Source organism: Pseudomonas sp. GM79 (assembly GCF_000282495.1).
Classification (GTDB): domain Bacteria; phylum Pseudomonadota; class Gammaproteobacteria; order Pseudomonadales; family Pseudomonadaceae; genus Aquipseudomonas.
The window spans coordinates 115,344-173,014 of the sequence record NZ_AKJE01000028.1 but is presented as its reverse complement, the minus strand read 5'-3'; the positions used below and the strand labels follow the sequence as shown (position 1 = coordinate 173,014).

Genomic DNA, 57,671 nt, shown 5'->3' with positions numbered 1-57,671 from the left:
CAAGCAAGACATTTTTTTTGACCAAAAATGAAACCGGTTTCAGAGGTGAATAACAATGAACAAACCACCCGTTTCCATCAGCCTGTCCAGCTACGGCGCCGACCTCGTCCGCCAATGTGGCCAAGGCAGTTTTGTCGAGGTTCTGTCCGCTGCCGGCGCCACGCACATTGAATGGCGCGAAGAGCTGCTGACACTCGAAGACCCCACGCAATTGGCCAGCGCCACGCAATCCTGGGGTCTGGAAAGTGTGTATTCCTCACCGATGGAATTGTGGTTGGCCGGGCAGTCGGCCCCCAATCCTGAACTGCTCCCGACCCTGAAGCGTGCCAAGGCATTCGGCGCCCAATGGCTGAAAGTCTCCCTGGGCTATTTCACCGACAATAATGATCTGCAAACACTCGCGCTGCAGTTGCATCAGAGCCCGGTGCAGCTGCTGGTGGAAAACGACCAGACCTTGCACGGCGGCCGAATCGAACCCTTCCAGCGATTCTTCGCCAACGTCGAGCAGCACAACCTGCCGATCAAAATGACCTTCGATATCGGCAACTGGCAATGGCAGGACCAGTCCGCCGCCAGTGCCGCGCGGTTGCTCGGCCGACACGTCGGCTATGTGCATTGCAAAGCCGTGGCGCGCCGGGCCGACGGCAAGTTGGTGGCGGTGCCACCGGCCGCCAGCGACCTGCATCTGTGGGGGCAACTGCTGCGGCACATGCCCCAGGGCGTGATGCGCGCGGCGGAGTATCCACTGCAAGGCGATGACCTGGTGCAGTTGACCTCCGAGCATGTCGCCGTCCTCGCCCGCCTCGGTCAACCCCGCCAGGAGCCTGCTCATGTCTGAGATCGATATTCTGTCGTTCGGCGAAACCATGGCGATGTTCGTCGCCGAGCAGAACGGTGAACTGGCTGACGTCGACCACTTCCACAAGCGCATTGCCGGGGCCGACAGTAATGTCGCCATTGGCTTGTCGCGGTTGGGGTTTAACGTCGCCTGGCTGAGCCGGGTGGGTGCTGACTCTTTGGGTCGGTTCGTGATCGATACGCTGGAAAAACAAGGCCTGGATTGCAGCCATGTCAACATCGACCCGGCGCACCCCACCGGGTTTCAACTCAAGTCCCGCACTGACGATGGCAGCGATCCGGCGGTCGAGTACTTCCGCCGTGGCTCGGCCGCCAGTCATTTGTCGGTGCAATCCATTGCCCCGCAACTGCTCGAGGCTCGGCACTTGCACGCCACGGGCATTCCCCCGGCGCTGTCGGCGGCGGCCCGGGAAATGTCTTTCGAGCTGATGACCCGCATGCGTAATGCCGGGCGCAGCGTGTCGTTTGACCCCAACCTGCGCCCGAGCCTGTGGTCCAGCGAGCAACAGATGATCCGCGAGATCAACCGTCTGGCCGCCCTCGCCCATTGGGTGCTGCCGGGTTTGAGCGAAGGGCGTTTGCTGACCGGTTTCGAAGACCCCGCCGACATCGCGGCGTTTTATCTCGACCAGGGCGCTGAAGCCGTAGCGATCAAGCTCGGGCCGGCCGGTGCGTATTACCGAACCCATCTGGATGAAGGTTTCGTTGCAGGCGTGCCGGTGGAAACGGTGGTCGATACGGTCGGTGCCGGTGACGGGTTTGCCGTCGGCCTGATCAGCGCCCTGCTGGAAAACCACAGCGTTGCCCAAGCGGTGCAGCGTGCCAACTGGATTGGTAGCCGCGCGGTGCAGAGCCGTGGGGATATGGAGGGGTTGCCCGACCGGGCCGAGATGTATGCCGAGTTTGAGTCCGCCATTCGCGAGCAAGCCCGCTCCCACATTCAATCGGATTCGTCCCCACATTCTGTGTCCGACACAGATTCCAGTGTGGGAGCGGGCTTGCTCGCGAAGAGGCCCGCACCGTCACTCAAGATCTGAACCAAAACCGTTACCTGCTGCGACAAAAACAACAAGCTCAGGAGCATCACTATGAAAACCGCAACACTGGCCACCCGCCGCTGGTGGTACATCATGCCGATCGTGTTCATCACCTACAGCCTGGCGTATCTGGACCGCGCCAACTATGGGTTCGCCGCCGCCTCCGGGATGGCTGCAGACCTTATGATTACCCCCGGGCTGTCGTCCCTGCTCGGCGCGCTGTTCTTCCTTGGTTATTTCTTCTTCCAGATTCCGGGCGCGATCTACGCCCAGAAGCACAGCGTCAAGAAGCTGATTTTCGTCAGCCTGATCCTCTGGGGTGGCCTGGCGACCTTGACCGGGATCGTCTCCAACGCCTACTGGCTGATCGTGATTCGCTTCATGCTCGGGGTGGTCGAAGCCGCGGTGATGCCGGCGATGCTGGTGTACCTGTGCCACTGGTTCACCCGTGCCGAACGTTCGCGCGCCAACACTTTCCTGATCCTCGGCAACCCAGTGACCATGCTCTGGATGTCGGTGGTGTCGGGCTACCTGATCGAGCATTTCAGCTGGCGCTGGATGTTCATTATCGAAGGCTTGCCGGCGGTGCTGTGGGCGTTTATCTGGTGGCGGCTGGCCGATGATCGTCCGGCTCAGGCCAAGTGGCTGAGCGACCAGGAAAAGCAGGATCTGGAAAGCGCCCTGGCCGCCGAACAGGTCGGCATCAAAGCGGTGAAAAACTACGCCGAAGCCTTCCGCTCGCCAAAAGTGATCATCCTCGCCTTGCAGTTTTTCTGCTGGAGCATCGGCGTCTACGGTTTCGTGCTGTGGCTGCCGTCGATCCTCAAGGCTGGGGCGAAAATGGACATGATCGAAGCCGGTTGGCTGTCGGCGTTGCCCTACCTGGCCGCAGTGATCGCCATGCTGCTGGTGTCCTGGGGCTCGGACAAACTGCAAAAACGCAAACGCTTCGTGTGGCCACCGCTGTTGATCGCCTCGATCGCGTTCTATGGCTCGTACGCCTTGGGCGCTGAACATTTCTGGTGGTCCTACACGCTGCTGGTGATTGCCGGCGCCTGCATGTACGCCCCGTACGGGCCGTTTTTCGCCATCGTCCCGGAGATTCTTCCGGCCAACGTTGCAGGCGGGGCCATGGCATTGATCAACAGCATGGGCGCGCTCGGCTCGTTTGGCGGCTCTTATCTGGTCGGTTATCTGAACAGCTCCACCGGATCGCCCGGTGCCTCTTATCTGCTGATGAGCGGCGCGTTGCTGCTGTCGGTGGTGCTGACGATTTTCCTCAAGCCCGGCGCCAGTGACCGGATCGCTGTGCCCCGGCCGATGGCGGCTCATTCTTGATTTGAGATAGAGATGACAACGATGAAAAAGCAGGTTGTGCTGTACAAGAAACTCTCGCCGTTGCTGATGGCTCGCTTGCATGAGCAGACCGAAGTGACGCTGATCGACAGCCTCGACGCCGAGGGGCTGGCAAAGCTGCGCCAGGCCTTGCCCCGCGCCCAAGGTTTGCTTGGCGCCAGTCTGAAACTGGACGCCGGGTTACTGGATCTGGCGCCAAACCTGCAAGCCATTGCCAGCGTGTCCGTCGGCGTCGACAACTACGACATCGATTACCTGACCGAGCGCCGGATCCTGCTCAGCAATACCCCCGACGTGTTGACCGAAACTACTGCCGACACCGGTTTCGCGCTGATCCTGGCCACCGCCCGACGCGTGGTGGAACTGGCCACTATGGTTCGCGCCGGCCAGTGGAACCGCAACATCGGCCCGGCGCATTTCGGCAGCGATGTACACGGCAAGACGCTGGGCATTATTGGCATGGGGCGGATCGGTGAGGCGCTGGCGCAACGTGGGCATTTCGGTTTTGGCATGCCGGTTGTGTATCACAGCCATTCGCCGAAACCGGCGGTGGAGCAGCGATTCAATGCGCAATACCGCAGCTTGAGCGATCTGCTGCAGCAGGCCGATTTCGTGTGCCTGACGTTGCCGCTGACCGCTGCAACCGAAGGGTTGATCGGTGCTGAACAGTTCGCCCTGATGCGCCCCGAAACAATCTTCATCAACATTTCCCGGGGCAAGGTGGTGGATGAGCCGGCGCTGATCGAGGCGTTGCGGCAGAAGCGGATTCGCGCGGCAGGGCTGGATGTGTTTGAGCGTGAGCCGCTGGGCAATGACTCGCCGTTATTGCAGTTGAACAACGTGGTGGCGACGCCGCACATCGGGTCGGCGACGCATGAGACCCGGGAGGCGATGGCCCGTTGTGCAGTGGATAATCTGTTGGCGGCTTTGGCTGGGGAGCGGCCGGCTAATCTGGTGAATGCCGGGGCGTGGGGCGGTCAGGAAGAGCCGAAGCCCGTTCTCACGACAGGCGGCATACAACCCGGTTAACCATCGCTTAACCCCATGGTCCAAAACTTTACTGGACCGCACGCCCTCAGCTCCTCTGACGCCCAGTGCGGCAGGTTCGACGTTCTTCAGTCGAACTGATTTCCCCTCTGCACTGGAGATTCACCATGAACACGCGAACACTACTGATAACCACCGCCCTCGCCTGCACCGCGTTCGCCGGGCTTGCTCAAGCCAACGAGACGTCGTCCTCCCAGGCCGTGCCTTATCACTACGGCATGCAACTACGGGTGGCCAAGGTCATTTCCTTGACTGAACCGCAAACGCAGGGGTGCAAAGTGGTGACGGCCAACATGAAGTACATCGACACATCGGGTAAGCCTGCGCAGATTACGTACCAAAAACTGTCTGAGGCGTGTAGCTATCAGAACTGACAGTAGGCCTGTGAGGGTTCTGGCGCTAAGCTCTGGCGCTTCCCTCACTGCCGCAGGATTCGCCATGCAGTTCTCGTTTCGCACGCTGTCGACGTTCACCGCCGCACTTTGTTTTCTGCTGGCGCTGGTCTGGGGTTTGATGCCGCAAGGGTTGCTGGCGATCTGGAGTATCGAGTACTCGTCCGCGGCGGGCTTTATCGCCAGGCGCAGTGCAGTGCTGTTCGGCGCATTGGGGGTGATGTTTTATCTGGTGCGGCAGGCCCCGCCCTCGGCAGCGCGAAGCGCGATGTGCAGCGGTTTTATGGTGGGGTGTTTCGGTTTGGCGGCACTGGGCTTCGGCGAATGGCTCAATGGACATGCCGGGCCGGGCATTTTGCTGGCGATCCTGGTGGAATTGGCGCTGGGTCTGGGGTTTATCCAGACCCGGCGCGTGTCGGCCAAAATGGGTGAAGCGGCCGGTTAATGGAGTTTTGACTTCGCGATGAACAGTTGACCATGCGTGTTGTGCGCCAGGCCGGTGCGCAACTCGGCTATCAGGTCGTTGATTTCCCTGCATCCATTGAGACGCTGGGCGTCTATGCCAGTGACGATCAGGTCGAGCTGGTCAGTCTCGACGTCCGAATACACCTTGACGGTCATCGACAGGTCCGGCGACAGCGTGCATTGGCAGCGTTTCGGGAGAAAACTGCTCTCAATGATATTGCGTAGTTCCAAGGCAGAAAGAAACATGGCCACCCTCTCGTTATGGTGAGATTGCCAATCGAAAATCAATGTCGGTCGGAGCTCAAATCGCCCGTTCTTTTTCTTCCGTACGGGCTTCATTGTTCCAACGTCCGACCGTTTTCTTGTTTTAGCACTGACTGGGTAGGAATCACGGTCAGCTCAAGACAGCTACAGCATAAAACATGCCCGAGATTTCGCTCTGCGCCTCGTCGGCAAATCAAGAGTTTGGGAGAAATGGCAACACATCTCGTCATGCAAAATGCAAGAAAGGTCTGTTTCAAGACCTGCATTTTGCAAACGCCCCGATGGCGGGTTTGCATTGGCTGAGGACGGCAGTGAGAATGCGGCCCATCCATTCAGTATCCGCTGACCCCACACACACGCAAGGAGGCATCATGGGTGCTTTGCCGCTAAACACGACCGTCGGGCTGATAGTTGCCGTTCTGTCGTCCGTAGCCCACGCCGCAACCCTCGAAGACGTCGCGCCGTATCCCAAGCCTGAGAGCGGCTTTACCCGCCAGGTCATTCACCTCGCCCCGCAACAACAGGAAGACGGTTATCAGGTCGAAATTCTTGCCGGCAAGATCCTGACCGTGGACTGCAACCGTCAGCGCCTGGGCGGCATGCTTGAAGAAAAGAACCTTGAGGGCTGGGGTTACCCGTTTTACCGGCTGGAGAAAGTCACCGGCCCGATGAGCACGCTAATGGCCTGCCCGGATGGCAAGCGCAAAAAGGACTTCGTACCGGTGGTCGGTGACGGTTTCAGGCTGCGTTACAACAGCAAGCTGCCAATCGTGCTCTACGTGCCCAAGGATGTCGAAGTGCGCTACCGGATCTGGTCGGCGTCGAGTCATGTCGAGAAAGCCGTTCAGGAATAATCGGACCAGCCCTCACGCCAACACGCCGCTCAACGCGGCGCGCTCGGCCACATGCCGCAAACTGTCGAAATTGATGTTCGCTCCGGAATCGATGGCCACCAGGGTTTGCCCTCGCGCGCCGGTTCGTGCCACGTACTGCTTGATCCCGGCCACGGCCAGGGCGCCGGAAGGTTCGGTGATCGAGCGGGTATCGTCGTAGATGTTCTTGATCGCGGCGCAGAGTTCGTCGTTGCTGACGGTCAGTACCTCATCGACGCAAAACCGGCAGATCTCGAAACCATGGGCGCCGATCTGAGCGACGGCCACGCCATCGGCGAAGGTGCCGACGGTTGGCAGCACGACCCGTTCGCCGGCCCGCAATGCGGCCTGCAAGCAAGCGGAATGTTCCGACTCGACGCCGATGATGCGGATTTCAGGGCGCAGGTATTTGACGTACGCGGCGATGCCGGCGATCAAGCCACCGCCGCCCACCGGAACGAAGATCGCGTCCAGCGGCCCCTGGTGCTGGCGCAGGATTTCCATGGCGACGGTGCCCTGCCCCGCGATCACGTCCGGGTCGTCGAAGGGCGAGACAAAGGTGCGACCGGTTTGCTGCGCCAGGCTCAGCGCGTATTCCAGGGCAAACGGAAAACTCTCGCCGTGCAGCAGCGCTTCGGCGCCTCGATTACGAACCCCAAGCACCTTCAATTCCGGCGTCGTGCAGGGCATGACGATGGTTGCGCCGATCCCCAGCTCGCGAGCCGCCAACGCGACGCCTTGGGCATGATTGCCCGCCGAGGCTGTGATCACGCCACGAGCCTTCTGTTCATCGCTCAGGTTAACCAGTTTGTTGTAGGCGCCACGGATCTTGAAGGAAAAGGTCGGTTGCAAGTCTTCGCGCTTGAGCAGGATCTGATTGCCCAACGCCTCGGACAAGGCCGGCGCCGCTTGCAACGGCGTGCGCACGGCAAGTTCGTAAACCGGCGCGGCGAGGATCTTTTTCACGTAGTGCTCAAGCAAGCGCTGCTGGGCGGGGGTACTGTTCATGGTCGTCTCCTTGGTATCCGGGTTTACGCGGTCGGCGTAGGAGCTGCATGCGCCCGGTAAGCTCAAAACCCAAGAGACAGAAAGTAAAAACCCGCCTCTAGGGCGGGTTGGGTGCTGCAGTCGTGAGCTAGCCCGCCAAATAAGGAATGGCGGTAATAATGCTTGGCTGGCAGCGCAATACGGTGGAAGTCATGGCTGGAAATTAGCCGGAGGCTGATGGCAAGTCAATGGCCAATTTTCGAAGGCCGCTGTAGGCTGGCGATTCTGCTCATTGTCCCAAGGAAGGAAACCATGAAGTCTGTCGCCCTGCCCCTCATTGCCTTGATCGCCTTCGCCGGCTACACCGTTTCGGTGATGCTGCAGGCGGAACAGTCGTTGCTCGACTTCGGCATCAGTCTGATGTCGCGGCCCGATACCGCGCAAGTGGTGATCGATTTATACCTGTTGGCGACGCTTGCCGGTATCTGGATGTACAAGGATGCGCGCCAGCGGGGGCAGTCGGGTTGTCGGTGGCTCCCTATCTGGTGGTGACGGCGATTTTTGTATCGGTCGGGCCGTTGTTGTACCTGGTGGTGCGGGGGCTTCAGGAGCGGAAAAACTCTGGCGAGGCAGCGCAAGAGGCCTGATCCAGGCGTTGTTGTGCAGTTGAGATCGCCTTCGCGAGCAAGCCCGCTCCCACATTTAATCTCTGGTGTTCACAAATGATGTGTTCACGGAAGATCTAATGTGGGAGCGGGCTTGCTCGCGAAGGCGATCTGACAGCCGCCGAAGTCACTTCGCCAGGCGCTTGAGGCCAATCACCATCCCCCCCGCCCCCAACATCATCGCCGTCAGAAACAACGGATAGGAAATCCACCACGGCGTGCCAGTGGTCATCATGCTGAACTCGGACATGCCGCCAATGCTCGCAATCAGGTTCAACGGCAGAAACACCACGTTGATCAACGTCAGTTTGCGCAGCAGGTTGTTCATGCTGTTGTTCATCAGATTGCCCCGGGCGTCGATCAACCCGGAGAACACGGTGGAGTAGATCTCCGCCTGCTTGTAGCACTGGTTGTTCTCGATAATCAGATCGTCGATCAAACCAATGGCTTCAGGGCTGAAGTGTTCCTTCGCCGCATGATTACGCAGCCGGGTCAGGACCGCGCCGTTGCTGTGAATGGCGTTGATGTAATAGATAAGGCTTTCGCTGAGATTGAACATCTGGACCAGATGCTGGTTTTGCATCGAGGCATTGAATTTTTGCTGCAGCTCCCGGGCAACCATCTTGATCACCTTGAGGTGCCCTAGATAGTGGTGAATGTTGTTGAACAACAGGTCGAGCAACACATCCAGTGGTGTCTTCAGTGACTGCCGCGTGCCGAGGCCGCTGAGCGGAGAGTCGTCGGTGGCGATCACCAGCAGACGCCCCGGGGAAAACAGTAAGCCGCAGGATGACACTTCGAAGGCCAGGCTGCCGCCGCCGGAGTAGTTTTCCGGGCGTTTCCAGATCAGGAACAGGTTGTCGGGGTGGAACTCGATGCGCGACACCTCGTCGGGGTCCAGGGCCGAGGCCAGAGCGTGTTCATCGAGCTTGAAATGGCTGTGCAACAGATCCCGCTCGGCCGCATCGGGGTTACTGAACAGCATCACGTCGGCGTCCAGCCGTTCGACCGCGTGCAGGGCGCCGTGGCTCAGTTCAAAGCTCTTGATCATCGGCCGCTCACCAAGCCTGACCGCGGCGCTTGAGCTCCAGCCGACGGACAAACTCTTCCAGCACCAAGGAATACAAATCGTCCTGCAAGTAGGCGTCTTCGATGCCTGCGTCCATGTTCGGGTTGTCGTTGACCTCGATCACCACCACTTTGTCGCCGGACTGTTTGAGGTCGACGCCGTAGAGGCCATCGCCGATGAGATTCGCGGTTTTCACCGCCAGTTCAACCACCGCTCGCGGCGCTTCGTGAACCGCCAGGGTGCGGCATTCGCCGTTGATGTCCTGGCCTTTGGCTTTGTGGTTGTAGATCTGCCAATGGCCCTTGGACATGAAGTACTGGCAGGCAAAGATCGGCTTGCGGTTGAGCACGCCAATGCGCCAGTCGTATTCGGTGTAGAAAAATTCCTGGGCCAGCAGCAACACCGAGTGTTCGAACAGTTCGGCGGTGGCTTCAAGCAAGGCTTGCTGGCTTTCGACCTTGATGACGCCCTTTGAGAAACAACCGTCGGGTATCTTCAATACCAGTGGAAATCCCAGACGCTCGCCTACCCGCTCGAAATCTTCCGGTCGTTCCTTGTAGAGGATTTCAGTGGCGGGCATGCCCAGCTGATGGCTCTTGAGCAAATCAGTCAGGTAAACCTTGTTGGTGCAGCGCAGGATCGACGCCGGGTCATCCATCACCACCAAACCTTCGCTCTCGGCTTTTTTGGCGAAGCGGTAGGTGTGGTTGTCAACGCTCGTTGTCTCGCGGATCAGGAGCCCGTCGTATTCGGCGATTCGGGCGTAGTCCTTGCGTTCAATCAGCTCGACGTCGATGCCTAGCGTCTTGCCAACCCTGACGAAGTTGTCCAAAGCCTTGGGATTGGAGGGCGGCAATGCTTCGTGCGGATCGTGCAGAATGGCCAGGTCATAACGGGCCAATCGCCTGGAGCGCGGCATGCGCCAGATCTTGCGACTGAAACTGTCGAGCGCATTAGCGAATTGATCTTCCTGATCTTCACGCAACTTATGCAAGGCGCCAGACTTTACACCTTCGATGTGCCAACCGTTAGTTCGACGAAACTCAACTAGCAATATCGGACATGAAAAAACCTCGAACAACTGTCGAGCCAGATCCTGTAATGGCTCGATAGCGGTTTTGCCGAAATACAGTGTCAGGGTAAATCCTTCGGTATCGCTGTAAAGATGATTGCTGAGGGCCTTTTCCAGGGTTTTATCCAGATCATCCAGGGCCAGCCCATACAGGGATTTTCGGGTCAATTCACTGATGGTCCGCACCGACGGTATAACCTTGTGCCCCCGTGCTTCGGCCAGCAGCGAGCAGTAATAGCCGTGCCCGAGGTACTTGTAGTTGCGGCACAGATTGATCACCTGAACCCGCTTGCCCTGCTCGTTATCGCGGGTCTGTTCGAGGTATTCCTGAGCAGTGACGATGTCTTCACTGGGGAAATAGGAGGCCCAGTCTTCCTTGCGTTCGACGATGATCATCAGCTGGCTGGAAGTTCTGATCGAGCCATTTAAATAGTTTGTAGAGGTTATTGCTGTTGGTAACGTTTGCTCAGATACTTCGCGCCAATGACCTTGTACCGCTGACATAGTGATTGATCCATTTGAAGAACAAGACCTTTCCTATTAAGCACGAACTTTTTTTAAAGTCCCGTTTCGTTACGCAACTTTTACGGCGGTTATATGAATCCTGTTTTTCGCTTGGCGGTAGTTGAAGATATACCGTCACTGCTGGCACTCGAACAGCAATGTTTCACCACGGACCGGCTCAACAGTCGCAGTTTTCAATGGATGATTACTCGGGCTCACGGGCAACTGCTGGTGGCCCAACGAGGCGAGCAATTGGTGGGCTATGCGGTGGTGCTGTTTCACCGGGGCACTTCATTGGCGCGCCTGTACTCGATTGCGATAGCCCTTGATGCTCGCGGCAGTGGACTGGGCAAGCAATTGCTCGAACGTGTCGAGGCCTGCGCCATTGAGCATGACTGCGCCTACCTGCGGCTGGAAGTGCGCATCGACAATCCAACGGCGATTGCTCTGTATGAGCGTAACGGCTACCGGCGTTTTGCGCTGATTCACGACTATTACCAGGACCATGCCGACGCGCTGCGCCTGGAAAAACGTATCCTCCAGCACCGCGATTCACGCAACATCAAGGTGCCTTACTACCCGCAGACCACCGAGTTCACCTGTGGTCCGGCCTGCCTGCTGATGGCCATGGGCGCGCTGCAAGACGATCGAACGCTGGAGCGCGGCGAAGAACTGCAAATCTGGCGCGAGGCGACCACGGTGTTCATGACGTCTGGCCACGGTGGCTGCAGCCCTCAAGGTCTGGCGCTGGCAGCGTGGCGGCGTGGCTTTCGGGTGCAGCTACAACTGAGCATGGCCGGGCCGCTGTTTCTTGACGGCGTGCGCGATGCGCATAAAAAAGACGTAATGCGCCTGGTACACGAGGCGTTCACGGCGCAGTTGCAAGCCACCGACGTGGAACGAATGATCGGCGGACCACTGGATCTGCCACGGTTACTGCACGATGGCGGACAGCCGCTGGTATTGATCAGCAGCTATCGCCTGACCCGTTCCAAAGCACCACACTGGGTGATCGTCACCGATTGCGACGAAGAGTTCGTCTACCTGCACGATCCGGACGTGGATCACAGCCAGCATCGTCAGCCGATGGACTGCCAGCACTTGCCGGTCAGCCATGGGGAATTCGACAAGATGTGCAGTTTCGGACGAGGCAAGCTGCGGGCTGCGGTGATTCTCTACCGGCGTGAGTAAACCTGTGGCGAGGGAGCTTGCTCCCGTTCGAGTGCGAAGCAGTCGATTGCATGGGGGCGCTTCGCACCCCGGCGGGAGCAAGCTCCCTCGCCACAGGACTTGTGCGCTACTTCAGGCCAAGCTTGTACAGCCCCCCGTCATCTTCATCGGTCAGCAAATACAGATAACCATCCGGCCCCTGCCGTACATCACGAATCCGTTTGTTGAGCTCACCCAACAACCGCTCTTCGTGAACAACCTTGTCGCCTTCGAACTGCAGGCGAATCAGCTCCTGACTCACCAGCGCTCCGATAAACACGTTGTGCTGCCAGGCCTTGAAGCGATCGCCGTCATAGAAGGCCATGCCGCTGAGGCCAGGGGATTTTTCCCAGACATGGTGCGGGCCCACGGTACCTTCGGCGGTTTCGCCCGTGGCTTCCGGGATCGGCAGGCCGATATAGTTGATGCCGTGGGTTGCCATCGGCCAGCCATAATTTTTGCCACGCTCGATGATGTTGATCTCGTCGCCGCCCCGTGGGCCGTGCTCGTTTTCCCAGAGCGTGCCGCTCCAGGGATTGAGTGCCGCGCCTTGCGGGTTGCGTTGGCCGTAAGACCAGATTTCCGGGCGAACGCCTTTTTGCCCGACAAAGGGATTGTCTTCCGGCACCTTGCCATCCGGATAGAGCCGCACGATCTTGCCTTGCAGCTTGTCGAGATCTTGCGCCGTGGGCCGGTCGTTATTCTCGCCCAAGGTGATGAACAGATAACCGTCACGGTCGAATACCAGTCGTGAGCCGAAATGATTGCCGACCGAGAGCTTGGGTTCCTGACGGAAAATCACCCTGAAATCCTTGATCGCCGTCAGGTCTTCCGACAACCGTCCGCGACCGACCGCCGTGCCGGCCTTGCCGCCCTCACCGCCCCCTTCGGCGTAAGACAGATAGACCATGCGGTCTTGCTTGAAATCGGGCGACAACACCACATCGAGCAATCCGCCCTGCCCCTTGGCCCAGACCTGAGGCACACCATTGAGCGGACCCGAGAGTTTGCCGTCGGCACTGACCAGCCGCAGATTGCCGGGCCGTTCGGTCACCAGCATCCCTTGGCGGTCAGGCAGAAACGCCAGTGACCAAGGGTGGTCCAGGCCTTTAACGATCGGCGTGAGCTCAAGGGTGCCCTGCTCGCTTTTAAAATCCTGTGTTGGCGCTGCAAAGGCGGGCGCCGTGACGGTTAATAACGCGCTGGCACAGAAAGTGGCCAAGAGGGTTTTACGCAACATGCACGATTCCTTTTGTCGTCAATAGTGCTGGCAAGACTTCTGTCTCGCCGTTCAACGGTAGTTGCGGTCCGAGCCCCGGGGAGGTGGATTGGGAATGAATTTCGGTTGGCTGGCGGGAGCCTGCCGATCTTGCGGATAGCGATTGCCGATACCGCCGTTATCGAGCGTTGGCGGTCGTGGCACAGGCACCGTGTTTGGCCCGCGGATTACCGGGATACTGGGTTGCGTACCTTGCATGCTGTTGGGATTGGCCCGGCGAATAGGGCTGTTGTAGGGGTTGTTGTTGCTTCCCGGCAGGTTCTGCGCCAGCAGCAAGGGCGAAGACGACGATGCGGCGTCTGCCAGCGCCAAAGGGCTTAGCACGCCACTCAATGCCAGCGCGATGACGCCGAGCACACATCGATTCATGGGGGACCTCTCTAATGAGCGTGCCATGTTTCATGGATGAATAGAGCCACGCTACGCCCAGGGTTCGGATTTGTTAACTAAAACCTCCCCCACAACATGTAACACGAGTTAACCGCACCGCCGATCCGCCCGCTGGACCGGGCCGCCGCCGACTGAAACTTTTGCCCTTGGCCACAGGTCACCAGTACATCAACGACGAGGTCACGACGATGGCACGGGCAATCTGGAAAGGCGCAATCAGTTTCGGTCTGGTGCACATCCCCGTGGCGCTGGTTTCGGCGACGTCTTCGCACGGGATCGATTTCAACTGGCTCGACAGCCGCAGCATGGACCCGGTCGGCTACAAGCGCATCAACAAGGCCACCGGCAAGGAAGTCACCCAAGAGCACATCGTCAAAGGGATCGAGTACGAAAAAGGACGTTACGTGGTGCTCAGTGAAGAGGAGATTCGCTCGGCTCATCCACTGTCGACCCAAACCATCGACATTTTTGCCTTTGTCGGCAGCGAGCAGATCCCCCTGCAGAACATCGACACGCCCTACTACCTGGCGCCGGACAAACGCGGCGGCAAGGTCTATGCGCTGTTGCGCGAAACCCTCAGCAAAACCGACAAGGTCGCCCTGGCCCGCGTGGTGTTGCACTCGCGCCAGCACCTGGCGGCCCTCATGCCGCTGGAGTCAGCCATGGTGCTGGTGATGCTGCGCTGGCCCGCCGAAGTGCGCAGCCTGGATCAACTGGAACTGGGCAGTGAAGTGACCAAGCCGGATCTGGCCAAAGGTGAGTTGGAGATGGCCAAACGGCTGGTGGAAGACATGAGTGCCGACTGGACGCCCGAAGAGTACCGCGACAGTTTCGAAGACAAGATCATGGCGCTGGTCGAGAAGAAGGCGAATGAAGGCAAGATCGAAGATGTCGAAACCGTGACGGGTGAAGAGGTGCGTAAAACCGCCGATGTTATCGATCTGACCGAACTGCTCAAACGCAGTCTTGGTGGCAAGGGCAGCGGTAAAGCGGCTACCAAAGCCAAATCTACTGCGCAGAAAAAACCCACGAAACGGTCGAGCGGCTGACCCTTGTTGGCACCCATGAGTTATGGGGTGCAAATACTGGCCTCTTCGCGAGCAAGCCCGCTCCCACATTGGATCTGTGTCGTTCACAGGACAAATGTGGGAGCGGGCTTGCTCGCGAAGGCGTCATACGCCTCAATACCAAACTCAGATCAAAACAAAAATCGCCAGCAACCCAGCAAAAACCGCCCATTTCTCCAGGTAGTAGCGAGTGCGGTTACGCTTCTTGAGCGCTTTGCCGCGCAGGCGAATCTTGTAGATTTTGGCAAACAAACGGTTGATAGCACCGGTCTTGTCACCCGCATCGTTCGGCGCGCCCGCCGCTGCCATCACCGTATGGCTGAACCAACGGTTGAACGCCGCCGCCCAGCGATACTTCATCGGCCGCTCGATGTCACAGAACAGAATGATGCGGTTCTGCGCAGTGGTGTTTTCGGCGTAATGAATGAAAGTCTCATCGAACATCACGGCCTCGCCATCGCGCCAATGGTAGTTCTCACCATCGACGTTGATATAGCAACCGGCATCGTTCGGCGTTTCCAGCCCCAAGTGATAACGGTAAGAACCGGCATACGGATCGCGGTGACGGACCAGTTTCGAACCCGGCGGCAGTTCGGCGAACATCGCGGCCTTGATCGAGCCGATGCTTTGCACCAGTTCAGTCGTACGCGGGCAGAGCTTTGCGGCGGACGGGTGACTGTCGCCGTACCATTTGAGGTAGAAACGCTTCCAGCCACTTTTAAAAAACGAGTTGAAACCCACGTCGTCGTACTGATTGGAACGTTTGATCTCCCCGGCCTTGAGCAAATTCTGGCCTTCCGCGCGAATCTCTTCCCAATGAGCCTGCAAAGGGCTCAAGTCGGGAAAGTCTGCCGGATTGAGATAAGGCTTGTTCGGCGTTTTGGAGAACAGATAAAGGAAGCAATTGATCGGCGCCAGAAACGTCGAGTGGTCGCTTAACTGACGGCCTAATTTGTGGCGCACCTTTCCGCGCAAGTGAACATACGCGACGGAGATGACATAAATAGCGGCAATGATAAGTTTCACGAAAATCGTCACACGTCAGAAGTGAACAAACTGCGTCCCGATGGCGCGTTCTTGAGCCATGCCGATGGACGGCATGAGGTCGAAAGATGGCATTTTAGCCATACCTTGTAACTAATAGTTAACCTTCAACTGTGAAAATGTGTCCACTTAGTAGCGCGGCTCGGCCGGTAATGCGAACCGCTCTCCCGATAGTAGCCCCATGCCATACCACCATCCGTCGAATATGTAAACACGACACTCAATACGCGGCCCCGTCTGGCTTAGGCTTTGCACAGGTCGGACCTAGCAGCCCCAGAGCGACATAATTCTGACGCGGCGGCATTTAAATTAACGCTTAGGACTCCAGCGATACGCTTGGTCAGTCACCGGGAGATGTAACGTGTCAACTCTCAATGAAATCGCAGCGAACCACGCGAGAATGGCTAAGGCAAAAGAAGAAGAGTCGACCGGGCTGAGTGAGCGGCACCTTCAAATAGTGGGAAGTTTCGAAATCCCGTCTATCGATGAACAACAACACATTCCACTGCACCTCATTACTGGAGGGCAGGATAACCATCTCGGACAAGCCGCTGGGTATTTGCTCTGAGTCTCGACCTGGCCAGTCGCCGGCTTGTCGCACGCTGTTCAACGTGCGGCAATGCCAGGCTTTCAACCACTGCCAGCGAGTTGTTTACAGTGGGCAGACAGCGACAACTTTATAATCACTGCCTGAAGAGGTGATCTGCACGGTCCAGCCTTGCGCAAAAACCATGTCGTGATGCTCGACGATGGCACTGATGACGGGGCAAAGCTTGCTGGCTTCTTCTGGAGAGCTGTCTACCGAGATGTTGACCGAACGATCCTCGCTTGAGAACTCGGAGGCCTGAGTCAAGGCGTCGTTGCTATCCAGCATTTTGCAGAGCAATGAGGCGTTCTCAACGGACTCGTCTGTAGTACCGGAGTAAGCATATTGAGCCGTTACAATCGTCAATAGAAAAAACAAACCTGTTGCATATTTGTATCTCACTTCCATGTTTCCTTGGGTTGGGGTGAAGGAATACTAATCCATTAGCCGGTCAATAGTTTTGACGGCAGCCCTCTTCCCTCCAGCAACGCCCGCAGCACTGATACCGTCATTAAACCACTAAGCCTGTCGCTGAGCTGCAAACAGTCATTGGCACCACTGCGACTCACAGGGGATTGCGTCGTTGTCGCCGTCCATTTTCATTCCTGGGCAATTTTGCAGAAAGTTTTTGGCCTCTGCGCACGAGGTCATCTGTGAACAATATTTGCGCCCATCACATTTGAATGGCGCTGAAACAGGCTTCGGCGCAGTCACGACTGTAGCGATTTCTTTGGGATTCGATAGTTGAGCCGTAGCCCAGGACTGTAGTTCAGGGGAAAACTTCCAAGCCAACAGACCCACAACAAGCATCACCAAAATCAGTTTCATTTTGATCCCACCCATGATGAGAGACCATTTGCGTTCTCACGTTGCCTGCTTTCCAGCGTAACGGCGGGCGAGGAGCGCGTCTTGGGCGAGAACCAGGAAGAGTATCTGCAAGACGAAGCGCCAGCGCGCCCGGAAACCCGAGCCCTGACGAAGAAGAATAGACCCCTCCCCACTTTCTGCTGTCACGCGTGGTATGGAGAGACGAATCTGAAGAGGTGCCCACCCTGACCAAGTGCTGGCCATTCAGCAATCCATCTGAAACACACGAGGCCGGGCAAGCGGTGCTGACTTTACCCAGAGCCACGCCAAGTGTCCCGAACACAACGCTGAACAAAAATAACATCGAGGTAGCTCTACGCTCCCCTGCCTATCCAGGATGAACGACCTCCCAGCCAGCCCCCGGTTCTGCACAAACCGGGGCCGGACCTTGAAGAAGCGTGCGACACGTTATCGCCCACCGTACAACTGCCGTCACACTTATGCGACAATATGCACAATGTCTGGCATGAATCCCGCCTTTTTTGCCCAACAGCTTGGACACAACGTCCAGATGCTGCTCTCGACTTATGCGCGCTGGTTGAACTCTAGCGGTGACTGGGAAGAGATGGAGAGAATCTCCAGAATGTCCCAGGAATGGCCCAAGCGCCAAATGCGCAGCTCGCAACCCATTGATAGGTAAAGTAATTGATCTCCACAGCTAACATCACGATGCAGTTCGGCGCCAAGCCGCTATTCGAAAACGTTTCGGTCAAATTCGGCGCCGGTAACCGCTACGGCCTGATCGGCGCCAACGGTTGCGGCAAGTCGACCTTCATGAAAATCCTCGGTGGCGACCTCGAGCCATCCGGCGGCCAGGTCATGCTCGAGCCGAACGTGCGTCTGGGTAAATTGCGCCAGGACCAGTTCGCCTACGAAGAATTTACCGTGATCGACACCGTGATCATGGGTCACGAAGAGCTGTGGAAGGTCAAGGCCGAGCGCGACCGCATCTACTCGCTGCCGGAAATGACCGAAGAAGACGGCATGGCCGTGGCCGAGCTGGAAACCGAATTCGCCGAAATGGACGGCTACACCGCCGAATCCCGCGCCGGTGAATTGCTGTTGGGTCTGGGTATCGGCATCGAGCAGCATTTTGGCCCGATGAGCGAAGTGTCCCCGGGCTGGAAACTGCGCGTGTTGCTGGCGCAGGCACTGTTCTCCGATCCTGAAGTGCTGTTGCTCGACGAACCGACCAACCACCTGGACATCAACACTATCCGCTGGCTGGAAAACATTCTGACCCAGCGCTCCAGCCTGATGATCATCATCTCCCACGACCGTCACTTCCTGAACAGCGTGTGCACCCACATGGCTGACCTGGACTACGGCGAGCTGCGTCTGTTCCCGGGCAACTACGACGAGTACATGACCGTGGCGACCCAGTCCCGCGAGCAATTGCTGTCGGACAACGCCAAGAAGAAGGCGCAGATTTCCGAGCTGCAATCGTTCGTCAGCCGCTTCTCGGCCAACGCCTCGAAAGCCAAGCAAGCGACCTCCCGCGCCAAGGCGATCGACAAGATCCAACTGGCCGAGGTCAAGCCTTCGAGCCGTGTGAGCCCGTTCATCCGTTTCGAACAAACCAAGAAGCTGCACCGTCAGGCGGTCATCGTCGAGCGCATGGCCAAAGGCTTCGACGGCAAGACACTGTTCAAGGACTTCAGCTTCCAGGTTGAAGCCGGCGAGCGCGTGGCGATCATCGGCCCGAACGGTATCGGTAAAACCACCCTGCTGCGCACCCTGGTCAACGAACTGACCCCGGATGCCGGTACAGTGAAGTGGACCGACGCCGCTGAACTGGGCTACTACGCCCAGGACCACGCACACGACTTCGAAGACGACTGCAACCTGTTCGACTGGATGGGCCAGTGGACCCAGGGCGGCGAACAACTGGTTCGCGGCACCCTCGGCCGGATGCTGTTCTCCAACGATGAAATCCTCAAGTCGGTCAAGGTCATCTCCGGTGGTGAGCAAGGTCGCATGCTGTTCGGCAAGCTGATCCTGCAAAAGCCGAACGTGCTGGTGATGGACGAGCCGACCAACCACTTGGACATGGAATCCATCGAGGCGCTGAACCTGGCGCTGGAGAACTACCCGGGCACGCTGATCTTCGTCAGCCACGACCGTGAGTTCGTATCGTCCCTGGCCACTCGCATCATCGAATTGAGCGCCGATGGCGTGATCGACTTCAGCGGCACCTATGACGACTACCTGCGGAGTCAGGGTGTTTTGATGTAAGACGGCTGCAAGCTTCAATTGAAAAGCCCTGTCCTGGTGACGGGGCTTTTTGCATTTTCATGGCCAGAATGATGGTGGTGCTGAAACCTTCGCGAGCAAGCCCGCTCCCACAGTGGATCGACTGCGTACAGAAGATTGATGACCACTGGAGATCCACTGTGGGAGCGGGCTTGCTCGCGAAGAGGCCCTCAGGAACACACAAAGCTGAAGCCCAGTCATATTCTGCAACCCACATCGTTAGCCTGCTTCCTTTTATTCCCCACCCACGCCATGATGCAGTTCTCCTACCGCCGCCCGCGAAAGAGCTCCCATGTCTGTGCAGCAACTGCCCCCGCAAAGCTCCATGGCGATCACCCTGCAGATCGTCTCCATCGTTTTCTATACCTTTATTGCCTTCCTCTGCATCGGCCTGCCGATTGCGGTGTTGCCGGGGTATGTCCATGAACAGTTGGGGTTCAGCGCCATCGTGGCGGGGCTGACCATTGGTTCTCAGTACCTGGCCACCCTGCTCAGCCGGCCCATGGCCGGGCGTCTGTCGGACAGCATCGGCACCAAGCGGGCGATTGTTTACGGCTTGTCGGGGATTGCGTTGAGCGGCGTGCTGACACTGCTATCGACCCTACTGCAGGGTTTGCCGTTGTTGAGCCTGATCATCCTGATCGCTGGCCGCTTGTTGCTGGGGATCGCTCAAGGGTTGATCGGGGTCGGCACGATCAGTTGGTGCATGGGTCAGGTCGGTGCCGAGCACACGGCGCGTTCGATTTCGTGGAACGGGATCGCCTCGTACGGCGCCATCGCCATCGGGGCGCCACTGGGGGTCGTGATGGTCGCTGAACTGGGGTTCGCCAGCCTCGGGATCGCGCTGTCGTTACTGGCCCTGCTGGCGTTGCTGTTGATCCGCAACAAACCTTCGGTGCCGGTGATTCGCGGCGAGCGCCTGCCGTTCTGGGCGGTGTTCGGGCGAATTGCCCCCTTCGGCGCGAGTCTGAGCCTGGCGTCCATAGGTTACGGCACGCTCACTACCTTTATTACCCTGTATTACGTCAGCCTTGGCTGGACCGGCGCGGCTTATTGCCTGACGGTATTCGGGGTTTGTTTCATTCTGGCGCGGTTGTTGTTCATCTCCAGCATCAGCCGTTTCGGCGGCTTCACCTCCGCCATCGCCTGCATGACCATTGAAACCGTGGGGCTGGTCTTGCTGTGGCTGGCGCCCTCGACGGGTTATGCCTTGATCGGCGCTGGGCTGACCGGGTTCGGTCTGTCGCTGGTGTATCCGGCGCTGGGGGTGGAAGCGATCAAGCAAGTGCCCAATTCCAGTCGTGGAGCGGGTTTGAGTGCCTATGCGGTGTTTTTCGATCTGGCGCTGGCGATTGCCGGACCGCTGATGGGCGCGGTGGCGTTGAACCTGGGGTATTCGTGGATTTTCTTTAGTGCGGCGATGTTGTCGGTGACCGGACTCGGTTTGACCTTATTACTGAAACACCGCGCAATGACCTAAGCCTGCCGTAAATCCCCTGTGGGAGCGGGCTTGCTCGCGAATGCGATGTGTCAGCCGACATTAATGTTGCTGACACACCGCATTCGCGAGCAAGCCCGCTCCCACAATGGTTTTTGGTTGTCAGGACAATTGCATTACCGATCTTACTGATCCGCGGTCTGCATCCCGGCGCGGGTAGGTTTGCCCAGGGCATGGGCGAAGAACCGTCCGGCTTCGGAAATCATGTTGCGGTGAATGTCCTTGCGGTCGACGCCGTCGGCATCGGTACACAGCGCCGGCATGGCGGCGATCTGTTCTTCGTCGCACGGCGCCAGGAACACGAAGTGCCCTGCCCCGGCCAGCAATTTGAAGTCCGGTGCGGTTGGCAGTTTGCGCGCAAGCGCTGCGGCGTTTTTGTCGAACGCCACCAATTTGTCGCCATCACCGCTGTACAGCAGTACCGGCACATGCACGTCGGCCAAGGTATGGCGGCCGAACTTCAGGCTCAGCGGTGCCATCAGTAACAAGGCATGCACGCGCGGGTCCGCCACTGGCTGCAAATCATCGCGGTCGACGATCAGTTCGCCTTGCGTATTGCAGGCATCGTGATCGTCCGGGCGCTCCTGGCAATAACGGCGCAGACGATCCAGATCCGGCGTGGCACCAGACAGAATCAGCGCAGTCTCACCGCCCGCCGAATAGCCAATCACCCCGACCTGCTCGGCATTGACGAAAGGCGCGAGCATCCGGTCGCCCAAGGTCGCGGTAATGGCTTCGGAAATCTGGATCGGTCGACCATAAAGGTTGCTCAAGGTGCCGAGGCGGCTGTGGTCTTTGGAGTTGTCGCCGGGATGGATCACCGCCACCACCACAAAGCCCTTGCGCGCCAATGAGGTGGCGAGGTCGTGCAGGGCCAGCGGGGTTCCGGTGTTGCCGTGGGACAGCATCAGCATCGGGAAACGTCCGATGGCGACTTTGGTGTCTTCACCGGCTTCGACCGTGTAGCCCTCGAGCGTACTGGAATGTTCCCGTTCACTGGACGGGTAAAAGGCAATGGCGCGCATCGGCTGCAAGTCCAGCGGATCGAGGAACGTCATTTCATGGAAGCCGACGCTCCAGTGAGGGTGCGGCGCAGGCGCGGCGTGCACTGAATTCAGGCTGCCGAGCAGGCAAATCAGTAGCGTTGCACAAAGACGCGCCATGGGATGCCCCACCTTGTTACCTGACCGCAGACGTTAAGCCTCGGTTGCATAACCTGGGCCAGAAACTGATCACCGCCAGAAACAAAAAACTCCGTACCTGGCCATCACGATGACCAGAATACAGAGTTTCAGGGGTACTGCCCGAGCTGTTTACGACTTTACGCAAGCCTTACGCAGCGGCGAACAGTTGCTCGCTGATGTGCGCCTGAGCGTCGCTCATGGCTTTGGTGCGCACTTCATCACCGTAGGCCAGGCCATGGGCGCGGACGAACTCGATGTCGGTGATACCGAGGAAGCCGAACAGCACTTTCAGATAATCTTCGTGCGCAACACCGGTCGCCTGACCGGCATGCAGACCACCGGAAGTGGAAACGATCACGACTTTCTTGCCGCCGCACAGGCCTTCAGGGCCGGCTTCAGTGTAGCGGAAAGTCTGACCGGCCACGGCGATGCGGTCGATCCAGGCCTTGAGTTGGGTCGGGATGGTGAAGTTGTACATCGGCGCGGCAATCACGACGGCATCGGCAGCGATGAATTCGGCCAGGGCCTGCGCGCTCAGATCGGCTTCATGCTGTTGCGCGGCATTACGCAGCTCTGCGGCAGTGCCGGCGGCAACCAGGGTGGCGGCGGAGAAATGGCTGATGGCATCGGCGGCCAGGTCGCGGTAAGTCACCACAACGCCAGGCTCGGCAGCTTGCCAGGTTTTGACGACTTCGCCGCTCAACTGACGGGAAGCCGAGTTGTCACCCAGAATGCTCGAATCGATATGCAGTAATTTCATGTGGGATCTCCAAGGTGAGGATCGCCACCGGGCGATCTGATGGAGACAATCCTACCGACGAAAGCAATGGCTGATTAGTCGGTAACAATGCGATAGTTCGTCCCACTGATAGAACAGTCGAGTATTAAATCGATGCAAGACCTCAACGTTTTCCTAGAATGACCAGTTGATACCTCCCTTCACCTCAATCCTCCCCCCTTCACCACATCTGCTTGATACTAATAAATCAATAACCATGCTTTGCCATAGGGAGTGATCTAGCTGCATTCTCAAGGGATAAAGAAGCTGCTGAGGTGATCCAGGACCGACCTGTCTTCTGCCGATCCATGCTGGGGAAATCGAACCGCCACCTCCGTCCCGCAAGATCTGAACCGCGCCGGTTGGCTGGACCAGGCAGCCCATCGATCACGACCAGCTGAAGCTGCGCTCGGGCACTTCTTTGGAAGGCCTCTGAGAAGGCATGCAAGACGCGCTGCTCAAAAACTGTTACGTCGCACCACCGACAGGTCCTAAGCCCCCCATCCTTATCTGCTGAAGCGGCTCCCTGCGATACGGGTTACAACAGCCACATCGATTACACCTAGCGGAGCCGCGCTCAGAACATAGGTCATCAATCGGCTCGAATGCTTGCAAGTTCGAACGACCAAGCCTCTTTCAACCCTGCGTAATACTCTTGTTCGCTAATGAGTTTCTGATCAAGCTCAGCCTCCAAAAGTGCAATCTGATCCAACAAAAATTTCTTCGACCTGGCCTGCATCACATTTTTTATTGCAGGTTCTAAATTTGTTATGATTTTATAGGCATCCTTGATATACGTTTCTAGCGAGCCAATCAGTTTATGACCACTCCATTCTTGCAGCTTCTGGCGGATGGCTTCCGATCCTGCGAGAGCTTTTCGAAGATCGTCACTATTCTGAAGATCATGCTCGTAAATCAGACGCGCCAGCATTTCAGTGATGAATCTGTGTCTAAATAAGTGAGGATGGGCCGGAGCTTTGAAACCAGCTGCTTTTCGCAAGTCATAAATTTCATTGGTTATCGTGTTAACACTTATCTGCTTTCCAGTGTTACTTGCTACAAAGAGGTAGCCATGATCAGCCACATCACCTATGTATTTATGAACAATCACTCGTCGGTGAACTTTAATGTGATTGACCCACGATGAGATTACAGCCAGAGGGACTGGCACAAACCGGAATGTGATATCCTGATTTTTCACCGTTATCAATCTAACCAAGGGCTGGACATCCTTTGTATTATAAGCCCGGATAATGTCATCCACTCTAATATGCGCTGCCTCATCTCGGCGCGCCCCCGTATACTCTAAAACAGACAATAAAATTTGAGTCCTGCTTTTAAGAAACGGTGTTTTACTTAACGTAGCTTGCTGTAGTGCTTTTATTTCAGGATCATAAATTGGGAACCGCTTATTTTTTGCACTTGGAAGTGGAAAAACGGAGTGATACCAAACTATACCTGCGGCCTTACCTTTTAGTTTTGCTCGCAGCTTTTTATCGATTTTCACTCCATTTACAGCTCCGGTTTTAGATACGAACATCGGATAACCAAAAAAACTACTTGTAAAATGCATGAAGTCCAGGCAGCGAGAACCGATTTGTCTTATTCTGGAGTTCGATCGCAACTGCCGTCCTTTGGCGTCTTTCGGGACACTTAATCCATCTATAAATAGCTTGAAATAGGAGTCGGTCATATCTAAAACATTTATGCCGTTACGCCACAGAAACCTAATGAACTCGCTTATTTGAAATGCGTACTGTCTCGCAGATCCTCCTCTCTGCCTCAGTGATAGTTTTTTATTTGACAGCAGGTCAACGAAATAAGCATTTGCTTCAAAACAAAGGCGCCCATTTGGCCATAGAAAAAATGGTAACCCCCCAGCGGTTTTAAAATTGATACTATCATCGAAAGCAACAACCCATGGGATCCGAGCATCAGAAGAAAGTGGCTCATGCAGTTGAGACTCGTTCATTTAGCGTTCCTTCCAATCGACAGGAGTTTTGTATCGACGACGGCTATTTCTTTTCTAAAATATGCTGCTCTATCGGGCAAGTCGCTTAATGCCAGCTTTTGACTGAGCGCCCTCAACTCACTACAAATCGAAACTAAAACAATAATTTCTGCGTGCCGATAACTTAAAGACTTTTCGAGTTTTTTATTCGAGGCGTTCAAATTCCGTCTCGAACCATTTTTTCTGCGCACCTCTTTATTTGCTGCTTCGAGTAACTGGTAAGCCTCATGCCGTAGGTTGTTTAGACCCTTAAATCCTTCGATCACTGTCGTAGAGGCGAGTGTTTTAAAGGTGTTAACTGAACACCCCAGCAAGCTAAATTCTTCGCTTGCAAATTCAGCCATGCTGCTTTGAGTGACAAGAGCGTTGAATATATCCTGTCTGTCGATATATTTTTCAGGGCTCGCTATTACGTCATATAGCAACGATCGAAGATTCACAATTGAATCCCGCAGTGAAATACACACGGTCATAGGAACTCCAATTTCAACACCAAGCGGAAGCCCAATCGATTGCTCTCCTCATCAGCGTCATAGGAAAGGAACTCGGGTTCAAGCTTTAACTTATGTGATGTCACTAGAGCTGTTATCTCATCATGAATTCGCCGTTTTTCACCAACGGTAGTGATTGGAACGTTCGTGGTAACCAATCCGTTATCTAGCAGGTATCCATATTCCTCTACCATGCTATTTTCACTCATTGCGATTACATCCGCACAGCCGAATTTCTGCGACAAATAGCTCTTAACTATTTCAATATTTACCAGATCATCTTTACCGCTGATTATCGAATCAACAATTTTATCCACCTTAACGGTTCGGAGTACTTCTCCACTGAGACACTCTGTGACATATCGATATAGATGCCTCACATCAGCATGCCCGAGAAAGTACCTAAGAATCTCCAATCCATCGAAGCCGGCACTCCAAAAAAAAGCCATCGCTAAGAACCTTCTTAGCTGATGCTGGCGGATATAAAAGCGGTGCTCTATACCATCCTCCAATTTAATTATCGCAGATTCTGAATAATCGCAAGCGACATCCAGATAATGGTTGTACTCTTTCACAGTAAATTTATAGGTTTCGAGTGATCGCCTTGCAATCGAGAAAAACAGTGGACCGCCAGGTTTCAGCAATTTTAACTCAACAAATATATCGTTAAATTCTTGCAACTTCCAAATCGCTTTAGCGATCAGACTAGTGATTGGAATTGATAATATTTGACGATCTTCGGCGTGACCTGTTTTACCTCCAGGAAAACGAAGGCTATACAACGTGAGCGCATTCTCTTCTAACCGAGGATTAGTATTCGGAAGCAGGCAGTGCCCAGACTTAAGCTTTTTAACCTCGTCCTGCCTGCGCGCGGTCAATCCGCCAATTAAAACAAGCATCAATCCATACACCGTTTCATAGGCTTCGTAGAGCCCTTCGAACCCTCTTAATTTCTCGTAATAAAAATCGCTTTCGCGGCCTACGAGTTTCCCATAGGAGATGCTCCAGCACTTAACACCCAACAATGACAACTCCGGCGTGACTAAATTAGTGAAAACATTATTATACTGCGCAAGACGTCTTTTGTTTGATTTACTGCGCGTGTAAATTTCACTACACATTTTAGTCATTGCATCGAATACCAAGTCGACCCTTTCAAACAAAGCTTCCGCTGCTACACGAATTACTTTAAATGGAACTTCCGCAGGTAATGAAAGAAATCTGCCATCAGCCCCAGTGTCGCTGTCCTCAATGAGATTTGCCACTTCCAAACTGGTGATTATGTGAACATCAAATCCAACCTTGTAGTAGAAATGATCAACAGCAGCTAGCTTTCTAACGGCTCCTAAATGTCGAACGGTCCTGTCGAATAAATCATTACCGCCATCCCATCCATCAACTGGAACACGAGGGTACTCATGCCGGTTCAAATGCCCAGATTGTAACTCTGGTGGCATCGCCGCTGCTATGTGACAACCATGTAGAGTGTTGCAATACTCTTCAGCAATGAATGCTTTCGTATTAAAGGTCCAACTACCGTTTCGTTTGTAGTAATCCCCACGCAAAAAAATGACTGCCTTAGCTCGGCATAGCTGCTCATCTGTCAGACTGAGCACACGGTCTGTGTCGTCAGGAATTTCAGTAGTCCATGGTTTGTCGGCCATAGCTAACGCTATCTGCTCATCGCTGAACTGCTTGGTTTTGTTTATCAGCCATTGTGAGACGCGGGAATTGAAATTGTACAGGGATTCAGACATAGGTGATGCAACATGATTCACAAAATAATTTTTGAAATCATTTGAGGAAAGCGAACTCAATCCAGAGTGGCCGATATTGAATTTTTCGCCATTAATGAGAATCCAATCAATAAAGTTCAGAGCAAATGTGATGACCCGTATCGAATGGTAGCTTCCGAATGTTTGACCACCATTAAATCGCGGATGAATTTGAACACAAATCAAATACTTCATAAGTACAAGCAGGGTAGAGTTTTTGGTATCGGTCAACATGGATCCATCATGGATCATAATGCGAAAGTCGATCGTTTTAAACTTCAAAGATGAACCTTCTCCAAATTTGCAGCTCCATACATCAGTAAAGAAATTAGTACCATCAACTAGCCATTGAGGATTTGTTATATCTGCTTCGCCTATCAGATCGACCTTTATCACTTCACGGAGGTATTTCCGCCTCGCTAAATAGGGTAGCGTTTTAGAGTATTCAAGTGCGCTCGCCAACTCCTGCCTTGACAGGTGGGGCACTATTTTCGCAATATCGGCCATCGCAATTCTCTAGATTAAAAATAGCATCGTAAACAAGTCTTATCTCTACGAAGCACTACCTGAATTACAACATCTGATGACGCTTTTTAGCTTGTTAGCTAGTGCTGGAGAATATTTTGCTCCTGAGAACATCTCAACGGCTTCCTGCGATGAACAGAGAACTTTCCCATCCATATGCAAGTTAGTTGATAATTCTAAGAATCGAGCAGTCTGGTACCACGAATCGATCTCGTTGACATGTCTTATACCGACCAGCCTATCGTCATCGATCATTTTTTTCATTGTAACCAGTAATGTACATAATGCTGGCGATATCGGGACTACGGCCTGATTGAACTGTTTTATCACTTCATCTTTCGGCGCACCATACCGCCCTAAAAACAAATGCTCAGGAAGCGCCTTAAGTTTATGTAACTTAAGAAACTGATCAAGATCATCAAAAGTTCTGAAATCAACAGAATCAAACAGATAGGGACTATCTTTCATTATCTCGTAAGTAAGAGCATTTAGAAATATGCGTATCCATCGGTTCATAAAAAAAGCTTTTAGTTGAGGTGGTAAATATCTACCTAACAAATCATCGATTACCGCCGTATGTCCAAGTGCGTCAGCCATTGCCTGACAACTTCCTGTGTTGAAATAGACCTTCAGTGCTGCACTTGCGCGAATGCATCGAAGAGAAATATTCTGGTAAACGCCATCGGGATTTTGGACATCGGCGTCGCCGAGGCGGTCTTTTAAAATTGCTTGCAGGATAGAAGTCGAGTACAGATTAGTATTGATATATTGGATCGACTTAATGCGCTGTGGCGTTGAGTATCCCTTACCTGGGCTCAGCAGTAGGAACCGCCAATTATCGTCACCGATGGATTTCAGGTGCTCCCGCTGCTGAGCAGTAAGCATCATTATCTCTCTAAACAAAGTTTTTGCTTTAGGGGTTAGTTTGATTGGCTGCTGTGCATGTTCATGCCCACGACGTGATTTTTCGCTGACGGCAAATGAACCATCGGGTCGCAAGCCGTATTCATGAGTATATTTATCTACAACTTCAAACTTTACAAGCCAACTTGGTGTAATCGCCGGCAGCTCTACCACCAACAGATACAGGTGCGCTTGCAAACTGGAGTTTGTTATTAGCCCCAGTCTTTCAGAAATATTAGCTGGATCTCCATAAAGCTTCCCCCGCTCTTTTTCAGATACTACGGAGTAATTATATTTCTCCCAAGTGGCACATTGATTTTCCAGTTTTTTCTTTTCGTCCTTTGACATTCCTTCATCAGAAACTTTACCCAATCTTGCAAGGCCGGTCCGAGTATAGTGCTGATCCAGGATAATTTTCCTTGTTGTCTCACATGCGCTAACTACGACATCGAGATCGTCGACAATTTTGTTGAAAATGATATCAGCCGCCTCGTCAGTTGTGACATGCAGCGGAATATTTGTTAAAGTTGAAATGTATCTCTTGCTAACTTCGCTGTTGTTGCGACTGTGACCAGTTGCTCGCTTGTAAGTCGTCTTATATATCGCATATAGAGGCTCGCCAATTAATTTGTATTCCACTAAAAAATCAACAATGATAACGACAAGCCCCCTCCATTCATCGCAAAACAATGAAATCTCCCCATCAACGGCCAATCTATCTAAATAAAGATAATTAAACAGATATCCAAAGTAAACGTTGATTTCTGTTGGATCAAATAGCAGAGAATAAGCATCTCGATTTGGAAAATCAGCGCATATGTAGCCCATAAGTTTTTTTATGTCGCCGATCTTAGTTCTAGCAGTTGCTGTGGGATAGCGTTTTGCATAATGCTTAAGGGCAATATGGAATTTGTTCGCTACAGCCTCTCCGTAAGCATTGTAAACGTCGATTAAATAAGCGAAGTGAATTCGTCCATCACCTGCCCTAACATACCAACCGCTGTAAAACCTTATCATCTTCTTGCTTTTATCCAGAGCATTGTAAATAGATTTGCAACTTCCCTTATACTCTTCCGACTTGTTTTTAAAAATTTCGAAATATTGAAACCCAAAATCTGGCATCATATGGCAGATCGCCCTATGATAACGATAAACACTCTCTGCGTTTGCTTCGACTTCTATTAGTAGGAATCCTCTGAAGGCTAGTAGGATTTGATCTGTGAAACCTACACCGACAACCGCATTTATGATGTTTAAGAAAGCATCAAAAAGCCTGAGTGCAACTTCATAGGTCGAACGATTAGCTTGGGATTTACTAGAAACCACCCTCTCATAGTCGGCTTGAGAAATTACGGATAGCGCGTAGAACCGAATGTACCGAGGGTTGATCATTTTATTGCGCTCATCGAAGGGATCGAACCAAGTGCACAAGTGGCCGCCGCCCCTGTTAGGCAGCCGCATACTTCCTGGACTAGCGTCAACTTCACAATGTGCTTTCCACTTGTGTTTGATGTATCTAATAAATAGGCAAAACAACACGGATACGCAACTTAAAATTTTGATGCATATTTAATTAGTTATTATCCGCAGGGGCTTTTTATATAATATTCACAAAAAATCAAATCATTGTATTTATTGAATTTTCTCCATAGGGTTACAAATCATTCTGCAACACCCAGCTTTTTTATATAACCATTTTTAGTGAAATCAATTTCGAACAGTTCTAGTCTGAATCGATTTCAGCGGAGTGATGATGACCGCGCAGGCGAGACCTGCACGGTCTCAAAAGTGCATATTCGAGGCAATAGGTGCCCTACGTAACGAATCGTTGATAGGGGGTATGCTTGTTCTTTGTTTTTTAGCATGACTAGGCGGGCTTATCGTTCCTCCAACCCTTTAATATCTGACCACTACAGAGAATGGCGAGCTTCGAAAAGCGGGCTGAGAGTCGCCCAAGGTATGTACATAAACACCGAACCTGGCCTCTCCCAAATTCCGAGACTGGCAGGCCGCCGTGGGGGGTAAAGCGTCAATCAAGGGTCAACATTCGTGAGCTAGGCTGTTTGGCAATAAACCTTGTCCGCCACCACCTATAAGCGCTCATGTATGGAAGACACCCCGAATATTCCAGAAGTAATTGATGATTCATCCGTGGATACCGTTACCCGGGAGTCCCTCTACGAGCAGGCTTGGTCGACCCCTATGACCAAGATCGCCGAGAGGTATGGTGTTTCTTCAAGCTACCTCGCCCGCGTCTATACCAATCTAAATATTCCCCGCCCTGCTGTCGGCTACTGGGCGCAGGTAGCCGTTGGAAAGCGTAAAGCTAATCCGCCTCTTCCGGAGGTCCAGCCAGGTGCTCTCATTGCCTGGAGTAGGAACGGCGCGCCTGAACAGATCTCACGGTCACTTCCAAAGGCTCCTTCCGAAAACCCCGACAAATCGTCCACGCGCGTTGCGGTGCTTCCCCGGAGACATCCATTACTGGTGGGTATCGAAGAGCACTTCAAGAAAGCCCACATAACCGATGAAGGCTATCTCCGCCCCTCCAAGCGGTCTATGGCAGATCTGATAGTCAGTAGCTCCGGCATAAGCCATGCGGTTGAATTTGCGAACCAGTTGTACTTGGCTCTCATGGGAAAGGGCTTCGCGGTTGCGCTTTCCGATCCAGCCACGCATGTGGGGCGCGCTTCCGTTGATCATCGAGAGCAAGAGTCTAAGAGGTACGTGCACCCTGCCCTATGGCGACCCCAGCGGCCTACGGTGGTTTATATAGGGACCGTTGTCTTTGGCCTGTCCATCTATGAGATTAGCGAATACGTACACGTTAAGCGGCCGGACAAGAAATACGTCCGGGTGACGGAACTGCCGGTGACTAAACGACGGTCCGATTACCGAGATGGCTGGATGGCGAGTGCCGATATGCCTACGGGCAGACTCTGCTTGCAGGTCTATTCGCCATACTACGGCGTGGACTGGATTCAACGCTGGACTGAGACCAAGCCTGGTGACTTGGCCAGCAAAATTCCAAGCCTTGTGAAGTCACTCAAAGCCGAGGCTCCGATTCTCGCCGGCAAGGTTGAGATCGAACGAGTGCGGAGCGAACAGGAACGACATCTGCATGAATTACAGATGGAAGAATGGAGACGTAAGGAAGCCGAGAAGCGTCGGCTGAAGGCGATTCAGGACAGCCGAGATCAACTTGAAACTGTGATTCAGACCTGGGCGAAGGTAAACAGTATTCAGGCTTTCTTTGAAGACATTGCGCAAAGCGCGCAGCGCCTCGAATCAGAAGAACGGCAAGCTGTGCTGTATCGCTTGGCTAAAGCGATGGAGCTGATTGGCGACTTGGATGCGATCAAGCACTTTAAAGCTTGGAATCCTCCGGAAACTTAAGCCGGACCGAGCTTTTCACACGCGCCTCTTGGCTAATCGGCGTAGACGAAATCCCAATCCGAAAGGCGAAGTCTTGCGGTCTATAATCACTCCATAATCGCCTATAAAGCTTATTCGGACAGTTGTGCATCGGATGACTGTGACCAGTCCTTCCATCGTAGCCGTCCGGCCAAAACACCTTAGCAAATGAAGCAGGCCATGCACCTCGCGGTATGATGACTCCTCACGAAATTCTGCTGCGGAGTTATTGATGAACCTGAGCGTTTTGTATGCGTTGGCCGCTGCCGCGTTATTTGGTGCCAGCACGCCGCTTGCCAAGTTGCTTGGTCTCAACATTCCCCCCTGTATTACTCGCAGGCCTCCTTTACTTGGGCAGCGGTCTGGGTCTGATAGTTGTTCGTTTTGTGCGTGACCATGGCTGGAAACCGGCCGGCCTTGCATCATCTGAATGGCCTTGGCTTCTCGGCGCAATCGCATTCGGGGGTGTCCTTGGGCCGATCGCGCTTATGTTTGGATTAACCAGGACGTCCGGTGCAACAGCTTCTCTGATGCTCAACTTGGAAGCAGTGCTCACCGCTTTATTGGCTTGGGTCGTGTTTAAGGAGAATGCTGATCGGCGCATTGTGGTCGGAATGGTGGCCATCATTGCAGGTGGTGCGGTGTTGGCATGGCCTCAGGAAACCACTCAAGCTCATGATTGGCTGGGGCCCATAGCGGTCTCGCTGGCCTGTTTGTGCTGGGCTATCGATAACAACCTGACGCGGAAGGTGTCGGCGTCAGACGCTCTTTTTGTGGCTGGCTTCAAAGGTTTGGTTTCAGGGCTGGTCAACTGTTCGTTAGCGCTTCTACTGGGAGCTAGGATTCCCGATTTGGCGGTGCTTGGCCCGACACTAGTTCTTGGTTTCCTCGGCTATGGCGTTAGCTTGGTGCTCTTTGTCCTTGCCCTAAGAGGCCTTGGATCCGCGCGCACAGGGGCATATTTTTCCACTGCACCATTCCTGGGTGCGGCCATAGCAATTTTGATTCTGGGGGAGCCCGTGTCGCTCTCGTTCTGGGCGGCAGCTATGTTGATGGGGATAGGGGTTTGGCTTCACCTTACCGAAACGCACGCGCATGAGCATCGGCATGTGCCGATGACGCATGGGCATCGTCACACTCACGATGAGCATCATCAGCATGAACATTCGTTTGACTGGAGTGGGACCGGAGCCCACAGCCATGTTCATGAGCATGTGCAGATCCAACATAGCCATCCACACTTTCCGGATATCCATCACAGGCACACCCATTGAATCAGTGGAGTAAGCATGCTGTGATCACCCGCGAGCCTTGAGCGAAGTGGCATCTGGCAGAATGAAAGTCTCGCTCTGCGCATCCTATCTCGCCGTTATGGCGCGCTACTGAAGTTTAGAATGCATTGGCAGCTGTCGGACGGGGCCGACATGACAAGGTGAGACCGTTTATTTGCGTTATGGATTCCAGTGACCGGGGGAAGGTCACGCAACTCACATCATGCATCATGGTAATGGATAGTTTAGGCGGCTGCTGGCCAGAAGCGGTCAGCGGAGCCCCCCAAAACTATTGATTTCGCCGCAGTGCTCCAATCAGACGTGTCAGCAGTTGAACGCTTCCGACTCTTCATGGACGACTTCGAAGCCATCTTGCGGGATGTATTTCAGAAAGGCGCGAAGATCAATTTGAGAGCCAGTATCCCCTCTTGAGTCAAAAAATCCACGATTCGCAAACCGCCTGTACAGCAGATTCTGTCCGGTCTTTGCCAAGTAGGAATCCAGCTCCAATTTGCGTATAAACAACGCATTGTTGCGGTAGGATCCTGATGAGAACGCAATGAGTGCACCTGTTTCATCCTGCCATCCGCGCTGCTGATCCCAGATAAGACCTAGTGCCCTAACAAGATCTTGGCACGGCACATCTAGGCTGGATTGATCAGTCTCGGATGTGAACTCATATCCCCATTCGCTTCCCCTACTAAGCGTTACTGTGGTGCGCGCTAGCCCTTCAGAATGAGTGTTGGTGGTGCCTTCCTCTACCAACTGATCAAAAGCAGCGCCGTCCGGGTATTCCCCTATAAAGCTTCGATAACAGCTTGCCCGATCGGAAAATGCACGGTCGAGTCGCTCGTAGGGTCTTTCTCCAAAAACGTTTTCAGTGGCAAGCACCGACGTGTAAAAAACATCAAAACCAAAATGAGGAGTTATCCATGCATCTTCCTCATCCGATCTATCGTTTGCGCTTGCGCTGCGCTCTAGAGCAATCCACGTTACGCCATTCGCATCATTGCAAGATAAGCTCGCCTCGTGCGTTGCGAAGTCATCAGTCGTCACCCATTTCTTGGTGTCATCTTCTCGGGAAGGAAACTCGTACTCACGTCGGCGCAAAATGCCGTCTGGATAGGTCCCTTCGGTAATCACATCTCTCATGTCAGTTAAATCGCGTTTACGTACTTCAACTGACCAGTAATGTTCAGGTCCGGGCACAGTGTCTTGATACGACTCACACGGTGGAACGTGATCTGAAAGGACTCCGAGCAACCTATGGAGTGAGATCCAGTAGTATTTTTTTCCGAGTCGTTCAGCATAGGCTGCGCGCGCACGACCGGAACCGAATTCGCTGTTCAGGGCTCGATCATAATTTAGTGCCCCGTCCATGTAGCCCGGGAATCCGAGCCGCAGGGTCTCGGTGATGATCCAGCAAGCGATGTTTTCCTTCGTTACCGAAGCGGCCTTGAGATCGAACCCTGAGACCTTGCCCTCAACCTGATACCGCCAAAAATCAGGTCCGATGTTTGAGCCCCACAGCTTCATATCTGAAGGAAGGTGCTCCAGCTCAAGAAGTGGGTTGGCATCCTCCAGCGTTGGCCACGTCTCGATGGCTGGGCTTTTACTTGGAAAGCGCCGCAGTCTCTCTTTTAATGGCTCGTCGATATTGTGATTTTTGAGTAACACGGCGAGCATCCGAATTGAATCTCGAATGATCACGTTAGTCCGATCATATCCATGCGACGCCAGTAATCTGAGAGCAGGAATGAAGGCGGCACGCTGCTCACGTGCAATCAAGCATGCGCTGTATATTGCTTCAGTCACGCTTTCAAGAATGTAATCATCGTCACAAGCCAAGAAATTTCTGGCTAAATCGGTCGCGAGTGCAACATCCGCTACTATCAGGCGCACCAAGCCTTTCGTTGCACGATCACGGACTCGGCGGTCCGCGCAAGACGTCAGCCAGCCCAAAACGATAGTAGCTAACCGTCTGCTTTCTGACGGCCATCGCATGATGTCAGCGGCCAGAGCGGCATTCAGCAAGGACCTCACCGCTCCATTGTTGTCGTAAGACTTGAATGCTGAACGCGATAAGTAAACGTCCCTGTCCACCAGGGGTTTGCGAAGCAGGAAGTTGTCCAGCCATTGTTCTGCGTTGAGGTTGTGATTGGGCACCAGGCAGACCTTTATGAAGACCTCATACAAATCCTCCCAAAGCCCAGGCACCTTAAAAGCTGCGAAGATTTCATCTTCAAGGCTGTTATTTTCAAAGCTTTTGCGGGAGCGCCATGCCAATCCATTTACGAACAAACGGTTGGCGAGTTCCCGTTCCAAACCGATATCAGGGTTTACGATTTCAATTCCCGTTTTTTCGGGAAGCATCGCGGCGAGAACTTCCAGCAGACCTTTATCCTCTGGCGGCAATGAAACCACCTTGGCGCCTAGCTTTTTTACATCGAGCTTGCCAGAGTCATCCATGCAGCCATCGATCAACGCGGTCGTACGAAGGACATCGCCGTATCGCTCATACCCAAGCCTTACAGTCCACGTGTCGCCTGGACCTTCAGTGAGGATAACCAGGCCTTCGCGCTGAAGCTCACGAATGAAGACTTCGGGTGTGAGTTCTGGCCCAACCACGTCGCGAAGGCCGGCAGCGCAAGAATCCCAAAGCCTATCGATCGGTGATGCACTCGTGAGCCTTTGCGCCAGACTGAGCATGGACTGACGGACCAAATTTTTCGGACTGGCAAAACCTAAGCGTTCTTTCACTGCGGTGTTGCTGTGTTTGAGGTGCCGCTCAAGCAAAGCGGAAAAGCCCGGCAAAGACACGTCGAGGGTTGTACTGCCCTCTTCCTTCAAGGTTTTGCAAGCCAGGTGAAGGAACAACGGGTTGCTCAACTCCTCCGAAAAAAGAGGTGTGATTTCTGAGTCCAGTCCATAGAAAGCGGCGAAAGCTTGAAGTGCCTCCACGCCCTGCCCGCTAAATCCTTTGTGCTCAAATGCATAGCCTGGAAACCTGGCATCAGTGACCAGATCTCGATAGGTATCACGTGCAGATACGCAAATTTTCACCCCGGCGTAGGGCTTACACTGCTGAATGAGTTCGGGGAGCTTGGCCTTCCACCGGGCATCCGCCCTACTTTCGTTAAGCGCATCAATGAAGATTACGAAAGGCAATCCAGAGTGCTCGGCGGATGCGCTCAGACACTGGAACAGCGCGTCACGCCCAATCTGACCACCGAAGCCAAGCTTGCTTCGGATAACTTCCCACGGTTCGCCACCGCCGAAATCATCTCCAAATACTACGAGAGACATTCCGCCTTCGGCGAACCGCCGGTACGCAGCGCTCACTATCGCATGAGTTTTTCCGACACCCGCTGGGCCAACGAGCAGCAGCGAGTTGCCTCCGGCAACATTCATTTTGGGAGAGGTCAGGACTTCGTTGATAGATTCGGTTAGCCGGAACAGCTCTCTTGCCGAGTCCATGGACCCAGCAGGAAACGCACACATGTACTCTGCATTGAATTGCCGAAAGCTAGGGGTATCTTGGTTTGGACCGTGCTGCTGAACAAATGCAGCCTCTTGGCTTTCCTTAGCAGTGAGCAAAATGGGTTGTAGCTGAGTGAGCGTCTCCAACGCTTGGGTGACTGATTGCTCGGGCTTGTCGGCTTCTCGTATCAGCGTCAACAGAGTCGACAATCGTTGGAGAAGGCTTTCCGCTTCTGTTTTTTTGTCGTCGTTGAGCAGGCTGCATATCTCGCCCGTACGTCCGCGTAGCGATCTGAGTTCGCTTAGAATTGGAGAAAATGCCTGACGTCGCCAGTCTGAAAAATCTGCGGTGCCACCAAAAAAATCCAAGATATCATGGGCGTCGGTCACGACGTCCAGTTGGCCCGTGTATCGTGGTCCAGCAAATTCCCGGGCTTGGTCCAAGCATTGCTGCACGTGGATTGGGGTAAGCACAGAATCGTCAAACCAGTAATTGCGAATCCCTCCATGCGTATCCAGACGCTGGAGCTGTTCACGCATTACGGTTGAGCTGCGCAAAGTGATTTTGAGGCTTTTACCCTCAGCCTCGGCTCGCTCTTCTAGCTCCTTTTTCCATTCTTCAAATCGTTCGACTTCACCCTGCCCGCGCGCGCCTCCCGCAACCCTTCCGGTTAGGTCGAATGGAATGTAGATCCAGTAATCCGTTAGCGTCGGATGGTTCAAGCGAGCTGCGGTGACCGACTTTGTTATCTGTCCTAGTTCTTTGGCGCCAAGATGGAAAAAATACTTGGCCTGTATTCCCAAAACAGACCCATTTGGCGCCCGAAAATATGCCTCGACACCACCGTCTCCGCCATCGCCCCGCAAGCTGTAAAAGCTTGAACCCTCGGGAGCATCGCAACTGAAGCGAAATAGCTGTACGGCTAATGCCTCGAAGCTGTCATTTTTACTCTTTGGGGCGCTACGAATATTGGTGAAGTCGATGGTTGGCATACCTGCCGCTCCGTTTAAGAATTCTTGGATCCTAGGTCCATTTTACCGGTATTTGCCCCACGGACACTACGCAGCGTGGATTTCTTGAGTGACGCCTAGAAATGACAGTGATTGGAATGCATTCGCCGCGGAGAAAATTGATAATCCACCCTTCGGGCAATCGTCCCAATTCACCAGGAGCAAAAATGGAGAAGTACAACAAAGATCAGAACGTCCTTGGCAAAGAGCTGGGAGCGTTTGGTAGGGAGTGGAAGCGGATCAGCTGCGAGTTAGACGATGTCGCCGTACATTGGGAGGCTTTGGCGGAAAAACTGCTACCCAACTACTCGATTGCGCCATGCCAAACCACCGGTTGCACTCAAATGAAGGGAAATGCGGCAGGCAGAGATTTCGCTGTTTACTTCGCTCCTTTTCTTCTCGATGACAAATTGTATGGTCAGATTGTTGTGAAGGCTGACAGCCTCATCGGAATGCCTGTTGCTGAAGTTGCACGCCTATTGATAGGTCCTGGAGGAGCGTTTTATGAGCATGACGGAACACTGTTGCACGGCGAGCAGGAGTTAGCACATCGATACGTTGTGCTGTGCAATATTTTCAAAAACGTTCTTGCTACAGCTTTTTGAAGCCGCGTTTTCGAAACCAACCACGCGGCATAAAAACAAAATCGCGGATTGCGGGCCGTCAATGAAAATTTTTAGTAAGCCAAGCCAAGCGCTTCAGCTACTATTTTAGTGTTCTTCTCGCCAGTGGCAGCCTAATCAGCTCGTCCCTGAGTGGCTGGCGAGTCGAACCTTCGATTGAATCCAGTTGTGGCCGAAAGCTACCCTATCGTGGAAGGCAGCTAACGACCCGAGACGCAGAGCCTGGAGGATCCACATGACACGAAAAAAACCACCGATCACATCCGAGGACCCGCTGGCAGAGCCGGCCATGAACCCATCGAACAGGGTTTCTTCTGAAGCGCCATTGAAGCGTAGGAAGCTTTCCCTTGTAAGCCTTTTAGCGGAAACCCCCGAGAACAGTCGAGACGAAGCGTGGGAAAAAATAGCATCGGTGGGGCTGGAGTTCTGAAGCAGCCGATATGCCAGCCGACTGACACATCAGCATGCTAGTCGCGCGACTTGCCCAACACGCGTGCCGCCGTGCCGAAGGCAAGAATTCTTCGCTGTGAAAGGTGGTTCAGAATTCATCAGTGTAGTAGCCCCATTCACTCACCAAATCGTCTATCGCGGCCGAGATCCTCGATTCAGCCATCAGCTCCGCAGGCGTGTAACTCAACGCCACCGCAACCGCCATAGCAAACTCATTCAGATCTCCTGGCTCGTATGGCCAGACTTGAAGTTTCATCAGCGATGGGTCGTTGGGACTGTATTCATCGACAACCTCTACCGCGCCCTCCAAAAGCAGATAATTCGTGAGCGATATGGCCATGGTTTTTTGAGGGTAGTCCGCCAACAGCGTGCGCGAATCCAAAAACGTGTCCCCAGCTTCGGCTAGTGCGGAATGGCTGAAAGCACGGACGAACAACGACCTCAACCTCGGTGACGACACGAGACTTCGCACATACATCAAATCTACAGGACCTTGGCTGAATTCCCATTCCAGTTCACGGCGCAAATGATCCTGTAGATTTGGATGATCCGCCATCACCACAGTTGGAGCAGTAATCAGTTCCATAAAGTCACACGCCAACCCCATGTTCTAACCGATTCAGAAAAGTGAAAATCGTCTGACACCCCTCTTCCGTCGCCAGCATTTCTAGGGGGCGCCGCCCTGCAAAGGCAGTGCGTTCGTCTTGTACCCAACGCACTGCGCCTGTTGCGAAAAATGCCAAAATCATGTCCAAGGCTTGTGTGTAGCTGGTGATGTATTTTTCATCCGCGATGTGGGCTTCAATCGGATCTAGATGCCCCCTCCCGGTATGTTTGCCACAGCGAGCTACGAGCCAGCCCTCAAGACTCACCACTTCGCCAGGCTTGCCGCACAGCTCACAAATACAGCCTGAGGCAAGCTGGGCGATTTCGAAAACCGAACCGATATCTTCATCGCTTCCGCTGTGGTAAATCCGGAGCTGACCAAGCTTCTCTTTCGCCTGGGTGACCTTTACGTCGAGCGCCTTCAGCTCAGCATGTTGCTGGGTTAGCCGAAAAGTCGCTTCGATGAGATTCGCCCACCCGTCATTGCATTCAAAACCGAAGATTGCATCCTCGGAAAATTCTTTCGAAAAGAGAAGAGTGCGGTACTGAGCTGCGAGATGCCTTTCGATGAAATTATTCATTCGTCCTAGCGTCCTTTGACCACAACGGGTCGCGGCTCCGCCCGTGCAATGTCGAGGGGTAAACCTGCCCGTCCATTAGCTCGTAACAGATCCGCTCGTCCACTTTCTGAATCTCCCGGATTGGCTCCATCAGCCATTTACCCTGCCGATTCAACCAAGGCGGCGATACGAGCTGAACCTCATTAATGAACTGCGCGGGCGTGTCTCTTGAGGCCAAATCCAGTAGGAACTGCACTTTCGAAATCATGAACTGCTGCTGCGAATAACCCTCCTCGCCCGTTGTTTCATACGTGACAAAAAACCACTCGTCATTAGACGTTTGCGAGATGTAAGCCCAACGACGGGCGCCTTCCTCAAGCACGAAAAAAGGATTTTTTACACGTGCTTGCTCATGAGTTTCGAACATACTGATTCTCCAGATTACTCATTGCTTTAGGCGGCTCACCTTCACCGCCACACCCACTTTCAACGCAAATCCAACAGGCATTTTGAGGGCGAGCAACCGGCGCATTAGCAACGCTCTTGGCCCAAGACCGTGAACCGATTCCCTATGAGGTTTTCCGAAAGACGGCTACGTGGGCGCTTGTGAGCCGCTGGTTTGAAACACCGACCAAAGCTACCAAATTGGTAGTTTTTAGAAAAGCAGTAAATCACCTCAGGGGGCTGATTTACTGGAAGCGCTGTGATCAGTAGCACGCTACCAATCCGGCTCAAGTATGTGCGACCACGTGCCAGTCTCTCTCAGGAAGAGCTGGGTATGCGCATCGACCCTGATTCCTACCTCTGCAAGCACGCTAATGAATCGATCGAAGGTTGGTAAGCGAGTGCCAACCAGCGCTGATTGAGTGGGCGCATCTACATGCCGGCTACTTTTACGCCTACCGCCATGATGAAGCGGAGCTTGATCGTTGCTCCGGCTCGGATGAAGCCATAAATGGGGGGGTGGTTGCTGCCATGGTTTGATGGTGATGAAAGGCGGACAACCGATCAGAGAAGGTGATCAGGTTGTTGGTGGGATAGGCATCATCCCCCAATCGCCCGACGCTATCACTCAAGCTCATCTTCAAACCCAACCTTACACTTCAGTGATACGTACCCGACCGTGCAAGCATCCAAATACTCAGACACTTGCAAGTCGGCGTAACCCTATATTCTAAAAGATATTAATAGTTAACAATCAGCTTTCCAGGGCTCAAGCCCTTGAGAAGTTCAAGGTGCTGACTTTCTTTCGGTTCCTGGATCTCATAACTTAACCATTGAACCGGTGGCATACCGGTACCAAGAGGATCGAACAGATTAGAATTAGCCCTGATCGACAATTTGTGAACCGCCACAATTGTCGGATTTAGCGCGTATGCAAGAAATGCCGCTTCGGCTTCTGCCAAGTTTTCGTAGTAGACCATGGCATAACGATGGTCGGAAAAATCCTGATGAGACCCCATGAATCGCGCTCTACCATCCTTCAGGAAGTGCTTCAGCAAGGACTCATCTAGAACAGGGGTCTGACCGACTGGAAATCCAGCATGAAATTGGTCATTTACTAGCACCAAGGGGTGAACGACAACCTTGTCGAGATCATTCTGAAGGTGCGGGTAAAATTGAGCACAAAACTCTGCCAAATTCTCACGGACATAATTTGCTTTTCTCTCCGCCTGGATAGCTTTAGCGAGCATGCCGCCAGACTCTTCATGCATTGCATTATGATAGTCAAGCGGGGTGATCGGAGTTCTTCGGCTGCGCGCTTCCACAACGACGATTGTATTACCAAAATTAAAAGTTAGATCGACCTCTTCTTTTCTTTTGCCGTATTTTAGCATTGAGGACAGCGCCCACTTTAACTGGGCACCAATTATAGCGTTTGAGACTTGGCATTCTCGCATGGTCATCTCAAGGCTCTCTTCAAAATGAGTGCCCCTTAGATGAGACTTCTTGTCCACTGCCTGAAGCCAAATATCTACATTGCGGCGCATATTGGCGGCAAGCAATGCAGAAATAGCAAATGCCACAGAACCTTCCACCTCAACGATAGGCTTAGTCCACAAATCATCCTGACGATCAGAGCCTCGGAACGTTAACAATTCCAGGATCGCACTGACGTTTACGACCGACATCTCTGTGGTTTCTACCAATCGATTCACTAAATCTTCACGACTGAACCATTGGCAGTAAGACGCCAACTGATCCCAATCCTCAGGCTGAACAGTGGAACTCTGATTGTAGATTTGGAACGCCAAAACTGACAGATCAAACCACACGCGCAAAATGTCTCGAACCGAGTAGCTCGTAGCGCAATCAGCCGATTCGACTTCCCTCCCCATTAGACTAAAAAGATGTGGCTCTATTCCCAGATAGGGCTCTGCTTTTTTGTAACGAAGAAACCGCAACATCGCTTCGTTACATTCGCTTACAGCCAGGAGGTTGAGATCCGAACCAAGATTGAGTGTCAATATAAACCGCGGATAAGCCGAACTCAACCCCAACAGAGGTAGTTCTATTGCAGAGGAAATATCAAATACTGCTGTACCCTGGTGATGTTCCCGACGATAATCCGAAACAACACGCATCCGATTAAGCTCACTGAGCTGAGAGATAACAATTTTTTTATGCTGTAAATCATAGGCAAATAGCGAGTCCCCGTACAGCAACTGCTGCCATATTATCACTCCATTGTAATAGAGTTGAGCACAGCGGACTTCACTCCGAAAGAAACTAAATCGATCGAGCAACTCTACCGACTCAGACTGAGGGTATAAAACTGACTCAATCGTTACTTTTTCATTAAGTATTTCAAACAATGGAGAGCAGAGGCTGTCCAGATTAAACATGGCGACCTGATTTGGGTGCAGCTTGGCCCCACTCCCCACCAGACTTGTCTTGTAATCCAGCATATTTTCTAGTGTGGACACTGCCTCGGTAGAGAGTTCGCGTTGTCGCTCATCTGCCAGCAATACATAGAAAAGGTTGGCAGACGCGATATGCATCTGCACCAAATCTTTCTTGGATAGAAACTCATTTCGATCCAGTTTGTAATAGTCTCTAGTCGCATACACTTTCGAAAAATGGCTAGCTAGCCAGGCGGCACCATCACACAATGATCGATCCGCGATGCTCCCATCCGTGTAGTTTTTATAGTCGGCTTGCCACTGGCCATAATCGAAAGGCACACGCTGCGTAGGGTGTACGAGAAGTTTTTTCCGCGCCCGAACCAGCATCGGGCTGATATGCATTGCCACTAAGAAGCCCCCCCTAAGAACAAAATTGCCGTGCTAAAGCATCACAAAAAACCGCGCCAATCGGACGAAACGCGAACTCGTTAGGACGCGATGCGGATGCCATCTGCCGAGTGCTGTCGCTGAAGAGCTTGGTCGACATCTGCAACAAACCTCTCAAAGGAGGTTTTACATGGCTGACCAATGAGCAGGTGTACCGCTTCAACTGCTTTAGCACGAAGCTCCTTGTTGGAGGACAGCTGAACTGACAGTAATAGGTTTGCTGGGCTAGAAAACTCGGCCAATAGCTTTGATTGTGCATTGAGTTCACGTTCGATTACCAACAACTCAGATACATATTTAAACGTGGCTTCAGCCTGATCTAGCTCAGCCTGGGAGAGTCGCTGCTTTACTGGGGTACCTTCGAGTTGACGTAGAAACTCGTATAGCTTGAGCGTATAGCCCTGCTCTTCCAGATCCAGCCAGATTCCGAGACCTTTGATCTTGCCGTACGAATGGGGGTACCAGTTCTTCTCCACATAGGGCTTACCCTTTTCGTCCTTGGCTCGCTTGACGATCATGTACTCCCAAAAAACTTCTAAGGAGTTCCGCTTCCACCGGTCGACAAGATTGCTCACCACCTGCGGCGGCAACGTAGAGATGAAATGGTTGGCTTGCCCCTGTACCACCCGGAGCAGCTTCAGGGCAGCTTTAACGCGCTCAATGAACTGCATACGCTGGCCAAGCATGTTTTCGATTCGATGCCGGCGTACGTTCTGACGCTCGATGGTGCTGAGGCCTTTAAGACGACCGACGATTTCCTCGTCATCCAGTCCCAAGTGATTCAATGCGCAGCAATTGCCGATGAGGACCTGGCTCCCATCTTTGCACTCAACGATATAACCGTGCTGGTGATCTTGGGCGCACCGCTTGCCTTTCTTAAGGTATTGGCACTTTGCGTCCGGCTTGATCAGACGATAGGGACGGATGGGTATGCTGTAGTTTTCTTTGGTAAGGATGCCCCCAGGATCAATCACGTAGTGCTCGGTGATTTCATCGAGGGTTCTTAGCTCAATGATGCCGTTCGTTGGGGTCATAAAATACTCCATGAGTGCGCGCAGACAGTCAGGTCATATGTATGAATACCCAGTGATTATACATCCAGTAGAACAGATAGTGGCAATCTAGTCCCATGATTCAACTATGAGTGGTGAGTAGAACATCGCCCGCAATATCCCGATGCTGCAATGGCAAACTCAAATGTGCTGCAACGCGGCCTAGGATTGCATCGAGACTGGGGCATGACGACGTACTAAAACCCTGGACGATTCACCCCCGAGCAGCACTCATAATGATCTCGCAGAGGCGGTGAACTCTGATGTCTAAGCGCTTGGACTGCTTTATCTCAGCAACGGTATCCATGAGACGGTGTCCAGGAGCTTCGACGGCAACTTCAACGTCGCCGAACGCAGCACCTCCTTCGAGCAAAAGCGTCGCAACGTAGAGACGGCTCTTGGGAATTAACAGCAGATGACGATAAGCCGCCAGGCACAGTGGCCAATCCGAGCCAAGAACTTTTGGAGCGACGTCGATGCCATCAACAGCCAGTTCAGAGTCAAGTGGGGTGATGCGTCGAGTATCGTTCGCCAAGAGGCGACGCATGTGGGTGAGCAGTTCTTCAAAAAACTGCCGCGCGCCGCACCGTGATGGGGTTTGTCGGAGCAGTTCCATGCCGACACGGAGGAGGTGAATGCTGGGGAATAGTGCGTTTTGACCGAGCGGATTGAACCGAGCATGTTCTCGATCGGTGACAAACAGCGCTTTCCATACGGCTCGCCACTCGTCAAATGGGTCAGCAAGCTGATCGAAGCACTCTGCCAACGTTTTATAACAAAAGGCACGTCGCCAATTCTTGGCTTGCGAGCATAGGTCGTTGTCACTTTTCAGCAGAAGCTCGCGATACCAAGCTACAACGTCAGTCGCGGACGAATTGAAGGCGGCCGAAGCTATAAGGTACGTTGCGTGGTCAATGTCGGTGGGATCACCTGGTGTGCCGCCCAAAATCGCCGCCTGCTGCAACTCGACGACCGACGGCTTTGGCGTGAGCACTCGGTGAATCGCGCTCAAAGCGTGCCATACCGAAGACCAACGCCGCGTTCCATTCAACGAGGGGCGCAGATGTTCACGAACTAGGCTCGTCCCGAAAAACAGTAGAAGAAGACGACCGTCTGGACGCGAGCTAGCTGCTTCGACAACCTGCTTCAACCATTCTGGAATCTCCTGATCTACTAGGGTTTTCAGCTTCGCATCTAATTCAGGCGTCTTTGGATATGTCTGTGTCAACTGCTCGTGGAGCAGGTCGGCGTGCGCAATCGCAGCGACGAGTGCGGCCAATGCCCCCGTACAACCGCTCCATTCGATGGTAGTGAAGATCGGCGAGGCTACGCGAAGCAACGAGAGGATAGCGTCGCGGTCTTCGTGGAGATGAAAGTGTCCCCAGAGATCATTCCTAAGCTCGCGTAGAGGAAGTGCCTCAGCTTGACGAGCAAAGCTCTTCCAGTCACGCGCGGCCAACAACCTAAAACGCACGAGCGTGGATTCATTAAGGCAAATAGTGTCTTTCTGGCGTTCCCAAAAGTAGGTCAAGAGACCCAGCTTGCGAGCTTTATGCTCCTCGTCGAGCAAGATATCGTTGTTCGGCGTCCGCTCAAAGTAGTGACCAAGAAGGCCAGCAAGGTCTGTCGCATCCGGCGTAATATCCTCTAGTGCCACCGGCCAGGCTGGTGCCTCCAGGAGTTGCTCAATCAATACTTCAACGGCGCCCCAGCATTCAGAAAGAATGACAACTGCGCGATCAAGCGTGACAGCCGAGGAGCCGTTGCGAATGGCTGCTGCTGCCGATTCACCAAGAAGTCGCTCAGCGATTCCACGGTCTTCGTCTTTCGCATGAAACGCCAAGGAATCAGACACCGTGAGTCCGACCTCCTGGCTCGAAATAGGAAGGGAGGAACACTTCGCTCGAAGCTTCTCGACCTGCGTAGCCTCCCAGTGTTGTCCTGGTGAGTCTTGCGTTAGGACGTCAATCCACCACTCCTCAAGGACACGGTCGAGTTCGGTTCGATCAGTTGTAGTCATACTCAAAATGAATCGGTCTGTCTCAGCACGTCGTCCATCGACACGCGCAACATCCCACGGCTGAAGAAAGCGTGGGTCACGCATCCCAAACCTCTCGAACACGTCGAAACGCATCTTTCAGGATATTCCTCGTCGATAGGACTCGCTTTTTGAATGTGTCAACTGCGGGGCCAGTACGCGAATCTGCCCGCTTCTTTACCCAGTCGTTCATGTAGTTGGAGGTGACCCAATGCTCGTTGAAAACATTATTGGATACAGAAAATGCCAGCGGTTCGCGGATGCTGTAGTCGGGTGAGGTGGGAAGTTTCATTAGCAAGGAGCCCCGGCTTCCGAACTCGTTAAGCGATGCGCCTAGGACCCAGACGGTCCCGTCAACGATGAGAAATCGATCATGCACTGGGGACTTTTGGCCGGGCATAACTTTGATCTCGATGTTCAGCCGTGGATCCTGCATGAGCACGGAATCTAGAGTCCTCGCAAGGGCATCGCCGTGCTCAAGCTTTAATTCTGTGTCATAACCGCTCGTACAGAAATCATGCGACGTGAGCACTCGGAATGGGAGCCCATGTCTTGTTGTTGAAAGAGCAAACTCTAAAAGGTCGCCTCGCCCAAAGTAAGGATCGAGCAGGTCGACGCTTGTTGAGGCGGACTGTATGACGTCGCGTATGGCCTGCGTACCAGCGACACTGTCTTTATCAAACCATCGGAATGCTGTTTCCGCCCATGCCTTATGCGTTCGTTGTTGTCCTTCGTCTGCGGCGAGTCGAGCCAAGGCGCCTTTGGGTCTTGGTGTTCCCACTTGGATCGGCTGAGATTCTCCAGTTACGCCGACGGTGTAGCTGCCTCTTGGCGTCTCGACCCGCCGCTCCTCGGAGATGAGGTTCATCGTCATACCGATCGAACCGATGAATCCCGCCGTTTCAGACTGTCCAAGGAGCCCCCGTTTCTTGCAGGAAACGGCGTGAGCGACTTGTTCAACTCCCTCAGGCACTTGGAGTACGTTCATACCAGGCTCCAGCGTCATTTGCCGTACCGATGTAGCTCCCCATGAGCGTTGATTCCAGAAAGTCAGCTCAAACTCGTCAAGCGATTGGCCGGGGTGAAGGTCTAGATCGAAGGTGACGCTTTGCCAATCAGATCCAACGTGTAGGTGGAGGTCCCTAAAGACCGGATTGGGCAATCGAAGGTGGCAGGACCCCAGCAGAACCGATCTGGACAACAGGTCCACATGAGCCTCTGAGGTGAAGAAGTCACGAGCATTCTCAAAATCGGCTGGCAGCCAACCGTTGGTAATATGGACAGCTTTGAGGGGAATGAGCCGATGCCAGCGCGATCCACCCGGTCGATTTCCCCAAAACTCTGAATAAGACCAGAACTTCTCGACCTCGACTACGAGGTTTGGCCATGGCGGGTCGTCGCCGAGTTGGCTGAGTTGCACGACATTCGGTTTCAGTGGATCGCTACTAGGAACCGTCATCGAACCGTTTGCGCAGGAGCGGTACCATTGGAGTCCTTCTCGCACAGACAGGTGCCAGCGTTGTACGAGGAGTTTGCCTGCCCGAGTTCCGAGATCGGTTCGCCGGGGATACCCGCCATTCTTTGGGCCAAGGCCTATGAGTGGATTGCCCTCAAGATGCATGTGGAGCAACTCGACGACCCCGAACAAATGGGTCGGGGCCTTTGCTCCAGGAGCAATGTGGGCGAGAGTGGTGATTTCGGCGATGCTGTAGTCAGCTTCACACTGTGCCACAAAGACATCGTTAGCCGAGAATGCGGAGGTCATACACATTTCCGTCGAAAAGACGGGCGCTGAAGTAGCGGACATAGCACATGAAGCTTTGTGTGAAGCACAAATTTATCATCGAGCATATAAGGGATTGTTACGGCTTCGGTTCGGTGCACGGCTCTGCCTGATGTTAGAAGTTTTTGCTTACAAATCGTGCTTATGAAAGAACGACGACAGCAGGCCGGAGGTTACGAGTTTATTCGCAAAGCGTCTATGGCAGCACCGACGGAATAATCCTCGTCCATGAGCGACCACTATTGGCGATTTCTGCCTGTCATGAACGGCTGAAACCGACCCAGGGCCGCCCTTCGTGGATGGCAGAAACGGTAGAGAGCAGACTTCCCTAGGTGAAAAGCCATTCAGCAGAGCCATAGTCGGTAAAACCAGCACAACACAGAGTGCCAGCCGACACATTCGCTTTCCAGGCTTCCAGTGCTGAATAGGCTCGCAGCGGCACTGAGAGGTCAACGTTACCGATCGCTTGATTGTCCCTAAAAATTTTCTGCTAAACCTTGAATTCGGATACCTTATGAGCTAGTACATTTATATGGAGATGAGGCACTAAACGGATGCTTTAATTTTTCAACTACTTGAGAGGATACTCTAATGTCGTGGCCACGTGACGGACACATGCAGCTATCTCTTGAAATCAAGGCGCTTAAAAAAGAACTAGCCGCACTTAAAAAAGTAGTCGAGACTCAAAAAGAATCTTTGATGGAAGCAAAAAAAGAAATAAAATTACTTAAAAAAGATGTCGGAACACTCAAAAAAGCAGCGGTAAAAAAAGCACCAGAGAAGAAAACTAATAAAAAAGAAGAGTGAGGCTGAGCTTTTTATTAATTAGACGAATGAGAGTGCTTAGATGCGCGGACATCATCAACTATTAGATGTTGACATAAATATAACGGCGCGCTGTAACCTGCGCTGTGAGTTTTGCTCGGTGTCCGTACTTCCGGTCAGTAAGGTGTGCGATGAGCTTTCCCTTTTGGAGTTGGAGCGGCTGTTTGTAGAGCTAGAGAATATGGGAGTGAACACCGTTCGGATTGTGGGAGGTGAGCCATTTGTACGCCGTGACATTGAGGATGTGATAAGGCTACTCGGAAGCTTCGGATTTTTTAGCTCGATATTGACTAATGGCACGACCATAAAGAAGCGTCATGTGGAACTGATTAAATCTTGTGGAATAGACGTGCTTGCATTAAGCGTCGATGGGGATACGCCAGCGGTTCATGACGCATCGCGTGGAAAACAAAAAAGCTTTGAGGGGACTCTCAGAACAATCGATCTTTGCAATGAAATAGGTGTGCGCCATCGAATGATGACAGCAGTCACCTCTCGCTCCCTTCCTCACCTTGAGAGAATAGTAGAGTTTGCAGATAAAAGTAATTTTGAATTACTGAACTTTATATTGCTTGGTTTGGGAGGGGCCGCTAATGAATCCCCGAGCAGTTTTCCTACATATGCTGAATGGTCGAGGTCAATAGTAAGCCTTACAAAGTTTCTTCATAAATCCAATTATTCAGTTTTGGTGTCCTTGCTTTTTCCGCACGAGGATGAAATACCAATAGAGTTATATGACCCGCTTGAAAGAGAAAACATACTTCCTCTCCTCGAGTCTGTGTGGGGAATTAACTATTCAAATTTTGATCGACAACGGTGGGTTGCTCAGAGTAGATGCGTGGCTGGTCATAGTAGTTTATCCATACTACCTAATGGTGACGTTTTTGGGTGTGACTTGATGCAAAGCTTGCCAGCTCTGAAGGTTGGAAATTTTCGAAAGGAAAGACTAAACAGTATTTTTCAGAATTCCCCTTTGTTGCGTCGCTGGCGGGAGGTTTCTATGGTAAACACTTCCGCAAATTTCGATGCTTCGTCGCGAAATTTTTCATGCGGCCAATGTCGTGCGGGAGTCCAACACCAGCAAAATATCATTGCTCGATTGTCCTCTAGGGGGGAGTTTTAGCTCTGGTTAGATTTGAGTTTACTATGGGTGAACGAAACAATTAAAGCATCCACCCACCGCCCACCCTCTTTGAAACGGCCGGGGCTAAGGCCCTCTTCGTAAAACCCAATAGATTTGCACATTTCAATAGATGCTGTATTTTGCGGATTAACCTGCCCCTCAATCCGATGTAAATTTAAAGAATGAAAGCCATACCTAATCAGGCCTTTTATAGCTTCACTTGCGTAGCCATGTCGCCTATAGGAACTATATATAGTCGCTCCAATGCTTGCGGATTGACGGTTGCTACGCAGTATGTCGAAAAGCATCACTTCGCCAACAAATTCTTGGTTGCTCCTAGTAAACACCCCAAAAAAGTAGCTTTGGTCATTGAGCATTTCTGCATTGCGAAGTTTTACCATCAGTCGGAATCTTTTGGGCGTGATGCTGGAAATTATCAACGTGCCGCCTGTGCGTTCGGCGGTCGTGAGGCATGAACTCTCACGCGTCTGCATGCAAGACAAGAAGTCATGCTTGTTGACTGGTCTTACACTTAAGCGCCTAGTATTAAATCCGAAATCCATCATGAAAAGTCTCCTTCTTATTTCTGGCCAATCGAATCTAGAACGCTGCGAACTTAAAGCTACGGCCGACCGTATGATTCAGTTATATGATCAGGTTTGCGAGCTTGGACATGACATGAGATACCTGTACCCATCAACATGCTTTTCAAGGAGTGCGCACACGTTACGTATCGCTACTATGCTTGAGAGTAGAAGGGCAGATGTAATTTTGCACGTTCCTGTAAAAAATGAGCGAGATGCATACTTTGTACGCTGGCCAAAAGACGTTATCCAAGCGTATAAAAATTTCACAGCAATTGCTAATTCTCCAGTGGGAAGATTTATCGCTAAAGAGTTGGCACTTCCTAATGTTAAAGTATCGCGATGGTGCGAAGGCGGCCTGGTGCTTCGAACTAACGACACGCTAGTTGTTTCGGACGCAATGTATGAGCCACATCAGATAAAAAATATCCTAAAACACTATCGATTGCTTTTCATCCCAAGCCCCGGGCATATAGATCATCCTGGCTGTCGAAAGATGATAAGCGTGACGCACATTGACCTCCATTGCGCGCTCATCTGTACATCCAGACAGATGTTGCTGCTTGTCTCGGAACAGTATTATCATAATTATAGGGTTCAAGTGCACATGACAGCTGAGGTGTTGGGCGCGCTTCTCTTTGTTGTTCCTTCTTCTGAAGTTGCACGTCGAGTTTTAAATTTAGCATTTCTGCCGCCCGGCACAGTATTACTCCCGGACAGGTGCCCACGCACGAAGAGATTTCTAATGCAGTCAATTGATGAGTCCAACATCATTACTGTCAAGATTGACAAGAATTTTAATTATCATATGGGCTACGGAGGCCTTGGATGTATGAGTTCTATAGTTTATTAGGGGTGGTTTAGCTGATGATTATGCTGGCGCAGCGTTTATAGGATTACTTTCCGTACAGAACGCCCAGCTGTCTAAGTCTTTCGACCCAAAATAGATGACGCTTAGATCCAGTCGAGCACCATTTATCATTATATATTTTCACCCCAGCAGCGCTGGCGGCGGCATGATTTTGTTGCATTTGGTAGATGAATGCGCTGACTTCGCTTGGAGTGCGTGGGTCGGCATAAAAATTAATTTCAATCATTCGTCGTAAAGCGCCTCCATTAAATGATGCATGCCATAGACGGTGGTCGAAGGCAATTATATCCCCAGGTCTGCTAGGAATTGCAAAGAACGGTAGCCGGTCAGGTTTCACGTTAAATCTAGACATGGTGTCATGTGAGAGATTGTTCAGATTGCGCATCGGCCTTTGGTGCGATCCTGGTATTACCCTCAGCGCACCGGTGCTTGCATGGAGTCGATCAAGATAAACAACCAGCTTTACGCCAGTATATTGTAAATCGTAATTGTCGCTGTGCCATTGTGTATTCCCCCTCAGGTACATCCCGCCAATGTGAATGCAAATGACTTTCCTGCCCAGTAATTTTTCGACTCCCCCTGTGATCCCTTCGCCATCTGCCAAGCCAGCAAGATTCGGTGTGTTGGCATCCATAAAAAAACGTGCGCGACGTGCAGGAGGCGCTAAGTTTCGCACGCTACTCATAGCCTCATCAAATTCACTGGACAGCTCCGTAATATCGCTCAAAGAAAAAAAGTCTTGAAGAAGTAAAAAGCCAAATGTTCTGAAGAACCTTTCATCTTGATCTGTTAGAATCATAATAGACCACCTTAAATTGCAGTCGGCTCAAATGCTTTCAATATGAGAATTAGGTTAGGAGTAAGGATGTTTCGAAATATACAAGAACCGTTATAGCACTCAAAAAAACTACCGCCAGAGATTTACATACAAACCAGCCACACTGGTATTGAGTCAAAATCAAATTTTTGCTACCGCGCTATCCAGCTGCTTAAGTAATAGACTCTTGGCGCTAGATTTTCAACATGACTCTTGTGTGATTGCAAAGGCATTCCATACCGTGAAGCTTGTTGCAGAGGCTTTTCTATCGAAAAGGTTGGTTGCTTGAGGGCGGTATAAGCAATCGGTTTTGGTTGGAGCAATCAGCGGTGAATGCCTGCAATTGGCCGATTCCTGCCTATCGCGACGGGCAGAAAGCGGCCAAAAGCGGACATGCAGGACCGAGCACTTCCGACGCAAAGGTTGGTGCATAACCCCCGTTTCGGCTCTGAAAGCGCAATCTAGAGCCGTCAGGGCCGTCTGCAATAGAATTTCATCCACCAATTGGGCGGTTCTTCGTCCATTAATTTCGTGTCTATTTATAGTTAGGCGTCTAAGGTTTCTTGCTAGATGTCATTTCGGGGGCAGTGACATTTGGCAAGCTTCGCAGCGCCCCAGTCAACTAGAGGACGTGAGCATGTCTATGGATAAAAAAAAGAACACTCCTGACAGTAACCTCATAACCGTTACTGGCACACTCAGCGGAAGTATCAATGGAGTGACTATCAATGGAACAGTTACGGGCACAGCCGACAGAAGCACGGGGCATGTCACGAATGTCTATCACGGCATTGACCCTGCTATTGGCCCAGAGCTAAGTCGAATCGTTCTGGGGCTAACCATCGTATGCGCCAATATGGCTGTCGAAGTGGGGCCGGGGCGAAATCTCAACTCGATGGCCCCACTGCAATCGATGCAGCGCATCGCGACTTTCACACTACCGTCTCACTCCATGCAGTGCTTGCAGACGGTGGCGTGGCAGGAGCCAAACGTGGCTGTGGTCACTATGGCGTACTCGGGCACTCTTCCGTCGTTCTCGGGAGCATCGCTCCCGATACCCGATGTGCTATCTGAGTTTCGGCAGACCGGCCCTCAGACGATCCACCAAAGCGGCACGACCCAAGCTACGTTTGACGGCTCCCCACAGCCCCTATCCGTCGATATTCAGTATTCGATCAATGGGCCCAAGATCGCTTGGTCAACGCCGCTAGGGTCGCAGTTCCTAGAGAATGCGAACAACACATCGTCGTATGACGAAACGACGCAGGAGATTACTTATAACACCGATGTGCGCATGCTGAAGACCTAACTGTCGGCTCCACTCGGACGCCACACTGGCCATGCCTTCGGCATTTTCATGGCCAGTGTTGGTACCCTCCGCGCTTCGCGCTCCGCAACCAGTTAACCTGAGCGTTTCTGACCGTTTTTGGCCGCTTACTGCTTTCCGCGAAAGTCTGCAATGGGTCGATTGCAGACGGTCGCCCCAAGCCAGAGAAAGCCATTTGACGCACGATGCCTATGGTCAAAGCTATATTTCGCCTACAACATGAAAATCCACGCGTTAGATGCATCTCGTCATATCTTCAGTTTAAAGCGCATCAGCGGCCCATCCTTCAATCGATTCAGTACATGGGCAGTGACCTCCTCCATTTGACGGCGATCTTCTTCAATGTCTATTTCTGTTCCTTGGAACGCCTTCAGAGTAGAACGTCCCAAAGCATCTTTGATCGATGTGCAATATGAAATAATTTTTTGTTCCCAATAGTCATCGCCGGCTTTCACGTCATCAAATTTTATTGACTTGCCTAATTTATCGAAAGCGAAAACACCCCCACTTAGGAAAGTGCGGATTCGATTCGTAGGGTGATGATACTCCGCAGAACGCGCTGACATAGCTTTTAATAATGTGCCTAATAAGTAGGAAGCTCTAATGAGCCGTCTGTACATATCCTCTTCTGATTTAGGCTTCCTGTAGGTCGCAGGCAAGTGCCAAACCCAGACCCCGAACATGGTACCTGCATTGAAATCAGCGTCTGACTCTAACGCCCTTGCTTCATCATCGTTTTTGGGTCTGTAGTCACAATGACCGTGGATCGCGTGAGCCAATTCGTGAAAATAGAGCAGAAGACATGCGTCCAGTGCCAGCCCTAGCGCCTCGAATCCCGCCTCATCAGGCTCCTGCACCCCAGGGAATAAACAGTGAATTGAGTTCTCTCCTGGACGATATTGATTTGCTAAACCGGCGGTGGCGCTGCCCTCCTCAAGGGCACATAACTCAATAGCGGTCGATAGGACCACAAGCAATGTTCCAGCAGCAATATCAATTCGGTAATGGCCTTCACTGCCTCCAACCATAGCTTGGAAAGTATCATTGCCTCGAAATTCCCTGTCTATCGCCCAGCCCTGCTTGGCTAGCCTGTTCTCCCGCAACCCTTCCATCAGAAATTCAATCTCTGAATCGAACTCCCTAAACATCACTTCTGACAAAGCTAGTCTGCCGTCAACCAGATCGTGCGTTTGAAAAATGGCGTTGAGGATGTCGCCTTGTGGGTACGCGCGTAGGGAAATACCATCAGACTGAGAAGGTTGTCCATCTATTAGGTACATGTAGTTTTCAGCCCCATCCTATTAATTTATTGGCGCAGACCTTTCCACCGAGTACCCGCCTAGACGGTAGAATTATCGCCTACCCATCCCTATGGGCAGGTTTGGGTGATCCCTGAACTGGTTTAGACGGCACAACACCGCTGAAGCCCCAACAGGACGGTCTCATAAGTAATCGGCGAGCCAAAGCGAAAATTGAGGTGGGTTGGAGAAATTAATACAATTGTTGAACGCCACAGGTAGAGGATGGTTGCATGATAAAATCCATACAACCATTACAACAGCGCAGGAACACTGAATATCGTTAACGAGTGTTATTGAATACTTTGCGGGCTTTGAAGTGATCTTTCATTATAAAATACGCTATCCCCATTCCAGCTCCTACCAATATTATTAATGAAACCATGATCGATTGAGTAGCGCGCAAAATAGCTATGAATATTGGACTCATCAAAAGGGAAAAAGCGAATCCAAGCATTATTACCCAAGCGACAGCTAGCCCCTTACCTTTGGAAACGACTTCACCGTCTTCAAGCTGAGCTGAGTACAAAACATGCACACCTTGAAGTCTACGGACGAGCGCGAGCTTAACCGTTCGCCCTACCACCAAAAATGAACGCATATAGTCGTCACAAATGACATCTTTTACGCGAACACCGTTTATTTTTACAAACGAGATAATTCTTTGCCCATCATTATAAGAGCCGAAGCCAATTTCTTGAATGACGCCATCTAGTATTACAAGTGCCATATAATACGCCACCTTCGCGAAAGATATTATTTTACGGATATTAAATGCTCTTCGAGTAAATGACCTTCCCATTGGCATCTTTTAAATCAATGCGCTGCGGGCCGATCAATACAAATCGCTGAGGACCGAACTGTCCGGCGAAACGCTCTCGCTCCACAGATTTCACATAGCCGTAGATGTCGATTTTCAAGCTTTCTCTTGAAGCTTCCAAGGTTCGAGCAAGTGATTCATCTGGAACATCTAGCAATAACTCAGAGCCTCCTTGAAAGCCGAGGTAGTAAGAAGTTGGACCAGGATTTATGTAGCAGCGAAGCTTGGGAGCCCGCGCCATAGAAGTAGAGTTGCGCTTCTCTTCGTCTGAATACTCCAACTTATCCGAAAACAAACAGTTATCTATCCGAAAACCTTTCGCTTGCTGATCATAGTTGCTCAGTGAAATTGGCGTCCAATCATCAGAGCTTAATTTTACCAAATTGTACTGCTTTGATTTTTCGGCCTCCTCTCCAACCAAGACGCCTATCGCTGTCGTCAGATCTTTCTTCTTAAATGAATCCTGCTCAGACAGTCTTTCTGACGCCAACCAATAAAGCTCGGGATTAGCTTTCCGGAGATTGAACGCATCGGCAATGGATTCAGCAATATCCTCAGGTGATTCGTTCCAATCGCGCTTCGCGTTGTACAAATTGAATGTCGTCATTGGTTGCTTGGCGTCAAGATAGGCATTTGGATCTGCCAACCCCGGGTCTTGGAATACAACGACACGCGGAGCGTTTTCTTGAGCGAGTTGTTGCAAGACCGCTTGATCAGACGCCTTTGCGTCAACCGCCGCAGGGCTTGCAGAAGCCTTAAAGTTTTCAGCTCTAGGCGGCTCACTTTCTCCCCCACATCCGGCTAACAACATGCAGCCGGCAGGTATTGCGAGCGCAAGCAGCCTGCGCCCTAGCAGCGAATATTGGCCAAGGACCATGAATTGTATCCCTATAAAATTCCCAGAATGACGGCCAATTGAGCGCTTATGAGCCATTGATTTGCCATCGCCGGACAAAGCTACCAAATCGGTAGTATTTAGAAAAGCAGCAAATTGCACCATGACGTCACTGATTTAGTAGAAGACGTCATGACCACCAGCACGCTATCCATACGGCTCAAACACGCACGATTAAGTGCAGGGCTGTCTCAAGAAGAGTTGGGGATACGAATCGGCCTTGAGCCTGCTTCGGCGAGTACGCGTATGAATCGCTACGAGCTTGGCAAACGCGTTCCAGCCCCTGAGTTGATAGAACGAGTCGCAGTTGAACTGAATCTGCCCGCAGCTTACTTCTACGCCTACCGTCATGATGAAGCGGAGCTGCTTGCGCGTTACTATCGGCTTAGCGAGTCTGAGAAGGAACGGTTGATGGCTTATCTCAACAAACTTGTATAAATCCGCCTCAAGCATTCTCTGAAAAGATCAGGCTCGGCCGGTCAACAGTGCATACCTAAGCGTTGGTTTGATGCGGAACGGGCCACAAGGTCGCAAGCGTCCGGCGAAGACCCGGATGCGTACGAGCGGCAGCATGGCGATGCAAAGGACGTCAATCACGTCAGCGCAACGCATCCACGAGAAGGCTAAAAGCCCGTGTGGGTTATGAGTATCGGTGAAGATGCGGCCACGCATCGCTATGCCATATGGGAGCGCTTCGACCTTACTAGCCCCATGTCTGCCGGAAAACTCCAACGATGACGCTACTAAAGGACAGAAGAGCGACGTGACGTTCTTGGAATGAACCCACAGTTTGCCGTTTGCTGCCCGAGCAGCCTGCCATCTTGGATGAGGCTGCCCGGGCAGCTTCGCTACCGGGCGTTTTGGGGAACCGTACAGAGGCCCACGATATCCGCAGCGGAGAGTCGGTGATGGCGAAGTTGGCGCTCAACCTCCCTCACATCCTTAAACCCTCCCCCAGCGGCGAGGGCAATCGAATATCCACGAATTGCTTCCCTCAGGCTTTGCAGACCAGGCCGATTTACAATACGAAGATCAGGATGGGGGGTGGCAGCAAATTCAAAGGCTGTTTTGGGATGGATCAT

The 57,671-nt window shown here is 52.6% G+C and carries 48 protein-coding genes and 4 pseudogenes (1 of these 52 only partly in view); 23 read left to right on the top strand and 29 right to left on the bottom strand.

What is annotated here, in order from left to right:
* Positions 1-55 precede the first annotated feature (55 nt).
* The 6 genes from PMI36_RS21870 to PMI36_RS21895 all read left to right on the top strand — a co-directional run bounded on the left by PMI36_RS21870 (position 56) and on the right by PMI36_RS21895 (position 5,135).
* Complete coding sequence (locus tag PMI36_RS21870) at positions 56-838, top strand: sugar phosphate isomerase/epimerase family protein (protein WP_008069420.1); 783 nt, start codon at positions 56-58, stop codon at positions 836-838.
* Positions 831-1,895 (top strand): sugar kinase, encoded by a 1,065-nt coding sequence (locus PMI36_RS21875; RefSeq protein WP_008069419.1) that lies wholly within the window; start codon positions 831-833, stop codon positions 1,893-1,895. The genes PMI36_RS21870 and PMI36_RS21875 overlap by 8 nt, the downstream gene beginning before the upstream one ends.
* Before the next feature lie 51 nt (positions 1,896-1,946).
* Entirely contained in the window at positions 1,947-3,233 is a 1,287-nt protein-coding gene (locus tag PMI36_RS21880) for an MFS transporter (RefSeq protein WP_008069418.1), read from the top strand.
* Between the two features lie 21 nt (positions 3,234-3,254).
* Positions 3,255-4,280: a 2-hydroxyacid dehydrogenase gene (locus PMI36_RS21885; protein WP_008069417.1), complete on the top strand. Its 1,026-nt coding sequence runs from the start codon at positions 3,255-3,257 to the stop codon at positions 4,278-4,280.
* Positions 4,281-4,405: 125 nt separating this feature from the next.
* On the top strand, positions 4,406-4,672 hold the full coding sequence (locus PMI36_RS21890; RefSeq protein WP_008069415.1) for a DUF2790 domain-containing protein: 267 nt from the start codon (positions 4,406-4,408) through the stop codon (positions 4,670-4,672).
* Between the two features lie 64 nt (positions 4,673-4,736).
* The gene (locus PMI36_RS21895) at positions 4,737-5,135 is read left to right on the top strand and encodes a hypothetical protein (RefSeq protein ID WP_008069414.1); all 399 of its coding nucleotides are present in this window, start codon (positions 4,737-4,739) and stop codon (positions 5,133-5,135) included.
* Here PMI36_RS21895 and PMI36_RS21900 read toward each other — a convergent pair.
* Positions 5,132-5,401: a DUF1652 domain-containing protein gene (locus PMI36_RS21900; RefSeq protein WP_008069412.1), complete on the bottom strand. Its 270-nt coding sequence runs from the start codon at positions 5,399-5,401 to the stop codon at positions 5,132-5,134. The two genes, PMI36_RS21895 and PMI36_RS21900, sit on opposite strands and share 4 nt — an antisense overlap.
* A 389-nt stretch (positions 5,402-5,790) precedes the next feature.
* On the opposite strand from PMI36_RS21900, the gene eco reads away from it, so the two are divergent.
* On the top strand, positions 5,791-6,273 hold the full coding sequence (eco, locus tag PMI36_RS21905; RefSeq protein WP_008069411.1) for a serine protease inhibitor ecotin: 483 nt from the start codon (positions 5,791-5,793) through the stop codon (positions 6,271-6,273).
* Between the two features lie 30 nt (positions 6,274-6,303).
* Here eco and ilvA read toward each other — a convergent pair.
* Positions 6,304-7,299 (bottom strand): annotated as a pseudogene (ilvA, locus tag PMI36_RS21910) (threonine ammonia-lyase, biosynthetic); the annotation flags it as partial.
* Positions 7,300-7,590: 291 nt separating this feature from the next.
* On the opposite strand from ilvA, the pseudogene PMI36_RS0129420 reads away from it, so the two are divergent.
* Positions 7,591-7,925: pseudogene (locus PMI36_RS0129420) on the top strand (DUF2834 domain-containing protein).
* Positions 7,926-8,070: 145 nt separating this feature from the next.
* On the opposite strand, the gene PMI36_RS21915 reads toward PMI36_RS0129420, so the two are convergent.
* Complete coding sequence (locus PMI36_RS21915) at positions 8,071-8,994, bottom strand: magnesium transporter CorA family protein (RefSeq protein WP_008069402.1); 924 nt, start codon at positions 8,992-8,994, stop codon at positions 8,071-8,073.
* A gap of 7 nt (positions 8,995-9,001) precedes the next feature.
* Complete coding sequence (locus PMI36_RS21920; protein WP_162830917.1) at positions 9,002-10,480, bottom strand: RimK family protein; 1,479 nt, start codon at positions 10,478-10,480, stop codon at positions 9,002-9,004.
* Between the two features lie 201 nt (positions 10,481-10,681).
* Here PMI36_RS21920 and rimI point away from each other — a divergent pair, with 201 nt between their 5' ends.
* Positions 10,682-11,779, top strand: a complete 1,098-nt coding sequence (gene rimI, locus PMI36_RS21925; protein ID WP_008069400.1) for a ribosomal protein S18-alanine N-acetyltransferase — start codon at positions 10,682-10,684, stop codon at positions 11,777-11,779.
* A gap of 106 nt (positions 11,780-11,885) precedes the next feature.
* Here rimI and PMI36_RS21930 read toward each other — a convergent pair whose 3' ends face one another.
* Positions 11,886-13,037 carry a PQQ-dependent sugar dehydrogenase gene (locus PMI36_RS21930; protein ID WP_008069399.1) on the bottom strand — a complete coding sequence of 384 codons (1,152 nt, stop codon included), beginning with the start codon at positions 13,035-13,037 and terminating at the stop codon, positions 11,886-11,888.
* 51 nt (positions 13,038-13,088) lie between these two features.
* Positions 13,089-13,445, bottom strand: a complete 357-nt coding sequence (locus PMI36_RS21935) for a hypothetical protein (RefSeq protein WP_008069397.1) — start codon at positions 13,443-13,445, stop codon at positions 13,089-13,091.
* Between the two features lie 209 nt (positions 13,446-13,654).
* On the opposite strand from PMI36_RS21935, the gene ku reads away from it, so the two are divergent.
* A complete protein-coding gene (gene ku, locus PMI36_RS21940) occupies positions 13,655-14,515 on the top strand; it encodes a non-homologous end joining protein Ku (RefSeq protein ID WP_008069389.1) in 861 nt (286 codons plus the stop codon).
* A 144-nt stretch (positions 14,516-14,659) separates the two neighbouring features.
* On the opposite strand, the gene lpxO is transcribed toward ku, so the two are convergent.
* Positions 14,660-15,559, bottom strand: a complete 900-nt coding sequence (gene lpxO / locus PMI36_RS21945; RefSeq protein WP_032830182.1) for a lipid A hydroxylase LpxO — start codon at positions 15,557-15,559, stop codon at positions 14,660-14,662.
* A 379-nt stretch (positions 15,560-15,938) separates the two neighbouring features.
* On the opposite strand from lpxO, the gene PMI36_RS0129415 reads away from it, so the two are divergent.
* Positions 15,939-16,145 (top strand): hypothetical protein, encoded by a 207-nt coding sequence (locus PMI36_RS0129415; protein WP_032830176.1) that lies wholly within the window; start codon positions 15,939-15,941, stop codon positions 16,143-16,145.
* 84 nt (positions 16,146-16,229) lie between these two features.
* Here the strand turns inward: PMI36_RS0129415 and PMI36_RS21950 are convergent, their stop codons facing one another.
* Together PMI36_RS21950 and PMI36_RS0129410 are read right to left on the bottom strand one after the other, a co-directional pair.
* The gene (locus PMI36_RS21950) at positions 16,230-16,571 is read right to left on the bottom strand and encodes a hypothetical protein (protein ID WP_032830175.1); all 342 of its coding nucleotides are present in this window, start codon (positions 16,569-16,571) and stop codon (positions 16,230-16,232) included.
* A 138-nt stretch (positions 16,572-16,709) separates the two neighbouring features.
* Complete coding sequence (locus PMI36_RS0129410; RefSeq protein WP_032830181.1) at positions 16,710-16,991, bottom strand: excalibur calcium-binding domain-containing protein; 282 nt, start codon at positions 16,989-16,991, stop codon at positions 16,710-16,712.
* A gap of 445 nt (positions 16,992-17,436) precedes the next feature.
* On the opposite strand from PMI36_RS0129410, the pseudogene PMI36_RS31890 reads away from it, so the two are divergent.
* The 3 genes and pseudogenes from PMI36_RS31890 to PMI36_RS21960 all read left to right on the top strand — a co-directional run.
* A pseudogene (locus tag PMI36_RS31890) lies at positions 17,437-17,670 on the top strand (hypothetical protein); the annotation flags it as partial.
* Positions 17,671-17,675: 5 nt separating this feature from the next.
* A complete protein-coding gene (locus PMI36_RS21955; RefSeq protein ID WP_081499236.1) occupies positions 17,676-19,265 on the top strand; it encodes an ABC-F family ATPase in 1,590 nt (529 codons plus the stop codon).
* 310 nt (positions 19,266-19,575) lie between these two features.
* Entirely contained in the window at positions 19,576-20,763 is a 1,188-nt protein-coding gene (locus PMI36_RS21960) for an MFS transporter (protein WP_008069381.1), read from the top strand.
* Between the two features lie 143 nt (positions 20,764-20,906).
* Here PMI36_RS21960 and PMI36_RS21965 read toward each other — a convergent pair whose 3' ends face one another.
* The 6 genes from PMI36_RS21965 to PMI36_RS21990 form a co-directional block, all read right to left on the bottom strand.
* Entirely contained in the window at positions 20,907-21,944 is a 1,038-nt protein-coding gene (locus PMI36_RS21965; protein ID WP_008069378.1) for an alpha/beta hydrolase family protein, read from the bottom strand.
* Between the two features lie 169 nt (positions 21,945-22,113).
* Positions 22,114-22,725 (bottom strand): FMN-dependent NADH-azoreductase, encoded by a 612-nt coding sequence (locus PMI36_RS21970; protein ID WP_008069376.1) that lies wholly within the window; start codon positions 22,723-22,725, stop codon positions 22,114-22,116.
* A gap of 610 nt (positions 22,726-23,335) precedes the next feature.
* Entirely contained in the window at positions 23,336-24,715 is a 1,380-nt protein-coding gene (locus PMI36_RS21975; RefSeq protein ID WP_008069375.1) for a tyrosine-type recombinase/integrase, read from the bottom strand.
* Complete coding sequence (locus PMI36_RS21980) at positions 24,712-25,227, bottom strand: hypothetical protein (RefSeq protein ID WP_008069373.1); 516 nt, start codon at positions 25,225-25,227, stop codon at positions 24,712-24,714. Before PMI36_RS21980 ends, PMI36_RS21975 begins: the two co-directional genes overlap by 4 nt.
* Entirely contained in the window at positions 25,224-27,527 is a 2,304-nt protein-coding gene (locus PMI36_RS21985) for a hypothetical protein (RefSeq protein WP_008069371.1), read from the bottom strand. The genes PMI36_RS21980 and PMI36_RS21985 overlap by 4 nt, the downstream gene beginning before the upstream one ends.
* 45 nt (positions 27,528-27,572) lie before the next feature.
* Complete coding sequence (locus PMI36_RS21990) at positions 27,573-29,840, bottom strand: hypothetical protein (protein ID WP_008069370.1); 2,268 nt, start codon at positions 29,838-29,840, stop codon at positions 27,573-27,575.
* 714 nt (positions 29,841-30,554) lie between these two features.
* Here PMI36_RS21990 and PMI36_RS21995 point away from each other — a divergent pair.
* A complete protein-coding gene (locus tag PMI36_RS21995; RefSeq protein WP_008069369.1) occupies positions 30,555-31,844 on the top strand; it encodes a hypothetical protein in 1,290 nt (429 codons plus the stop codon).
* A 250-nt stretch (positions 31,845-32,094) separates the two neighbouring features.
* A pseudogene (locus PMI36_RS22000) lies at positions 32,095-33,136 on the top strand (EamA family transporter).
* A gap of 321 nt (positions 33,137-33,457) precedes the next feature.
* Here PMI36_RS22000 and PMI36_RS22005 read toward each other — a convergent pair.
* A complete protein-coding gene (locus tag PMI36_RS22005) occupies positions 33,458-37,606 on the bottom strand; it encodes an ATP-binding protein (RefSeq protein WP_008069367.1) in 4,149 nt (1,382 codons plus the stop codon).
* Between the two features lie 185 nt (positions 37,607-37,791).
* Between PMI36_RS22005 and PMI36_RS22010 the strand changes: the two genes are divergently transcribed.
* Together PMI36_RS22010 and PMI36_RS22015 are read left to right on the top strand one after the other, a co-directional pair.
* Entirely contained in the window at positions 37,792-38,229 is a 438-nt protein-coding gene (locus PMI36_RS22010; RefSeq protein WP_008069366.1) for a hypothetical protein, read from the top strand.
* 253 nt (positions 38,230-38,482) lie between these two features.
* Positions 38,483-38,677 (top strand): hypothetical protein, encoded by a 195-nt coding sequence (locus PMI36_RS22015; protein WP_008069364.1) that lies wholly within the window; start codon positions 38,483-38,485, stop codon positions 38,675-38,677.
* 108 nt (positions 38,678-38,785) lie between these two features.
* On the opposite strand, the gene PMI36_RS22020 is transcribed toward PMI36_RS22015, so the two are convergent.
* The 7 genes from PMI36_RS22020 to PMI36_RS22050 all read right to left on the bottom strand — a co-directional run bounded on the left by PMI36_RS22020 (position 38,786) and on the right by PMI36_RS22050 (position 48,011).
* The gene (locus PMI36_RS22020; protein ID WP_157214936.1) at positions 38,786-39,283 is read right to left on the bottom strand and encodes a hypothetical protein; all 498 of its coding nucleotides are present in this window, start codon (positions 39,281-39,283) and stop codon (positions 38,786-38,788) included.
* Between the two features lie 4 nt (positions 39,284-39,287).
* On the bottom strand, positions 39,288-39,884 hold the full coding sequence (locus PMI36_RS22025; RefSeq protein ID WP_008069358.1) for an MbcA/ParS/Xre antitoxin family protein: 597 nt from the start codon (positions 39,882-39,884) through the stop codon (positions 39,288-39,290).
* On the bottom strand, positions 39,877-40,290 hold the full coding sequence (locus PMI36_RS22030) for a hypothetical protein (protein ID WP_008069356.1): 414 nt from the start codon (positions 40,288-40,290) through the stop codon (positions 39,877-39,879). The genes PMI36_RS22025 and PMI36_RS22030 overlap by 8 nt, the downstream gene beginning before the upstream one ends.
* 757 nt (positions 40,291-41,047) lie before the next feature.
* Positions 41,048-43,111 (bottom strand): hypothetical protein, encoded by a 2,064-nt coding sequence (locus tag PMI36_RS22035; RefSeq protein ID WP_008069352.1) that lies wholly within the window; start codon positions 43,109-43,111, stop codon positions 41,048-41,050.
* Between the two features lie 86 nt (positions 43,112-43,197).
* A complete protein-coding gene (locus PMI36_RS22040; RefSeq protein WP_008069350.1) occupies positions 43,198-44,190 on the bottom strand; it encodes a hypothetical protein in 993 nt (330 codons plus the stop codon).
* Positions 44,191-44,422: 232 nt separating this feature from the next.
* Complete coding sequence (locus tag PMI36_RS22045; protein WP_157214935.1) at positions 44,423-46,063, bottom strand: hypothetical protein; 1,641 nt, start codon at positions 46,061-46,063, stop codon at positions 44,423-44,425.
* Positions 46,064-46,304: 241 nt separating this feature from the next.
* Positions 46,305-48,011: a VPA1262 family N-terminal domain-containing protein gene (locus PMI36_RS22050; protein WP_008069339.1), complete on the bottom strand. Its 1,707-nt coding sequence runs from the start codon at positions 48,009-48,011 to the stop codon at positions 46,305-46,307.
* Between the two features lie 609 nt (positions 48,012-48,620).
* On the opposite strand from PMI36_RS22050, the gene PMI36_RS22055 reads away from it, so the two are divergent.
* Both PMI36_RS22055 and PMI36_RS30325 read left to right on the top strand, forming a co-directional pair.
* Positions 48,621-48,836, top strand: a complete 216-nt coding sequence (locus PMI36_RS22055; RefSeq protein ID WP_008069337.1) for a hypothetical protein — start codon at positions 48,621-48,623, stop codon at positions 48,834-48,836.
* A gap of 40 nt (positions 48,837-48,876) precedes the next feature.
* Positions 48,877-49,977: a radical SAM protein gene (locus PMI36_RS30325; RefSeq protein ID WP_008069334.1), complete on the top strand. Its 1,101-nt coding sequence runs from the start codon at positions 48,877-48,879 to the stop codon at positions 49,975-49,977.
* Here the strand turns inward: PMI36_RS30325 and PMI36_RS22060 are convergent.
* On the bottom strand, positions 49,974-50,543 hold the full coding sequence (locus tag PMI36_RS22060; RefSeq protein ID WP_032830168.1) for a GNAT family N-acetyltransferase: 570 nt from the start codon (positions 50,541-50,543) through the stop codon (positions 49,974-49,976). The genes PMI36_RS30325 and PMI36_RS22060 overlap by 4 nt on opposite strands.
* On the opposite strand from PMI36_RS22060, the gene PMI36_RS31400 reads away from it, so the two are divergent.
* Entirely contained in the window at positions 50,542-51,414 is an 873-nt protein-coding gene (locus tag PMI36_RS31400) for a hypothetical protein (RefSeq protein ID WP_008069330.1), read from the top strand. The two genes, PMI36_RS22060 and PMI36_RS31400, sit on opposite strands and share 2 nt — an antisense overlap.
* A gap of 43 nt (positions 51,415-51,457) precedes the next feature.
* On the opposite strand, the gene PMI36_RS22065 is transcribed toward PMI36_RS31400, so the two are convergent.
* Positions 51,458-52,231: a phytanoyl-CoA dioxygenase family protein gene (locus tag PMI36_RS22065; RefSeq protein WP_008069328.1), complete on the bottom strand. Its 774-nt coding sequence runs from the start codon at positions 52,229-52,231 to the stop codon at positions 51,458-51,460.
* A gap of 655 nt (positions 52,232-52,886) precedes the next feature.
* On the opposite strand from PMI36_RS22065, the gene PMI36_RS22070 reads away from it, so the two are divergent.
* Positions 52,887-53,558: a hypothetical protein gene (locus PMI36_RS22070; protein ID WP_008069325.1), complete on the top strand. Its 672-nt coding sequence runs from the start codon at positions 52,887-52,889 to the stop codon at positions 53,556-53,558.
* A 266-nt stretch (positions 53,559-53,824) separates the two neighbouring features.
* Here the strand turns inward: PMI36_RS22070 and PMI36_RS22075 are convergent, their stop codons facing one another.
* From PMI36_RS22075 to PMI36_RS22085, 3 genes are all read right to left on the bottom strand, one after another.
* A complete protein-coding gene (locus PMI36_RS22075) occupies positions 53,825-54,856 on the bottom strand; it encodes a hypothetical protein (RefSeq protein WP_008069323.1) in 1,032 nt (343 codons plus the stop codon).
* A gap of 301 nt (positions 54,857-55,157) precedes the next feature.
* A complete protein-coding gene (locus tag PMI36_RS22080) occupies positions 55,158-55,604 on the bottom strand; it encodes a hypothetical protein (RefSeq protein WP_032830166.1) in 447 nt (148 codons plus the stop codon).
* Positions 55,605-55,644: 40 nt separating this feature from the next.
* Complete coding sequence (locus tag PMI36_RS22085; protein WP_238543565.1) at positions 55,645-56,694, bottom strand: hypothetical protein; 1,050 nt, start codon at positions 56,692-56,694, stop codon at positions 55,645-55,647.
* Between the two features lie 27 nt (positions 56,695-56,721).
* Here PMI36_RS22085 and PMI36_RS30320 point away from each other — a divergent pair, with 27 nt between their 5' ends.
* Positions 56,722-57,027: a helix-turn-helix domain-containing protein gene (locus tag PMI36_RS30320; protein WP_081499235.1), complete on the top strand. Its 306-nt coding sequence runs from the start codon at positions 56,722-56,724 to the stop codon at positions 57,025-57,027.
* A 410-nt stretch (positions 57,028-57,437) separates the two neighbouring features.
* Here the strand turns inward: PMI36_RS30320 and PMI36_RS22090 are convergent, their stop codons facing one another.
* Positions 57,438-57,671 carry the 3' end of a helicase C-terminal domain-containing protein gene (locus PMI36_RS22090; RefSeq protein WP_008069318.1) on the bottom strand. It continues 2,241 nt past the right edge of the window, so 234 of the gene's 2,475 nt are visible here — the last part of the coding sequence; its start codon lies beyond the right edge, outside the window; the stop codon is at positions 57,438-57,440.

Excerpts from the sequence above, each read along its gene's own strand:
- PMI36_RS21870 (WP_008069420.1), top strand. The coding sequence starts at position 56 with ATGAACAAACCACCCGTTTCCATCAGCCTGTCCAGCTACGGCGCCGAC.
- PMI36_RS21875 (WP_008069419.1), top strand. The coding sequence starts at position 831 with ATGTCTGAGATCGATATTCTGTCGTTCGGCGAAACCATGGCGATGTTC.
- PMI36_RS21880 (WP_008069418.1), top strand. The coding sequence starts at position 1,947 with ATGAAAACCGCAACACTGGCCACCCGCCGCTGGTGGTACATCATGCCG.
- PMI36_RS21885 (WP_008069417.1), top strand. The coding sequence starts at position 3,255 with ATGAAAAAGCAGGTTGTGCTGTACAAGAAACTCTCGCCGTTGCTGATG.
- PMI36_RS21890 (WP_008069415.1), top strand. The coding sequence starts at position 4,406 with ATGAACACGCGAACACTACTGATAACCACCGCCCTCGCCTGCACCGCG.
- PMI36_RS21895 (WP_008069414.1), top strand. The coding sequence starts at position 4,737 with ATGCAGTTCTCGTTTCGCACGCTGTCGACGTTCACCGCCGCACTTTGT.
- PMI36_RS21900 (WP_008069412.1), bottom strand. The coding sequence starts at position 5,401 with ATGTTTCTTTCTGCCTTGGAACTACGCAATATCATTGAGAGCAGTTTT.
- eco (WP_008069411.1), top strand. The coding sequence starts at position 5,791 with ATGGGTGCTTTGCCGCTAAACACGACCGTCGGGCTGATAGTTGCCGTT.
- PMI36_RS21915 (WP_008069402.1), bottom strand. The coding sequence starts at position 8,994 with ATGATCAAGAGCTTTGAACTGAGCCACGGCGCCCTGCACGCGGTCGAA.
- PMI36_RS21920 (WP_162830917.1), bottom strand. The coding sequence starts at position 10,480 with ATGATCATCGTCGAACGCAAGGAAGACTGGGCCTCCTATTTCCCCAGT.
- rimI (WP_008069400.1), top strand. The coding sequence starts at position 10,682 with ATGAATCCTGTTTTTCGCTTGGCGGTAGTTGAAGATATACCGTCACTG.
- PMI36_RS21930 (WP_008069399.1), bottom strand. The coding sequence starts at position 13,037 with ATGTTGCGTAAAACCCTCTTGGCCACTTTCTGTGCCAGCGCGTTATTA.
- PMI36_RS21935 (WP_008069397.1), bottom strand. The coding sequence starts at position 13,445 with ATGAATCGATGTGTGCTCGGCGTCATCGCGCTGGCATTGAGTGGCGTG.
- ku (WP_008069389.1), top strand. The coding sequence starts at position 13,655 with ATGGCACGGGCAATCTGGAAAGGCGCAATCAGTTTCGGTCTGGTGCAC.
- PMI36_RS21950 (WP_032830175.1), bottom strand. The coding sequence starts at position 16,571 with ATGGAAGTGAGATACAAATATGCAACAGGTTTGTTTTTTCTATTGACG.
- PMI36_RS0129410 (WP_032830181.1), bottom strand. The coding sequence starts at position 16,991 with ATGAAACTGATTTTGGTGATGCTTGTTGTGGGTCTGTTGGCTTGGAAG.
- PMI36_RS21960 (WP_008069381.1), top strand. The coding sequence starts at position 19,576 with ATGTCTGTGCAGCAACTGCCCCCGCAAAGCTCCATGGCGATCACCCTG.
- PMI36_RS21965 (WP_008069378.1), bottom strand. The coding sequence starts at position 21,944 with ATGGCGCGTCTTTGTGCAACGCTACTGATTTGCCTGCTCGGCAGCCTG.
- PMI36_RS21970 (WP_008069376.1), bottom strand. The coding sequence starts at position 22,725 with ATGAAATTACTGCATATCGATTCGAGCATTCTGGGTGACAACTCGGCT.
- PMI36_RS21975 (WP_008069375.1), bottom strand. The coding sequence starts at position 24,715 with ATGAACGAGTCTCAACTGCATGAGCCACTTTCTTCTGATGCTCGGATC.
- PMI36_RS21980 (WP_008069373.1), bottom strand. The coding sequence starts at position 25,227 with ATGACCGTGTGTATTTCACTGCGGGATTCAATTGTGAATCTTCGATCG.
- PMI36_RS21985 (WP_008069371.1), bottom strand. The coding sequence starts at position 27,527 with ATGGCCGATATTGCGAAAATAGTGCCCCACCTGTCAAGGCAGGAGTTG.
- PMI36_RS21990 (WP_008069370.1), bottom strand. The coding sequence starts at position 29,840 with ATGATCAACCCTCGGTACATTCGGTTCTACGCGCTATCCGTAATTTCT.
- PMI36_RS21995 (WP_008069369.1), top strand. The coding sequence starts at position 30,555 with ATGGAAGACACCCCGAATATTCCAGAAGTAATTGATGATTCATCCGTG.
- PMI36_RS22005 (WP_008069367.1), bottom strand. The coding sequence starts at position 37,606 with ATGCCAACCATCGACTTCACCAATATTCGTAGCGCCCCAAAGAGTAAA.
- PMI36_RS22010 (WP_008069366.1), top strand. The coding sequence starts at position 37,792 with ATGGAGAAGTACAACAAAGATCAGAACGTCCTTGGCAAAGAGCTGGGA.
- PMI36_RS22015 (WP_008069364.1), top strand. The coding sequence starts at position 38,483 with ATGACACGAAAAAAACCACCGATCACATCCGAGGACCCGCTGGCAGAG.
- PMI36_RS22020 (WP_157214936.1), bottom strand. The coding sequence starts at position 39,283 with ATGGAACTGATTACTGCTCCAACTGTGGTGATGGCGGATCATCCAAAT.
- PMI36_RS22025 (WP_008069358.1), bottom strand. The coding sequence starts at position 39,884 with ATGAATAATTTCATCGAAAGGCATCTCGCAGCTCAGTACCGCACTCTT.
- PMI36_RS22030 (WP_008069356.1), bottom strand. The coding sequence starts at position 40,290 with ATGTTCGAAACTCATGAGCAAGCACGTGTAAAAAATCCTTTTTTCGTG.
- PMI36_RS22035 (WP_008069352.1), bottom strand. The coding sequence starts at position 43,111 with ATGCATATCAGCCCGATGCTGGTTCGGGCGCGGAAAAAACTTCTCGTA.
- PMI36_RS22040 (WP_008069350.1), bottom strand. The coding sequence starts at position 44,190 with ATGACCCCAACGAACGGCATCATTGAGCTAAGAACCCTCGATGAAATC.
- PMI36_RS22050 (WP_008069339.1), bottom strand. The coding sequence starts at position 48,011 with ATGACCTCCGCATTCTCGGCTAACGATGTCTTTGTGGCACAGTGTGAA.
- PMI36_RS22055 (WP_008069337.1), top strand. The coding sequence starts at position 48,621 with ATGTCGTGGCCACGTGACGGACACATGCAGCTATCTCTTGAAATCAAG.
- PMI36_RS30325 (WP_008069334.1), top strand. The coding sequence starts at position 48,877 with ATGCGCGGACATCATCAACTATTAGATGTTGACATAAATATAACGGCG.
- PMI36_RS31400 (WP_008069330.1), top strand. The coding sequence starts at position 50,542 with ATGAAAAGTCTCCTTCTTATTTCTGGCCAATCGAATCTAGAACGCTGC.
- PMI36_RS22060 (WP_032830168.1), bottom strand. The coding sequence starts at position 50,543 with ATGATGGATTTCGGATTTAATACTAGGCGCTTAAGTGTAAGACCAGTC.
- PMI36_RS22065 (WP_008069328.1), bottom strand. The coding sequence starts at position 52,231 with ATGATTCTAACAGATCAAGATGAAAGGTTCTTCAGAACATTTGGCTTT.
- PMI36_RS22070 (WP_008069325.1), top strand. The coding sequence starts at position 52,887 with ATGTCTATGGATAAAAAAAAGAACACTCCTGACAGTAACCTCATAACC.
- PMI36_RS22075 (WP_008069323.1), bottom strand. The coding sequence starts at position 54,856 with ATGTACCTAATAGATGGACAACCTTCTCAGTCTGATGGTATTTCCCTA.
- PMI36_RS22080 (WP_032830166.1), bottom strand. The coding sequence starts at position 55,604 with ATGGCACTTGTAATACTAGATGGCGTCATTCAAGAAATTGGCTTCGGC.
- PMI36_RS22085 (WP_238543565.1), bottom strand. The coding sequence starts at position 56,694 with ATGGTGCAATTTGCTGCTTTTCTAAATACTACCGATTTGGTAGCTTTG.
- PMI36_RS30320 (WP_081499235.1), top strand. The coding sequence starts at position 56,722 with ATGACCACCAGCACGCTATCCATACGGCTCAAACACGCACGATTAAGT.